The organism is Winogradskyella sp. A3E31 (genome assembly GCF_046720935.1).
Taxonomy (GTDB): Bacteria; Bacteroidota; Bacteroidia; order Flavobacteriales; family Flavobacteriaceae; genus Winogradskyella.
This window is the reverse complement of record NZ_JBHNWH010000005.1, coordinates 1-57671: the sequence shown is the minus strand read 5'-3', so window position 1 is coordinate 57671 and position 57671 is coordinate 1. Positions and strand designations below refer to the sequence as shown.

Sequence of the window (57671 nt, the reverse complement as noted above, 5' to 3'; positions counted from 1 at the left end):
CATTTAGCTGTGTTTTTCCATAATTATAAAACTCGACAGCATCACCAACTATATATGCCATGGATATTGATGGATTAATTCCTTTATCTACCCTAGCTTTTATATAATCTTTATAGTCGTCAGGAATTATAGCGTCTTGCGCAACAACAAATTGGGTACTTAAAATGAATAATAATAAAAAGCGAAATAATCTCATAATATCAGTTTTGAATCAATAAATACATTGAAAGTTACAATAAATAGTTCCAAATGATTCGTTTAGTCAAGTGATTTAGTTTGTGGACTATGATTTATTGTATTCATAAAAAAATAGCATTCTCATTTAAATGAAAAGAGACTGTCTAAAAAGTCGAAATTACTTGAAACTGTCACATTGAGCGTAGTCGAAATGCTCTGATAATCAAAAGTATAATTTTCTCGACTACGCTCGAAATGACAGAGTTTATTGCTCTTTAAACAGCCTCTTTTATGACGAGGTCATGCACATTAGCTTATATCCTCTATCTCTGCACTACCAGCATTTGCCTTTACAGAATCAATACCTGTCTGCATAGCAGAGTCGGAAGAATACATTTGACTAGTACCAATGACTTGTCCGTTAGTGGATTTTAAGTTAAAATAGGGCTCACCATTTTTAGATTCCAGTTTCTCAAAACAATGGTCATCAGAACAGTTTGTTTTTACGGATTCGATACCGTTTTTACAACCATCCTTACTTGTGTAGGCTTGACTACTTAAAATGTTCTGTCCATTAGCAGCTTTTAACCTAAAACGAAATTGATCACTTGCATCTCTATACAATTCAAACTTTGACATAATATTATAAATTTTTGATTCATTATAAAATAATCAATATTCGAATTGATTGTAGTAATTGATTTGAAATGGAATAAAACTTATCGCATTAAAGATAAATTTTATCGCAAAAGGCTAACTTTTTTGTAAGACACTTCATCAAAGTCCGAAATAACCAAATCTGCATAAGTATAGTCCTGACCTACAGAATGTTTGCTCTTATACCCAACACAGAATATACCTGCGGCTTTTGCAGCTTTCATACCATTGGTAGAATCTTCAATGACCATACATTCCGATGTATTATAACCTGTGGATGCAGCTGCTTTGAGGAATATTTCAGGATGTGGTTTGGATTGTTTTAAATCTGCACCACTAAACTTAGCACTAAAATACTGGTTAAGGTTAAAGCGTTCAAAAATTTGATTGATACCGTTCATCGATGCTGAAGATGCCACTACCAATGTCACGTCGTTAGAGTAATAATCTTTTATACGGTCTAAGACACCATCTATCAGTGATAATCCATCATCATTTTTGAACAAATAATTGTAGTTGTCTCGTTTCAGTTGTGTAAGTCTTTCTGAAGCAATATTTAAATCGAAATGCTCTACCAAACGCTTAGAAATATTCTTTGTCGATTGCCCTGTAAACGACGTGTAAAGTTCTTCACTTACATCAATATTCACTTCATCAAACATTTGATGATAGGCTTTTCGGTGCAATGGCTCGGTATCAATAAGAACCCCGTCCATATCGAATAACACTGCTTTTAGCATAGCATTTTAATTTTTTGCGAAGATAAAAAAGTATCTGTCATTGCGAGGACAAAGGACGTGGCAATCTTTTTTTTCTTTTTCTTCATTTTGTCTTGAAACAAAACGAAACAAAAGTTAAATATGATTTATTAGGAAATTACTAAGCAACGCTCGCTTAATATTTTTATAACTCTCCTGTTTTAGAAAAAGTTTTCCTTAAATCCTTGATCTGAATGACACTATAATTTATGGTCAATAATGTTCTGCACCACTTCAGGATTTAGCAAGGTGCTGATATCGCCTAACTGATCTGCTTCATTTGAAGCTATCTTTCTCAAAATACGTCGCATAATTTTTCCTGAGCGTGTTTTTGGTAAACCTTCTGTAAATTGTATTTTATCTAGTTTAGCAATGGGTCCTATCCTATCTGTAATCAATTGATTGATCTCTTTTCGTAAATTATCATGGTTTCGGCTTTCTCCAGAATCTTTTAAAGTCACATAGCCATATAAGGCATTACCTTTCACATCATGAGGAAAGCCAACTATGGCTGATTCTGCAACTGCTTGATGTTCGTTAATGGCATCTTCTATTGTTGCCGTACCCAAATTATGACCAGATACAATAATCACATCATCCACACGACCTGTAATTCTGTAGTAGCCCACTTCATCCCGTAAGGCACCATCACCTGTAAAATACATGTTATCATACGCTGAAAAGTAAGTGTCTTTATAGCGTTGGTGATTCCCCCAAATGGTACGCGCCATGGACGGCCAGGGGAATTTTATACACAACCGTCCATCGACCTGATTTCCTTTAACTTCATCACCATTTTCGTCCATTAAAGCAGGTTGAACACCAATAAAAGGTAAAGTGGCATAGGTTGGTTTGGTAGGTGTTGAAAACGGGATTGGAGTAATCATTATGCCACCTGTTTCTGTTTGCCACCAGGTATCTACAATCGGGCTATTTTTCTTTCCGACATTTTCGTTATACCAGTGCCAAGCTTCTTCATTGATGGGCTCTCCAACAGTTCCCAATACTTTTAAGGATGATAAATCATAAGGATCTACAAACTCAGTGCCTTGTTTTGCTAAAGCCCTGATTGCTGTTGGCGCGGTGTAAAATTGTGTGACCTTATGTTTCTGAACAATATCCCAAAAGCGACCAAAATCTGGATAACTTGGTACTCCTTCAAACATTACGGTTGTAGCACCATTAGCTAATGGTCCATAGACAATATAGCTATGACCGGTTATCCAGCCAATATCAGCCGTACACCAATACACATCGTCTTCAGTATATTGAAACACATTCTTAAAGGTGTAGGCTGTAAATATCATATACCCAGCCGTCGTATGCAACATCCCTTTTGGTTTGCCTGTAGAGCCCGAAGTATATAAAATAAACAAAGGGTCTTCGGCATCCATAACTTCCGCTTTTAAATGATTATTCGCCTTGTCCAAAAGCGGTTGTAACCAATAATCACGGCCATCTTTCATATTAATATTTGAATGGATACGTTTAGCCACCAGTACATTTTCTATGCCTTTACAGTCGTTTAGAGCGTCATCGACAATACTTTTTAAATCGATTGTTTTTTGACCTCGATACCCACCATCGGAAGTAATGACCATTTTCGCATCGCAATCATTAATTCGTGTTGAAAGTGCTTTTGATGAGAATCCTGCAAACACCACAGAATGAATGGCTCCAATACGCGCACAAGCCAAAACGGAAATCGCCAATTCTGGAATCATAGGCAAGTAAATACAAACCCTATCCCCTTTCTTGATGCCTTTGTCCTTTAGAACGTTTGCAAATTGACAAACACGCTGATGTAATTGATGATACGTAATATGCTCGGCATCTTCCGTAGGGTTATTAGGCTCAAAAAGAATAGCTGTTTTATCTCCTCGTGTTGGTAGATGCCTATCGATACAGTTTTCTGTAATGTTTAGTTTTCCGCCTTTAAACCACTTCACTTCTGGCTTGGTGAAATCCCATTCTAAAACAGAATCCCATCGCTTTTGCCACATAAAATGTTCCTCGGCGATTTCTTCCCAAAATTGTTCAGGGTTTCTAACCGATTTTCTATACACTTGAAAATATTCTTCAAATTGTTTTATGTGGTAATTACTCATGCCTATGTATTAATGACCAGTGGCTTCACCTGCTCCACTAGGAATTCTTATATGTTCTACAATCTCTTGAACCTCTTTTGGCGGAGCTTTAGTAAGCTTCATAACGGTGATTGATACTATAAAATTAAGCATCATGGCAATAGTACCAAAACCTTCTGGAGAAATTCCGAACCACCATTCGCTTTTGTCGGGGACAAAGTCATCAAACCAACCCAATTTATATTTCATCATGTACAAGAGCATACTTACGATACCGACGATCATCCCTGCAATGGCTCCTTCTTTATTCATGCGTTTATAAAAAATACCCAAAATTATGGCCGGAAAAAATGACGCTGCGGCCAAACCAAATGCCAATGCAACGACTGCCGCTACAAAGCCTGGTGGGTTTATGCCAAAATAACCAGCAACACAGACCGCACCAACAGCAGATAAACGCGCGGCTATTAATTCTCCTTTTTCTGAAATGGATGGTTTTATGATTTTTTTAATCAGGTCGTGAGACACAGAGGATGAAATCACCAATAATAAACCTGCAGCAGTTGATAATGCTGCTGCCAAGCCACCAGCGGCTACTAAAGCAATCACCCAATTAGGAAGTCTCGCAATTTCAGGATTGGCTAAAACCATAATATCCCTATCCACAATCAATTCGTTTTCTTGCTCATCCGCAACATAATTGATAAGGCCATCATTATTTTTATCATTAAAAGTGATTAGGCCTGTGGTTTCCCATTTTTTAAACCAGTCAGGAACGTCGTCATAAGGTTGATTTGAAACTGTTTCAATCATATTGGTACGCGCAAATGCCGCAACTGCTGGTGCTGTGGTGTATAGAATAACGATGAGCAACAAAGCTATTCCTGCTGACTTTCGAGCATCCTTAACGCGTTTTACGGTAAAAAAGCGAACGATAACGTGTGGTAATCCTGCTGTACCGACCATTAAAGCCAAGGTTATGGCAAACACATCGATAATGGATTTTGAACCTTCTGTATATTCATTAAAACCCAATTCAGTACTTAAGCCATCTAACTTATCCAATAAATATAGACCAGAACCATCATTCAATTCGCTACCAAATCCTAATTGCGGAATGGGATTGCCAGTCATTTGAATGGAAATAAAAATGGCCGGCACCATAAAGGCAAAAATCAACACGCAATACTGTGCGACTTGGGTATAGGTGATGCCTTTCATACCACCAAGTACGGCATAAAAGAGCACGATAAACATGCCGATAATAACTCCTGTATTGATATCCACTTCCAAAAAGCGTGAAAACACAATGCCAACTCCACGCATTTGTCCGGCGACATAAGTAAACGACACTAAAAGCGCACAAAACACAGCAACGATACGTGCTGTTTTAGAATAATAGCGATCACCAATAAAATCTGGAACGGTAAACTTTCCGAATTTTCGTAAGTAAGGCGCCAACAATAAAGCAAGAAGCACGTAACCTCCTGTCCAGCCCATTAAATATACAGCACCATCATAACCAGCGAAGGAAATAATACCTGCCATAGAAATAAAGGAAGCCGCACTCATCCAATCTGCTGCGGTGGCCATTCCGTTTGCTAATGGTGACACTCCTCCACCAGCGACATAGAAATCATTGGTGGATCCTGCTCTCGATAGTATGGCAATGCCGATGTATATCGTGAATGTTATCCCTACAATGATATAGGTCCAGGTCTGTACGTCTAAGTTGGCCATCATCAGAATGTTATTCATCATAGCCGTACTTTTTATCGAGTTTGTTCATCAGGCGGACATAGACGAAAATCAGTATGACGAACACATACATCGCCCCTTGCTGGGCAAACCAGAATCCCAGTTTAAATCCTGCAATTTTTATGGTGTTAAGCGCATCTTTGAATAAAATTCCTGCACCATAGGATACGGCGAACCAGATGCTCAAGAGGATGAGGACGTAACGGATGTTTTCCTTCCAGTAGGCTTTTGCGTTGTTTGTGTTGGACATAACTTTTTATGAGTTAATTCGATTGTTTAGTATTCGCAATATCTATTTTATATAGCCTTTAACATAGGTTTCGACTGCGCTCAACCTGACATATAGAACTGCATGTTTATCACTTTATTCTTTTAAAATACGCCTTCGCCTCTTTTACCACACGTGGCGCCAACAAAATAGTGGCTATCATTGTCGGAATTGCCATAAATGCAAATACTCCGTCTATAAAATTAATCATTGCTGAGAAATCTGTGGTTGCTGCCAAGATGATACTCCCGATATATAAAATGAGGTATAGCTTTTGTCGTTTGACTCCGAATAAAAAGGACATACACTTTGTGCCATAATACGAATACGAAAACAAGGAGGACACACTAAACACAAACACACAGAGCATCAATAAATACTGACCAATGCCAGGCATAGCATCCGAAAATGCGTAGGCTGTGAGTGTGACTCCATTAACATCTTTGGTTTGCCATACATCCGTCACCAATATGGCTAGAGCTGTTAGGGTACAGACGACCATAGTGTCAATTAAAGGCCCAAGCATGGCGACTAATCCTTCGCGAACCGGTTCATCGGTTTTAGCAGCTCCGTGTGCCATTGGTGCTGTACCAATACCTGCCTCGTTAGAAAAAGCACCGCGTCGTACTCCAAGTAAAATCAGACCACCGAGAACACCACCTAAAAAGGATTCCCCTTCTGGCAGATAGTCGGCATTAAAAGCATCCGTGAAAATAAGCGCTAAATACTGTGGTACAGCCTCAATATTTCTGAATAAAATAATCAGTACCAAAACAAAATAGAGGCCGACCATAGAAGGCACCAATTTAGACGCTATGTTGCTAATACGGTTTAAACCGCCAACAATAACAATGGTGGTTACAGCGACTAATATAAATGCAATAAGCAAATTAGATTGCAGACTCACCTCTACTCCATTTGGGATAAGGACTATATCATTAATGGCTTGTTTTAGTTGGTTGACATTCACCACAGGTAAAGCACCTAACATCCCAAAGAAGCTGAATAGTACCGCTAATGGTTTCCAATGTTTACCAAGACCTTCGACTATAAAATACATAGGGCCACCTTGAAGTTTTCCTTCACTATCTTGACCACGATACAAAACGGCCAAGGTCGATGTAAAAAACTTTGTGGACATCCCAACAATAGCACTCACCCACATCCAAAACATAGCACCAGGTCCTCCTAACGAAATAGCTAAAGCCACACCTGCAATATTCCCCATACCTATAGTAGATGCCAAGGCTGTACTCAGTGCCTGAAAATGTGATATCTCACCAGGATCATTAGGGTCATCGTATTTGCCGCGGAGCACATTAAAGGCATGACCGAGATACCGAAAACTAATAAAACGAGAGCGAATGAGCAGGTACAAACCTCCACCCATTAATAAGATAAGTAAGGGCAATCCCCAAGCGAGGGATGAGAACTGCTCCATAATACTGTTGAGTTGGTCCATAAACCCTAAATGTAGTGATTCTCGGCAATTGTTAATAATTTCTTACAAAGACAATTTATAAAGTATTGAAATAGAGGAGTAAAACATTTAACTTCGCTTATCTGCGCTGAATTTATTTCAGTGACGTTTGATATACCTCATTAAAACGGACTCGTTTCATTAAGTTGTGGCTAATACAAACTGAACATAAGATTTCTAAAAATGTTTAAATACTCACCAATAAATTCATATGCTTTAAGGAATCTTCAAAAGAATCAGATCTACTTTAATAATCCACTAAATTTTAATGACCCATTTGACACTTTTCATCCTGCGAAAATAAATGAATTGAGTAATGAAAAATTCGTTGAACAATTTTGTAATTCTAGTAAACGAAATTTTGACAAAACAGCTTTATTAGGAATAATAAACAAAAGTATATCAAAAGAAGACTTTTATGATTTTTGTGATGAACATATAGATTATATTTTTGATTTTAATCAAGGAAGCGCTAATCAAATTTTTAAAGAAAAAAAAGATTTTCTGGAGCAACTTAAAAATATTGAAGAATCAAAAACTAGTTTCCTAGAAAACATTGGTGGATTGTTTTCAGCAGTTAAGTTAAGATTACAATCAACAATTCAGGAAACGATTCATAATATTAGACAAGAAACTTTTTCGAAAATTGGTGTAAGCTGTTTTTCAAAAAACAATTTGAATTTATTGATGTGGTCACACTACGCAGATAGTCATCAAGGTTTTTGTCTTGAATTTGACTCAAGTTTTGAGCCATTTTCAAAAGCATTTGAGGTCATTTATAAATCTGAAATTCCCATTATTAATTCAGACTTACTTATGAACGAAGAAGTTGAGGCCGAATCTATAAAAAAACTTCTTTCATTCAAATCTATTGACTGGAAACACGAAAAAGAATTAAGAATTTTTCATCAAGAATCAAATAAGAGTTACTTCTATTCTAATCGTTCACTCAAAGCGATATATTTCGGAATTAGAGCAAATCAAAGTGATATTGAAATAATTTGTTCTATTATAAAATCTCAAAATCCGTCAGTCAAATTTTACAAGATGAAAAAACTAGAACTGACTTTTGGAATTGAGCCAGAAGAATTCTTTTATAACACAGCAATAGAGGTTCAATCGAGCATTTTATTAATTATTTCCAAACTATTTCCTAAAAATGAGTTTACAAGTAGTCAGATAAAAAAGGTCATAAATAATATTACAGAACTCCAATTAAAAGCGCATTTAGAAGATTTAACAAACAAAAATTTGTTAATTAAAAATAAGGGTAAATATCAATTGAATAGATAAATTACTAACCACAACACAAATACGTTGAGAATATTCATTATACACCATTAATTCCTAAATCCTATATTTGTAGCGCAACCAAAGTCTAATTAGTGCAAGCCAAGCGCCTTTATTTTATCGATGCCGTCCGTGCATTTGCCATCTTAATGATGCTGCAAGGGCATTTTGTAGATACGCTGTTAGAGCCTGTTTATAAAGATGAGTCTTATACAGCTTATAACATCTGGTACTATTTTAGAGGCATTACGGCACCGACCTTCTTTACCATATCTGGGTTAATTTTTACTTATCTCCTTATTAAAGCCAAAGAAAAAGGCCAAGAGCGATTGCGCATTAAAAAAGGACTTAACCGCGGACTAATGCTTATTGGTATTGGCTATCTGTTGCGTATTCCGTTTTTACAATGGGTAATTGGCGAGTTTAATACCTACTGGTTGGTCATTGATGTGCTTCAGATTATTGGGCTGTCCTTGATGCTCATCATTGGTTTCTACTGTTTGTGCTTTAAACGAACAACACTGTTTTCCGTAGTGATGCTATCACTAGGGTTTCTCATTTTTGTTACCGAGCCTTTATACAGAACCCTTGCCCTACCCGATTTACCGTTGGTGATTTCTAATTATATCTCTAAAGCTAATGGGTCGATCTTTACCTTATTACCCTGGTTTGGCTATATGGCATTTGGTGCGTTTTTAGCGACCTTATTTTATAAACATTTAGAAAAGCAACGCTTTAAACCTGTTACCGTTATTAGTTTCTTTGTGGTTGGGTACCTCCTTATTTTTTGGTCCTCTTATGCGCTAAAACAGCTAACCATATACACTGATATCGATTTATTTTTACGGGCTGCAAACTATAACTATCTCTTTACACGTTTGGGTAATGTCTTTGTGTATTTTGGTATTTTTTATGGCTTGGAACGTTTTATAAAAGTCCCGTTGATTTTAAAGATTGGGCAGAAAACACTATCCATTTACGTGATACATTTTATCATCATCTATGGTAGTTTTACGGGCTTTGGCCTCAATCGACTTATAGGAAAGACCTTAAGCCCTTGGGAAGCTGTCTTTGGGGCGCTGACCTTTTTGGTGGTGGTCTGTTTTATGTCGTTTTACTACGTTAAAACCAATGAGTTTATTTATTCGCACATAAGACGATTAATTGACAAACTGAAAGGAAACGACACATCGACCCGACAAAGCTCCTAAAACTTATGATGCAAAAATTAGTACTTCTATTTCTTGGTATTGGACTAATGGCCTCCGCGCAGACCAAATACTTAAATGCGGTCTATACAGACATTGAAAAAACCACACACACCTATAATAAAATTGGTAAGGACAGTCTTCAATTAGATTTTTATAAAGCCAGAACATCTGAAGGTATTGTACCACTCATTGTTTTTGTACATGGTGGAGGGTTTTCGGGCGGTCAACGCGATGCTGAAGGCACTGTGGAATTTGCCACACGCATGGCAAAACGTGGCTATGCGGTAGCTTCCATGTCCTATCAATTATTAGCCAAAAAGAACGGTTTTGGCTGTAATGTTGAAGCAACAGATAAAATAAACATCTTTGACACTGCAGCAGATGATATTGTAGAAGCAGTACGGTTTATTCTTAAAAACGACGACCTGTTTCCTATTGATGAAAACAAAGTGATATTGTCTGGCACAAGTGCTGGTGCAGAAGCCGCTTTGCACTTGGTCTATGTCAAGGAAAATAATAAACTCCCCAATAGATTTCAGTTTGCTGGAGTGATGAGTTTTGCTGGGGCAGTTATTACCACTAACAACATTACTGATGAGACTGCAATCCCAACTTTACTTTTTCATGGCACCAATGATAACTTAGTGCCCTATCACATTTCGGCACATCATTTTTGCAATCCCAGTGATAAAGGGTATTTGATGTTGTATGGCTCTAGACCCATTGCTGATAAACTAAAAGGCCTCGGAAAATCTTACTTTTTGTTTTCCATTTTGGGTGGCACTCACAGCTGGGCCAACTTACCGATGAACCGAAGTATCTCTGAAATATCGGACTTTTTGTTTCATGATGTTATCAATGGTAGCAAACGCCAAACGGAACGGACCATAGGATTGTAAAAAAGCTGGCCTCAATACTACTATCGAAAACCAGCTCCTTCCTTACACAAATAATAGCGCGTTTAATATGTTAATCGCCAATTGCCGGGTTGTGTGCTGCGAAAATACCATCAGGATTTTCTAAATCTGTCCAGACATGTAACTGCCATTGCCCTAAGGCTTCATTAAAATGCCACTCATCTTCAGAGCCTGTAAAGCCTTCTGGAGCTGATCCTGGATTGTCTGGGTCTTCTGGTAAAATGGCGTACTCTATGGCCACCATCTGCATATTTCCATTACTGTCTGGCACATAAAGAATCACTTCCGGATTCATTAAATCGAAGGTGGTATCTATTATAGCAGGATTAATGTAGTGATGTCCCATGTTTGGCACATAGCCTGAAGCATCGAATCGGCCTTCGTTGGTTGCAACATTAACGTCTGCATAGACAGATGTTGCAGCTGTTACTTGATTTACTTCTACTTCCCAAGCTTCTGGAGCTGGTGTGTTGTCATCATCGCTTGAACAATTAAATGCCAAACAACTCAATACTGCTAAACTTAAAATTTTGACTTGTGTTTTCATCGGAATACGTTTTTATTGATTGATACAAAGCTGATATTTATACCAATGAAGGATTAAAATTAATGTCGCAATGCTTAGCACTATTGTTTCAGAATACCAGATAAATTAATGGATGCAACATGAGTTACAGTCTATGAAACAAAAGTGTTAGTGCTATTGATTCACAATCTTGAATTTTGAAGTGCACATTCACTACTTAAGAATTTTTAGTACCTTTTTAGTGGGTTAGAAAACGAGCCAATCGATGAAACAGTATTTTTCTTGTATCCTATTCCTCTTTGCTTTAACTCTTATGCATACACAAGAGGTGTATCACTTAGATACAAAATATCCTGTTCATGAAATTGATAGGTATTTAAGAGTATATACAGATTCTTCTCAAACTTTAACTGTAAACCATATATTAAAAGACACTTCTAGTTTGTATTTAAAAGGGAATGAACTTCCAGGATATTTTCATGGTCAAAAATTACTTTGGGGAAAATTACGTTTACGCACTAACGATAGCCTTAAAGGCTGGACGCTTCATTTCATAGATATTTTTGCTGGAGCTCCAGCCTGGGTAAAAGGTAATGGAAAAGTGGATATTTATGCGTTTGTAAATGAAGCTCTTATCTTTCATAAAAAAGCTGGCTATGGTTACAGTAAGAACGAGCGTGATATTTCTGAGAACTGGGTGTTAAATCGAATACGCATGGATGACTTCCCGTTGCACAAAACAGTGACCTTAATAATAAAAGCTGAAGGTAGCAAATTTGGTTATCCACCTTTCTTTAGATTGAATATTAGAGGGCCTTCTCAACCTTTTTATCATGAATTAAATCAATTTAACACAAGTTTTTTTATTTTCATGTTTGGCGTCACTTTTATTATTTTACTATATCATGTACTTCAATACATGTATTTGAAAGATCGCATTTTTCTATTTTTTTCGTTATGGGTATTTGTCTGTTGTATGACCGTGTTGATGGCTACTGGTGCAATTCTGGACACAGTGCATCGTTTTGGTTTCGTTTTTTGGATGTTTTTCTCCAATAGTGTTTACTTTCTTTTTTGGTTTTTTGGGCGATCGTTTATACAATCTAAAACTAAATTTCCTTTACTAGATAAATTTATTTTAGGCTTAGCATTATTTATGATTCTAGAAATTTTTGTTGTAATCCTTTTAGTTGTATTTACATCTGCACGACCAAGTTTTCTGGCTGTAGGACTTCATGCAGAGATACATGTCTTTACAAACATTGCAGCTCTAATTTTGAGTGTAGTTATAGCGACTAGGAAGGACAATTTTGCAAGATATTTTGGTATTGGTGCTAGTATAGGACTGATGCTATTGTTATATGGAAGTGTATGGGCTGCAGGATGGATAGGGTATCCAGGTTTTGATGCACACTCGTGGGGAATATTTGCTCAAATTGTAATCTTCTCATTTGGCATTGCTTATCGGCGTCAAGTATTAAATAAGGCCAATGAAGCCGAACGTCTTGAAGCACAAAAAACCTACGCTGAAATGCAACGCGTTAAAGATTTAGACGAAGTAAAAACAAAGTTCTTTGCTAATATTAGCCATGAGTTTAGAACACCATTATCCTTAATATCTGGTCCATTACAATTTGCAAAAAAATCTAAAACATCAGAAAATGGTGATGTGGTGCTTTCTAAAAAATCAGTAGATATTATAAGTAATAATGCAGACCGACTTCAACATTTAATAGACCAACTTTTAGAATTGTCTAAGTTGGAAAGTGGTAATATTCATTTAAGCTTAAAACAAGGTGGATTGATTCAATTTGTAAAGTCTATTGTGTTTTCATTTGAGAGTATGGCAGAACGCTCTAATATCAGTTTAATAACTAGTTTTCCTGAAGAAATAGATATCGCATTTTACGATAGGGATAAACTGCAAAAGGTACTGAGCAATTTTATGTCCAACGCCTTTAAGTTTACATCTAAAGGCGGCATGGTGAATTTTTCTCTTAGGTACGACGACTCACATTATACCATTGTGATTTCTGATACGGGTATAGGGATGTCCGCTGAAGAAATGAAGCATGTGTTTGAACGGTTCTATCGTAGTGAAAGTACGGAGACTAAAGGTTCTGGTATTGGGTTGGCATTAACAAAAGAAATTGTAGATATTCATAACGGACAAATCAATATAAACAGTCGTAAAAGAGAAGGAACTACGTTTAAAGTTCGACTTCCTTATACTATGGAACATCTACCAAAAGATATCGCCATGGTTGTTGATTCTAATACCGTAGAATACTCAGAAACTACTATAGAGGACTTTCTCGACGAATCGAAAGTTAACACAAAGGTTATTTCGTCCAAGTCAAGTGATAAATTGATATTGATTGTTGAAGATAATTCGGATCTACGGGATTTTATAACAGATATTTTAGGTGAAAATTATCAGCTTTTATTAGCTGAAGATGGACTGCAAGGTGAGCGCATGGCCATAGAACATATTCCTGATTTGATATTGTCTGACGTGATGATGCCAAAAAAAGACGGCTACGAAATGTGCCATTCACTCAAGCTAAATACCAAAACAAGTCATATCCCAATAATTCTATTGACAGCAAAAGCGGGGCATAATAATAAAATGGAAGGCTTAAACCAAGGTGCAGATGTTTATTTGACGAAGCCCTTCCATGCTGAAGAATTATTGGTTAATATTCAGAATCTTATTACGAATAGAGAACGTCAGTGGAATTACTTTAAAGCGTCGGATTTAACCAGTGTAGAGAATTTAGAACTCTCCAATTTAGATGATCAGTTCTTACAAAAATCAGCCGCATTTATAAAAGAGAATTTAGACAATGAAGGGCTTAGTGTAGAGGATTTAGCTGCTGCAGTAGGCTTTAGCCGTTCACAATATCATAGAAAATTAAAAGCTTTAGTGAATAAATCTGCAAATCAACTGATTGTTGAAATCCGACTTAACGAGGCTCATAAAATGCTGAAACAAAAGGAAGGCTCTGTATCCGAAATCGCATATTCAGTAGGTTATACTAACCTTTCCTATTTCACAAAAAGCTTTAAAGATAAATTCGGAAAACTACCGAGTAAAGTATAATAACTAAAATTGTTCTATTATGAAATCAATGCTCACTTTAGCCCTTGTGCTACTACTTTTTTCAAACTGCAAAAATGAAAACACAGAACCAGCTCAAGTAGATTATGAGCAAGAAGAAGTCACTGAAGACACCTCAAAAGAGCGCGGAAAGTATTTAGTAACGGCAATGGACTGTAATGCCTGCCATACTCCAAAAATGATGACCGACCAAGGACCACAACTCGATATGAGCCGATTATTATCTGGCTACCCATCGGATAGACCTAAGGCAACTTTCGATGGTGACATTGTATCAAAAGGCGTATTATTCCCCCATCCAGATTTAACAGCTACCATGGGACCATGGGGCATCTCCTTTGCTGGAAACCTAACCCCAGACGATACAGGTATTGGTCTTTGGAGCTTAGATCAGTTTAAATTAGCAATGCAAAAAGGCAAATACAAAGGATTAGAAGGTAGTAGATTATTATTGCCACCAATGCCTTGGCAGACGTATGCAAGTCTCAATGATGCAGATATTGAAGCGATATACAATTATCTAAAATCCATTAAGCCTATTGAAAATATTGTGCCTTCGCCTGTAAAACCAGAATAAGCTATTGTGATAGATAATTCAGCACATTAGTTTCAATACGGGTCTGAATATTTGAAACATCAGCTTTAACAAAGGCTTCTCCTGTTATGTTTTCATAGAGTTCAATATAACGCTCACTAACGGTTTCAATATAGTCGTCGGACATTTCAGGAAGAGTCTGCCCTTCTAGCCCTTGAAAATTATTGGAAATCAGCCACTGGCGTACAAACTCTTTGGATAGTTGTTTCTGGGATTCTCCTTTTGCTTGACGTTCTTCATAACCATCTGCATAAAAATAGCGCGATGAGTCTGGTGTATGGATTTCATCAATCAATACAATTTTACCGTCTTTGGTTTTTCCGAATTCATATTTGGTGTCAACCAGAATTAAACCACGTTCCGCTGCGATTTCCGAACCGCGCTGAAATAATTTATAGGTATAATCTTCTAAAGTGGCATAATCGGCATCAGAGACAATACCTCGCTTAAGAATATCTTCACGAGAGATGTCCTCATCGTGCTCTCCCATTTCCGCCTTTGTTGCAGGCGTTATAATTGGTTGAGGAAACTTGTCGTTTTCTTTCATGCCGTCTGGCATAGATACTCCGCAAAGTGTTCGTTTACCGGCTTTATACTCCCGCGCAGCATGGCCGGACATATAACCTCTAATAACCATTTCTACCTTAAACGGCTCACACAAATGACCCACGGCTACATTGGGGTCTGGAGTTGCCACCAACCAATTAGGCACAACATCTTCAGTTGCCTTCATCATTTTAGTCGCTATCTGGTTTAAGATTTGGCCCTTATACGGAATACCCTTGGGCATCACAACATCAAAAGCACTTAGACGGTCAGTAGCGACCATGACTAAGAACTTTTCATCAATATTATAGACTTCCCTAACTTTTCCTTTATACAATCCTTTTTGATTTGGAAACTGGAAATTAGTATCAGTAATTGTTTTGTTAGCTATACTAGACATTATTACGACTTAGGATTCTCTATTTTCAATACTCTTGTAGGCTTCGATGACTTTCTTAACCAATTTATGACGGATGACATCCTTATCATCTAAGAAAATAATGCCAACACCATCCACATTCTTTAGAATTAACAAGGCTTCTTTTAACCCAGAAATGGTACGACGTGGTAAATCAACCTGACCGGGATCACCTGTCAATAAAAACTTGGCGTTTTTACCCATACGGGTTAAAAACATCTTCATTTGGTTATGGGTCGTATTTTGTCCTTCATCCAGGATGACAAAGGCATTGTCTAATGTACGTCCACGCATAAATGCCAACGGTGCAATTTGAATCGTCCCATTTTCAATATAGTTCGCTAATTTTTCAGCCGGAATCATATCTCGTAATGCATCGTATAAGGGTTGCATATAAGGATCTAGCTTTTCTTTAAGATCACCTGGTAAAAAACCTAGGTTCTCTCCCGCTTCTACTGCCGGGCGTGTTAAAATGATACGTTTTACTTCCTTCCGTTTCAGGGCTTGTACAGCCAAAGCAACTCCGGTATAGGTTTTCCCTGTTCCAGCAGGACCAATAGCAAATACCATATCGTTTTTGCGCATACTCTCTACTAGTCGACGTTGGTTAACGGTTTGAGCCTTGATTAATTTTCCATTAACTCCATGGACAATGACTTCTCCACTTTGGTCAGAGGTATTATAATCCTCACTACTTTCGCTAGTTAACACACGCTCAATAGAATTTTCATCAAGTTTGTTATACTTGCTAAAATGAGTCATGAGCATGGTCATACGATTGTCAAATTCTTCGAGATGGTCTTCGTCACCAAAGGCCTTAATTTTATTACCTCTTGCGACAATTTTAAGTTTAGGGAAGTATTTTTTTAGTAGTTCGATATTGGCGTTTTGGGCGCCGAAAAATTCCTTAGGTGAAATTTCTTCAAGTTCTAAGATGATTTCGTTCAAAAGCTATTTTAATTTAGTGAATATATCTGTTAAGTTTTATTAGTTTTGTGTCTCAACAAATCTAATAATTTTAATACTCAGTACCCCAAAAAAATATCAACAATCAACTGATGCCAATAATAACATTAACGACTGATTTTGGAGAAAAAGATCACTTTGCAGGAGCTATAAAAGGGGCTGTTTATAGTGAGCTTTCGGACGTTAAAATTGTAGATATTTCTCATTCTATTTCGCCATTTAATATAGCTGAAGCCGCATATATTATTCAAAATGCCTACAAAAGTTTTCCAAAAGGCACGATACATGTTATAGGAATTGATTCTGAGTTAAACCCTGAAAATAAGCATATTGCAGTCCATTTAGATGAGCATTACTTTATATGTGCTAACAATGGTATTATGAGTATGATCTGTCAGGAAATTGCTCCTGCTAAAATAGTTGAGATTAATATCCATGATAAAATAGAAACGAGCTTTCCGGTGTTGGACGTTTTTGTAAAAGTAGCATGCCATATTGCACGTGGAGGTACCTTGGAGGTCATCGGAAAAGTTATTAACACTATAAAACCAATTAAGAATTTGATCCCTTTTGTCAACGATGAAAAAAATCAAATTATAGGAAGTGTTATTTATATAGATAATTACGGTAATGTTATCACTAATATTACCCAGAAATTTTTTGAAAACATTCAAAAGACAAGAGGTTTTGAAATTTCTGCGCGCAACTATAAATTCAAAACAATCCATACCAAATACAGCGATATTGTTAATTTTGAAATCCCAGAAGAAAAGCGTAATGACGAGGGCCGTGGATTGGTGGTCTTTAACGCTTCAGGATATTTAGAAATCGCTGTTTATAAAAGCAATAGTGATACGGTTGGTAGTGCTTCTACACTCATGGGATTAAGAGCTTTAGATACCGTAACAGTCACCTTTGATAAGATATAGCATGCAAGAAACGTTGTTAGTAAGAATTGTAAAAATGAGTTTTCAACCTGAAAAGATTGATGATTTCTTAAGTAATTTTGAAGCCAACAAAGAAAAAATTAGAAATTTTGACGGGTGTCAGCGGTTGGAATTACTAAGAGCAAGGCACAATAGCACTATCTTTTTTACGTATAGTTATTGGACGTCTGAAAACCATTTGGAAGCCTATAGACATTCTGAATTATTTAAGAGCGTTTGGGCAAAGACAAAACCTTTGTTTAATGATAAACCAGAAGCCTGGAGCGTCGATAAGGTCGCTTCGCTTATGTGAGAGGTTAGAAGATAATAAGGGACAAGAAACAAGAGATAAGAGATAAGAGATAAGAGATAAGAAATCAAAACTATTACCAAATACTGAATACTAATTTATGTTCGCCGTACTTAAAAAAGAAATAAACACATTTTTTGCTTCCCCTATCGGTTATTTGGTGATTGCCGTCTTTTTGGTACTTAACGGACTGTTTTTATGGGTATTTAAAGGTGAATTCAATATTTTAGATAATGGCTATGCTGATATTTCATCTTTCTTTTTACTGGCTCCTTGGATACTTATTTTTTTGGTACCCGCAGTTACGATGCGCAGCTTTAGCGATGAACGAAAACAAGGCACTTTAGAATTGCTTTTGACCAAGCCAATTTCCCACTTACAAATTGTTTTAGGTAAATATTTTGGTGCGTTAGTCCTTGTAATCATTGCTATCGTTCCAACATTACTTTATGTGTACACAGTATATCAACTTGGAAACCCTATCGGTAACTTAGATGTCGGCAGTACTTTAGGGTCTTATTTTGGGCTGTTGTTTTTAGTGGCCTCTTATACAGCCATTGGTGTTTTTGCCTCTAGCCTTTCTGACAACCAAATAGTCGCTTTTATTGTAGCCATATTTATTTGCTTCTTTTTCTACTTTGGATTTGATGGCATAGCAAACTTTAACCTCTTTGGAAATAACCTATATTTTGAAAATTTAGGGATGCAATCGCATTTTAAAAGTATGAGCCGTGGTGTGTTAGATACACGGGATTTGATTTATTTTCTGAGTATAGCCGCTTTCTTTATCATTCTAACTAAGCTAAATATAAAATCCTATAAGCGATGATTATAACCCCAGTTTTAGTCATAGCAATGCTTGTAGTTTTTATACTACTGTTTTTGTTTTTAAACACAGTAGATAAAAGGAAATGGCTTACCATACTTATTAGTCTTGTGTTGACCCCATTTGTGTATTTTTATTTGGTATATCCATTTATAAATATTGTAAGCAGTTACCATCATCAAAAGTATTTTAACGCTGAAGCTTGGGTAGAAAAACCTGCTTTGCGTTACGAATTAATAGACCACACCATTGAAAGTGACACCTTGATTGGCTTATCCAAAGCCGATGTTGAAGGCCTCTTGGGAAAGCACGAGTGGTTATCTTGGGATGATGCCAAAAAGCAACATGACGAAAATCGCTGGAATTATGGTTTGGGTATTGAACCAGGAGCTTTCAATGACCAAAAGAATAATATTGAGATCACCTTTAAGGCAGATACAGTTTTTGCGCTAAGAACCTATAAAGAACCTATAACATTCGATGCTGAAGAATAAGAAAAATAGTATTATAGTTGTTGTCACTGTTGTTATCTTAATAGGAATCAACCTTCTGAGCAATTCAGTATATCAGCGCTTTGATCTTACGGAAGATGGACGTTATACGCTATCCGAAACTTCAGAGACGATTGTAGAATCTGCTGAATCGCCACTCATCATTGATGTGTTTTTGGAAGGAGACCTACCCGCTGAATTTAGATTACTTCAAACTGAAATAAAACAGCTTATTGAAGAATTTCAGACAATCAACCCAAGGATTAAAGTCAATTATATAGATCCACTCGAAGATGAAGCTACGCGTGAGCGAAACATCCAGGAATTGACACGTAGTGGATTAGAACCCTACGTCAATAGTCAACAAGTAAGTGGCAAGGTAACACAAGAACTCATTTTTCCATGGGGATTTGCCAGTTATGGAGATGAAACCGTAAAAATTCCATTCTTAAAAAAGAGTCTTACAGTAGATTTACAGGGACAAATTGTTAATTCCATTCAGCATTTAGAATATGCTTTTGCAGATGCGTTCAACAAGATTATTAAACCAAAAACCAAAAAAATTGCAGTTTTAAAAGGCAATGGGCAATTAGACGATATTTATGTGGCTGATTTTTTAACCAGTGTAAAGGAAAACTACAATATTGCTGCATTTACTTTAGATAGCGTATCGACAAATGCAGTAGGAACTTTAAAAAAGCTCAAGGAGTTTGATTTAATTATATCTGCCAAACCAACACAACCGTTTACAGAAGAAGAAAAATTGGTTTTAGATCAATTTACAATCAATGGTGGTAAAAGTCTTTGGTTAACGGAATCCATTATTATGGAACAGGATAGCCTTCTTAATCCAACAGGAAGTTCCGTGACTATAGCGAGAGATTTAAACTTAAATGATTTTTTCTTTAAGTACGGAGTTCGCATCAATCAAAACTTAGTAAAAGACCTCTACTCCGCCCCAATAACCTTGGCCTTTGGTGAAGGGACTAATGCTCAATTTCAACCCGTACAGTGGCAGTATTCACCATTGGGAACTGCAAATCCAAACCATCCTATTTCAAACAATCTTAATATTATAAAATTCGATTTTACAAGTCAGATTGATACGCTTAAAAACGGCATTTCAAAAAAAGTATTGGTGCACTCTTCAAGTAAGACACAACTTGTGGGACCACTACAATCAGTAAGCCTACCAGGGCCAAATCAAGATTTGGATGAAGCTAATTACAACGGTGGTTCACAAAATTTAGCTGTTCTATTGGAAGGTGAATTTACAAGTGTTTATGACAAACGTATCTTACCTTTTCAGCTAAAGGATTTTAAGTCAACAGGCATATCATCAAAAATGGTGGTTATTGCTGATGGTGATGTCATAAAAAATGAAGTATCTCGCAATAGACCGTTACAATTAGGCTTTGACCGCTTAACGGGTCGTTCGTACGGCAATAAGGAGTTCCTTTTAAATACAGTGAATTACCTTTTGGATGACTCCGGACTTATAAACATTCGTTCTAAAGATGTTAGTGTCGCCTTTTTGGACACTGAACGTATTGAAGATGAGAAAACAAAATGGCAGTTTATTAACATTGTTATTCCATTACTTTTACTCGCTGCTTTTGGATTTGTTTTTAATTATTTAAGACAAAGAAAATACACTTAACCGGATTAAGAATTTATACTCTGAGTTTACGGCTTTGAAAGTAATTTATTGTTAATAAGTTTGTTTTACAAAACCCTAGTATTAAGATATATTTGTAGTAGGATTTGGTAAGCTATACGGTAGCCAATTCTTAAAAAAACTAAACTATTTGACGGTAAAACCGTCTAGCCATTAAACTATTTAACAATAACGGATGAAATTTATAGTATCGAGCACGTATTTACTAAAACAGCTTCAGGTTTTAGGCGGAGTTATAAACAACAGCAATACGCTTCCAATTTTAGATAATTTCCTTTTTGAATTAAAAGAATCGACGTTAACCGTTTCTGCTAGTGACTTGGAAACGACCATGTCTTCTACCCTAAACGTAGAGAGTGATTCTGAAGGAAGTATCGCTTTACCAGCAAGATTATTGTTAGATACTTTAAAAACATTCCCTGAGCAGCCCTTGACCTTTGTTGTTGAAGATAACAATACGGTTGAAATTAGCTCTAACCACGGTAAATACGCCTTGGCTTATGCTGATGGTGCTGAGTTTCCTAAAGCAATTGCTTTAGAAGACCCAAGTACGACAACGATAATGGGAGATATTTTGGCCACAGCCATCAGTAAAACCATTTTTGCAGCTGGTAATGATGATTTGCGTCCTGTGATGAGTGGTGTATTCTTTCAATTTTCTCAAGATAATTTAACCTTTGTTGCAACCGATGCTCATAAGTTGGTAAAATATACGAGAGAAGATGTGTCTGCTACTGAAGTTGCAGAATTTATTATGCCAAAGAAGCCTCTTACACTTTTAAAAGGAATTTTGGCAGGAAGCGAAGATGATGTTCTTATTGAGTATAATGACTCTAATGCTAAATTCATCTTTGAAAATTCCGAATTGGTTTGCCGATTAATTGATGGTAAATACCCGAATTACGAAGCGGTAATTCCAAAGGAAAATCCTAATAAGTTAGTTATTGATAGAACACAGTTTTTAAACTCTGTGCGTCGTGTCAGTATATTTTCTAACAAAACAACGCATCAAATTCGTTTAAAGATTGCTGGTGCTGAGCTTAACATTTCTGCAGAAGATATAGATTATAGCAACAAAGCAGAAGAGCGTTTAACTTGCGATTATCAAGGTGATGATATGCAAATAGGCTTTAATTCTCGCTTCTTAACTGAGATGATTAACAATCTCGGTTCAGAAAATGTACAACTCGAAATGAGTTTACCTAACAGAGCAGGGATTTTAACTCCAACTGACGGTTTAGATGATGGTGAACAAGTGACCATGCTCGTAATGCCAGTAATGCTCAATAGTTAAAACGACACTAGTTTTTTATAGTAAAGCCCAACTTTTTGAGTTAGGCTTTTTTTGTACAGAAAATTCAACTGTCACAAATATTAACTATCTTTCAATTAACTAACTTAAAAACTTTTCAAATGAACAAAACAATTAAAACCATTTTGTTGGTCGTTGGCGTCATCTTAATTGCCTACGGAATTTATAAAGTGGTATCGCCAGAAGCATCAGTAAGCATAGGCGATTTCGGAATTGAAGCACAAGATAATAACGATGCCTATATTACTATTGGCTTAGGGGTCTTGGCTTTATTAGGAAGCCTTATCGCTGGCAAAAAATAGTGTTCTATGAAAGCGTTATTCAAAATTTTTATTCTTTGCGCCTTGTTCTGGGGGTGTAAAACCGAAACAACAGAACCCGTAATGGATGACACCAAAGAGGAAGGACTATTGGTATCAGAATACCACGATCCCTCTGCACATGATGACCAGTTTACTGGAGGCATCAAAATGATTCCAATAGAAACACCAAAAGGCACATTTAATGTTTGGACCAAGCGTATAGGAAACAACCCAAAGATTAAAGTACTGCTATTGCATGGTGGCCCGGGAGCGACCCATGAGCTTTACGAATCTTTTGATGGCTATTTTCCTCAAGAAGGTATAGAGTATTACTATTATGATCAATTAGGATCTTATTATAGCGATCAACCGGACGACCTTTCACTTTGGGAATTAGATCGCTTTGTTGAAGAAGTAGAACAGGTACGTGTTGCCTTGGGACTAAACAAAGATAATTTCTATCTGTTTGGTCAGTCTTGGGGTGGTATTTTAGGCTTACAATATGCTTTAAAATATCAAGATAACTTAAAAGGACTAATCATTTCTAATATGGTACCCTCCATCCCTGATTACCAAAAATACTCTGAAGATGTATTAGCACCACAATTACCAGAAGACATATTAAAGGAAATTATGGATTTTGAGGAACAAGAAGACTATTCTAACGAGCGCTATTTGGATTTAATTGTTAATAATTATTACACCAAGCACGTCATAAGAATGCCTGTAGATCAATGGCCAAATTCAGTCAATAGAACCTTTGCACATTTAAACCCTGATGTTTATGTTACCATGCAAGGCCCGAGTGAGTTTGGTATTAAAGGAGATGCTCGGCTTAAAAACTGGGATGTTAAGGATCGACTAAGTGAAATTACAGTACCTACATTAACTATTGGTGCTCAATATGATACCATGGATCCAAAGCAAATGGAATGGTTAGCCAATGAAGTACAAAATGGACGCTACTTACATTGTCCTAATGGTAGTCATTTATCACAATACGATGATCAAGAGCATTTCTTTCCAGGATTGATTGACTTTTTAAAAGATGTTGATGCAGGAGAAGAGTTATAAACCAACCCTTACTAACCAAAAAAAAACAAAAAACGCTCATCCTAACGGTGAGCGTTTTTATTTACCTCATTAATAAAATAACTAACTAACAAAATTAAGAGATAATGGGTAATATGGTGTTTCTTTATTGCTTGCTTTTATAGCATTGATAATAGGTAGAACAAAAGATACAATACCTAATAGGATTAGTAATAGAATCCCTAATCCAAATAAAAGGATCAATGGGATGCAGATTATAGCATAAACAATAAGGCTCAACTGAAAGTTAATGATAGCCTTTCCATGGTCATCCATCTCTTCTACCTTGTCTTTTTGTGTTGCCCAAAGAATCAATGGCACTATTAGTCCACCAAAACCTGTTAAGCAAGTCAATAATTGAGCTAAGTGTGTGATAACCAATAATTGGTTGTCTTCTCTCTTTAATGTATAATAATTTGATTCCATGCCTATTGGACGATCTGTTTTTTTTTTTGTTACATAAAAAATATAAAAATTTATTTAGAAAAAAGAATTTGAGTACTTTCAACAGCTGTAACCGACTTATGAAATTATCGACTCCCTTTCTTCTAATTATTCTGTTTAACCTCTGTGGTGCCCAAACTGTAGAGCAAAAACCTGTTTCTTTTGACTTTTCTCCATTTTACGGCACCATCATGGAACACAATCCAGATATTTCTCATCTTATAACCGATCATCCAACAGGTTTCATTTTTAGTTATAATCGAAAAACTTATGGCTTTAATGAGTGGGAACGTCGTTACAATTACCCGGATTGGGGGTTTTCTATGACCTACCAAGATATGAAGAATGAATACTTGGGTGAGAATATTGGATTATATAGCCATTTTAATTTTTACTTCTTAAATCGAAGCCTAATGTTTAGGATTGGCCAAGGTATTGCCTATACATCAAATCCGTATGATAAATACGACAACTATATCAATAATGCTTATGGTTCTAGTTTGCTAAGTTCTACTTACATTATGTTCAATTACACCAAAGAGAATATTTTTAAAGGATTTGGACTGCAGGCTGGGATGACCATTATTCATTATTCCAACGCCAATGTAAAAGCCCCAAACAATAGTACAAATACGTTTGCCTTTAGTATTGGCGCAAACTATGTGTTGGATGCAGAGGAATTCCCTGATTATATTCCAGAAGGAGAACGCACTAAATATAGTGAACCTATAAAATATAATGTTGTATTTAGAAGTGGAGTCAACGAAAGTGATATTGTTGGTAGTGGGCGTTTCCCTTTTTACACCTTTTCTGCCTTTGCAGACAAGCGTATCAATCATAAAAGCACACTATTGGCAGGAACAGAATTGTTTGTTGCTCAATTTCTTAAGGAATATGTAAAGCATCAATCCATTGCCTTCCCAGAATCTGGTATTACAGCAGATCAAGACTATAAGCGTTTAGGGCTGTTTGTGGGACACGAATTGCGTTTTAATAAAGTTGCTTTTATAACACACTTAGGGTATTATGTGTACTACCCTGTAGATTTTGAAGGTCGATTGTATAATCGATTAGGCTTGAAAAGGTATTTTTCAGATAAAATATTTGGTGTGGTTAATGTACATTCACACGGAGCCAAAGCTGAAGCCGTTGAATTTGGAATAGGTTTGAGATTATGAAGAAATTGATATATATACTTACCGTCATTGTCTTTTTTGGATGTAATTCTGAAAACAGTTTAGATTGTTTTCAAACTGCAGGGGAAACAATTCAAAAATCTTTTGATCTTGAATCATTTTCAAAAATTGTAGTGTTTGAACGTGTCCAGCTTATTATTTCACAAGGGCCACAATCGATACTATTAGAAACAGGTGAAAATCTTGAAAACGATATTTCTATAACCGTTAGCAATGACCAACTCGTCATTAAAAATGATAACGCTTGTAACCTTGTACGAGATTACGGTATCACAAAGGTTTTTGTCTCCACTCCTACTCTTACTGAAATTAGAAACAGTTCTGGATTAACAGTATTAAGTGAAAACACGTTGAATTTTCAAGATTTAAGTTTAATCTCTGAGGATTTGGAAGAAGAAGATGCTTTCCACACCGATGGTGATTTTGACTTGGACCTCAATGTTGAAAACCTCACCATTACACAGAATAATCTAAGTAATTTCTTTCTTCGAGGAAATGTAACGAATTTAGATCTCAACTTTTTGTTTGGAGATGCCCGTTTTGAAGGTCGTAACTTTATTGTAGAACATGCAGATGTGTACCACCGTGGCACTAATGACATCATCATTAATCCACAACAATCACTAACTGGTCAATTGTTAAGTACTGGTGATATGATTGTCACCAACACTCCTCCAATAGTTGATATGGAAGTGCTATACACAGGGCAAGTTATCTATGAGTAAGTTCTACTCAACATCATTTAAATCCCAATTGTATTCAATATAATTGATTGTTGCTCCAGGATTAATTTTCGTTTCAGAATACTGATTAATGTAATCAATAATTGTTTCTGAGTGTTGAAGGAAGTCACTTTTATACCACTTAAAAATCTCTGACAATTCAGCTTTATTTGAAGAAATAGCATTCTTTTCTGAGTTAATAAACTCCGTTGCTGCTTGGTTCATCAATTCTTCGACATTTTCAGCCGTATATGCATCTCTCATCAATTTAGGACAAGAAAACGAGGCACAATTAATGGCGAAATGAATACGAGGTTCGTTCATTTTTTGTAGAATCCCTTTTTCGATATCAGCTAAAGAAAATTCTTTATCGCCAATAAATATAAAGTTCTTTAAAAATGGTGAAATGGTAGCATCGACATCCTTAATGCTTTTCACAGGATAATTGTCCACAATAAGCTTAATGGTGTTTGCATTATAGACATTAATATAATAGGCCAATAATTCTTCAATACTCCATTCGTTATTAGGCACCTGTTTACTTAAGTAATTGATATAGTCATTTAGTTTGTCACTATCCTCTTTAAAATCCTTGTAGTCTACTAACCCATCACCTTCGACGTTAGCTTTAAGTAAATCATCCCAAGCTGAATGGTCTAACTTGTTTTCAATTTTATCATTATAGGACGTGTCATTTACCTTCTTTACGGTTAATCCATTAGACGATACACAAGAGGTTACTAAAACTATGACTAAGCAAAATAGGAGATGTTTCATTTCTATGTTTTTTACAATATACTTACGAAAATGATTGTTTAGTGGTTCTTTTGCCAAGAACCTTACCCCAAAAGCAAAAAGAGTCTAAACCCTAACGCTTAAACTCTTTTCTGTTGAATTAATCAGCATTTAATTACTTCTATAACTCACACGACTTCTTGTACAAGGACAATTACTGATATCGCGTAAGAAATTCAATCCTATAGTTACCACATGTGTACCTGAGTTATAACCAGATAAATCATTTGTTGTTACTTGATATGCATATCCGAAATAAAATATAGATTGGCTAAAACCTACCATTGGTCCTACATTTAATGGTTTAAGTAACTGATCGTTTAAGAATCGGTACGAAACACCTCCCCAGAAATAGTTGTCATTTCTTCCATATTTTCTAAACTTAAAGTTTAAATCAGTACTAGATCGGCCATCACTAGCAAACAACTGATAGAAAATAGAAGGCTCGTATTCTATACCTCGTTTTCTTCTATCACCCATGGTATAACCTGCATAACCTTGAAAGTTGAACAGCAAGTTTGGTTCAAATTGTCTTTCATTCTCATCAATTTTCTTATCAATGATGTTATTGGCATTGAAACTCAACCAGAATCCCTTATTTCTATACAACAGTCCTGCATCAAAGTTAGAATTCGTTGTCCGTCTATCATCAGTTACATAAGGGTCTATCGTCGGGTTTTCGTAAGTTGTATTAAAATTATTGATATCTATTCTGAAATTATTCACGTTAAAGGATAAACCAAGTGAAAGATATTGCTCAGATTTTTCATCCAATATTAAATGATGTGCAAATGATAATTTACCACCAGTTTGAATGGTATTTCCATTTCTGTCATTATACAGAGAAATACCTAATCCAGATCGGTCTGCAATTCTCACATCTGCATAAAGTGATTGATTATCAGGTGCTCCTTTTATGCCTACCCATTGGGTCAGTCCATTTGCACGTATCTTGAGGTTGTCACCAATACCTGCGTAGGTTGGAGATACCACAAAATTGTTATCTGCCAAGTATTGCGTAAATACTGGTAGGTTCAGCTCTTGTCCATAACTATTACCAATAGCCAAAAGACAGAATGAAGTCATGAGGGTCTTTATAATTTTTGTTTTCATCTTAGTGTTGTACATAGCTATTAAATTAGTTATCTATAAAGCGTAAAGTGTCCGACAAAATCACGCTGATCAACAGTATCATTAAGCCTTACAACATACCAATAGTCACCCGTTGGCAATTCTTTACCATCGTATTTACCGTCCCACTTTTCATCTACATTTAAAGTGGCAATCTTACGACCATAACGATCGAAAATATCAAAAGTCAAATCTCTGTATTGATCGGCACATCCTGGTCCCCAACCATCTAAAACACCATCGCCATTAGGTGTAAAGTAGTTAGGGATGCAGACGTCCACATATTCAAAGAATCCAGAAGCTGAGGCCACACAACCGTTACTATCAGTAACAGTCACAGTATAATTTCCAGATTCATAAATGATAAATATGTTTGTAGTGCCATAAGATTCTCCATTAAGTGAATACTCGTAAATACCAGTACCACCAGTTGCAATGGCTATAATCTCATTAAAGTGATCACCTTCCTGAAGTCTGATTTCAAGAGGCTCATACGATTCTATATCGAAAGGTTCTGTACGTTGGATACATCCATTTGTGTGTCTCACATCCACGTAATGGCCAACTCCCGGAGGTACATCATTAAATGTATTGCTCGTTTGATATGGCCCACCATTTAGTGAGTAATCTAAATCCGCAGGATCATTACTTTCGTCCGTTAGCACAGTAACCGTATTGGTCGATAGATTGTTAACACATGAAAATTCTACAATCGCTTCAGGGTTAATGGTTACAGCTGGTGGGAACGTGATATTCCATTCAGACTCACAGCCTTGTGCGTCTCTAACAAAAACAACGTGGTCTCCGCCGGATAGTCCCGTAAACGTGAATTGGGTTTGGGTAGCAGTTCCTGTTGTATATGTACCGTTGATATCATCCAAAGCAACACTATATGGCAAGGTTCCACCAGAAATTTCAATTGAGAATTCGCCATTCATATCCCCTTCACACACTTCTGGGAACATTGAATTTGGTACGATGCTTAATATAACAGGGATAGCGTCATTAATAGTGACATCAATAATCTCATAACACCCTAATTCATCTTGAACAATAATCTGGTAATCGCCAGGCGCTAAATCATCAAACACAGGCTCTTCAAAGAACTGGTCCATTTGAGGCGAAATCGCATATTTGATAATACCAGTTCCACCAGAAGCGTTTACAGTGATAATACCATCGTTACTACCAGTACAGGTAATATCATTAGTCGTGAAATTGACTAACAGCGGAGCACTTGGCTCAGTAATGGTAACTTGTTCAGAAGTATAATCACAATCTCCACTTTCAACATAAACCTGGTAAGTACCTACAGGCAATCCTGTAAATACACCCGGACTATCTTGAGTAGCACCAGGGATGTCAGTACCAGCACCATCCTGTAAGGTATACACATAGTTACCAAGACCTCCTTGCGCTTCTGCAACAATGACACCTGTACTATCACCAGCACAATTGATTGTTGAATTGGTTGTATCTAATTCTAACGTTAATGGCTCTAATTCTTCTACTTCAATGGTATTGGAAGCATTAGAAGTACATCCGTTAGCATCTCTGACATAATACACATGTGTACCTGGCTGTACGCTAAAGGTCACTGAACTTGTAAATGTTCCAAGTGTTGTCGCAAAGTTTTCAGTATCACTATAGGAATATGTTCCTGTACCACCTGTAGCACTTAATGTCAGCGTTGCATCCGTTAAACACGAAGGTGTTGATGCTAATACTAAATCCACTTCAATTGGCGAAGGTTCAGTAATCGTAATATCTACAGAATTGAAAATACAATTATAGCCATCAGTAACATCTACATTATAAGTTCCTGCACCCAAACCAGTAAATACTGGAGAGGTTTGTGGTCCAGAAGAACTTACTACTGGCGACAATGTATTTAATGTATAGGTGTAATTTGTCCCCTGGCCACCTGTAACATTACTAATTGTAATTGTTGCATCAGTATCTCCATAACACGCTAAAGTTGTTGTACTTGGCGTCACCGTTGCATTTATTGGTGGTGGAATACTTAATATTACATTCTCAGAAGCAATACAGCCTTCAGCATCTCTTACATTAACCGTATAAGAACCAGCAGACAAGCCAGTAAATGTACCATTAGGTGAGTATGCTACTGTTGCAGCACCTGTTAACTCGTATTCATAATCTCCCCATCCTCCACTTGCAACAGCAGTGATTGTACCACTATCATTATCACAAGTCACGCTAGAAGTCTCTGTTGCTGTTAAGCTTAAAGCTTCAAAAGGTGATGAAATAATTACTGTTTCAGTTGCTGAACAGAATGGACTAGCTGTTTCTGTAACGACAACAGTATATGTTCCAGATTGTAATCCAGTTACTGTTTCTGGGTTAGTTGATGTATCTGCAGCAACAATTCCGGTTACAGAAGTATTGGTGCTATCAAAGACGTCATAGGTATAAGGTCCTGTGTATCCGTTTATGGTCATTTCAAATGACCCTGAATTATCTCCAAAACAGACCACCGCTGTCGGAACAGTCGTAAACGTCAATGGCACAGCTTCAGGAACAACAATCTCTACAACATCGGTACAAGAGGTTACTGTATCTGTCATTGTGATGGTATATGTTCCCGCTGGTACACCAGAGATAACGTTACCACTAATACTTATTGAAGCTGGATTAGGACTTATGCTATAGCTATAAGAACCAGATCCACCACTCGGTGTCAAGGTAATTTCACCGTCATCATTGTTACAACTTGGTAACGCTGTGACTTCTGGAATTAAATCTAATGGTGCTAAAATATCAACAGTCACTAAGTTACCACAGCCATTAGCATCACTAACCTCTATGGTATGACTTCCTGAAGCTAAGTTTGTAATGGTAAACGGAGCTGTCATTGCCTGAAATGCTCCACCATCAATACTATACGTATATGGTCCTACACCAGGTGAAGTCATTGTGACATCAATTTCAAATCCACCTTCAATTGCAGTACATTGATTAGTAGTTGAAGCTGCTATAAAAGGCTCTGGGTCAATTGAGATGGTTTCATTTAGTCTTACTTCACAACCATTGGCATCTCTAACTACAATGTCCCAATTCGTTCTTATGCTAGGATCTAAATCGATAACGTTGTTTGGTCCAAAATCAGCTGGTGTCGGAACAAATCCTGGAGCTCCAACTGCATATTCATAAGGTCCAGTACCACCAGTCGTTGTTAAGGTAATTTGCGCATTAGTATTACAATTTGCATTTTCAATATCGGCAACAACAGATGATAAAGGTTGTACAGGTTGTGTAATCTGAAATGGTCGCGACACAGTACACAATGTGCCGTCAGATTCTCTAACAAATAGTGTATATGTACCAGCAGGCAAACCTGTTATAGTGTCACTTACTGGTGCTCCTGTAAGCCCTGTAATAATGCCATTCTGAGCAGGAACAATTGGCATATTAGTCAACTGATCCCTGACTTCATAATATAAGGATGTTACTGAAGCATCGTAATTAGATACCGTGAAACTTACGGTTCCATCACTATCACCAAAACAATTTACATCCGAAGTGGTTAGTGGATCAATTTGTATCGCAGAAATCGTTGGTGTCGTCACTTCAACAATAGAATAACATCCACCACCATCAATCACTTGAAATTGGTAAGTTACCCCATGATCTAACCCATTAAATGTATGGGTTGTTGAAGGTGTTGGTCCAAATGATGTCGCAGGCTGACCAAAAATAGAATAGGTAAATGGGCCAGTCCCCGAAACAACTTGAAGGTCAACAAATGCACCCGTAGCACAAGAGCCCGTAGACGCATTGCCAGTGACATTGATACTTGGTGGTGTTTCAATTCTTACTGGAGCACTACTATATTCGCAACCACTAGCATCAGTAATAGTCACGAAATAATCTCCAAAGTCAAGACCAGAGAAGGTATACGTTGTAGCACTCGTTGAATTTGTAGCTACTTGTGTAAAGGTATTATCATATAAAGTATATGCAAACGGTGCTACACCTCCTGAATTTATGGTTACATCCAAACTACCTAGCACAGTAGGGTTACATTGTATTGGGTTACTAACAATAGACACATCAATAGGTAATGGATCTACCAAAGTAACTGAGCCTGAAACAGTACATTCCAGACTATCCATTACGACGTAATCATAAGTTCCAGCTGGTAATCCACCAAAAATAGTAGTAGAGACAAACGTTGCTCCGCCATCAATACTATAGGTAAATGGTGCCTGCCCTGTTAGACCTGTTAAGGTAATTGACCCATCATTATCTCCATTACATGTTGGATCTGAAGAACTAAGGTTAGCTGTCACAGCTACGGGATCGGTTATGGTAACTATACCTGTTTGTGCAGTACACCCTATATCATCAGTCACTTCAAACTGATAATCACCAGCAGTTGGTGTTGTAAATGTGAATGTGTTTCCACTTACAGTTACTGTTCCAGAACCTTGGATTAAGGTCACAGTATAATGTGGAAAACTTCCAGATATAATTCCTGATATTACAGCATCTGGTGATGCCGTACAATCCAAGTCTTTATCTAATACAACATTAACCGTTAATGGTGGTAATGGTGCAATAGTATACGATTCTATATACGTACAATCATTAGCATCTCTAACTTCAAAAGTGTAGGTTCCGGGTGCCAAACCTGAAAATGTGTTTGATGCCTGGTAACCTATTGCTGCTGATGCTGGAGCAATGATCTGGTAGTCGTAAGGTGCTGAACCACCTGTTACACTTGTTATTGTTACATCCGACGTATTAGAAGGACAGGTAATTGGTGTTTCACTGAATGTCATGTCCGTGATTGGCACCAATTGATCTATAGTTATTGTCCCTGCTATAAAAGAACAATCATTTGCATCTTGAACAGTAACGGTATAGGTGCCTGGTGTTAATCCTGAAAAACTATTTCCAGGTTGAAAATTAACCCCATCAATACTGTAGTCATAAGGTGCTGTACCTCCGGTAACCCCCGTAACGGTAATTGTAGCGTCACTTGTACAGGTATAAGGAGCAGATATGGCTGCCGACCCTGTTATAGGGTCTGGAGCAGTAATAGTTACTAATATTGGTGCTGTGGTACATGGCTGTGGGCCAGTTGTATATTCTACGACAACATCATAATCTCCTGCTGGTAAACCAGTAAATACTGGTGAATCAAAGAATGTAGCGCCATTATCTATACTATACCTCACAGTATTTCCATTGGCATTGGTCACATTGACTGTAATACTACCATCATTTGAATCTGGACAACTTATATCTGTGTGGTTGACATTAAAGTCTGGCTCTTCAATAGCTTCAACGGTAATTGATGTTGTGGCACTACAACTATTAAAGTCATAAACCGTAATGTCATAAGTTCCAGGATCCGTAACAGGATAAACTGGAGTATCCTGTGAAACCGTAGTACTATTGATAAAGTATGTGTATGGTGGTGTTCCACCTTCAGGATAAATAGTTATTTCCCCATCTGTACATGTCAATGGCACAGTTAATGCAGCCGTTACAGATAATTCTGGTGGCTGTATTATTTCTATATCTTCAGTATGAAAACAACCATCATCCGTACTGACTTCTACTGTATAAGTACCAGGATTAAGGTTAGCAAACGTATAGTCACTATCTGGTGTTGGGCCAACACTATTTACCAATGTTCCCCCTTCATAAATACTGTAATAGTATTGTGGCAAGGCGTCATTAACTGCTAATATTATTGTCCCTTGATCATCGTAACAAACTGGTTGAATAACAGTTGATGTTACATTAAAATCACGTAATCTGATATAAACTTCTGGAGTTTCAAAAATACATGGGTTAGTATTTACCCCTATTTGACGGATATAAACCGTATAAAACCCAGGAGTGTTTACAGTAAACACATTAGATGTTTGCCATGGGCCGTTTGGATCTAAACTATACTCATATCCTGATGGTACTCCCCCAACAGTAATCTGTCCTGGTGTTGTACATAGAATATCATTCGCAGTAACCGTTGGCTCTAATAGGTTTGTATAAACGTTAAAATAAAAGATGTTGAAACAACCACCTGGATAATTTATCACTAATCTAAACTGACCAGCTGTATCTGCAACAAAATCTGGACCAGTACCAACTTGGTTCCATGTACATGCATCATTTTCATTAGCACAATCATCAACACCAACTGGTGGACAACTGGTTTCATCTAATTGTTCCCATATAATGGAAACCGCATCACTAATACCAGTAAAAATTTCACGCTCATCATTGGCACCACATAAAAAGATAAGTGGTAACTCTTTTCCATCGTTTGGACAAATTACAACTTCATCCGCATAGGGAATGACTGGGTTGGTTAAATCACTACCATAAGTAATAACATTAAATATTTCTTCAATATCAAGACAATCTGCAATTGTTGAACCTGTAACATAATAGGTTCCTGTTTCTGTAGCCGTATAGGTTTGATTAGTACCAACAACTGGAGTACCAGTTGGACTCGTGGACCATGAATACGTATCGTATCCATCAGCAGCAGTTAAAGTAACACTGTCCCCACAAAGTATTTCTGTGTTTTCAAAATTACAGTTAGAAATATCTACAATAAAGTTTGTAGGCCCTGGTTCACCAAGACATTCTACCGTTGCAAAACTTCCTTCCTCTTCTATTACCGTTGGATTAATAACCCCTTGGTATGTTGCAAAAGCCTGATTTAAAATTTCATTACTACACGCTTGTGCTAAGTCATAACAATTTGGCACAACTTGTACACGAAGCCTAATAACAAACTCTGGATCATTAACTTCAACAGATTCATCAGGAACACTAAAAACAATAGTCCTTGTGCCAGGGTCATAAGACAATAAAGTTGCTCCACCTGCATTGGTTAAGTCAATGTCAGTAGCAGGGTCAAATATGATATTATCTGGAAGGATGTCCGTAATCGTGAAATTAGTCACATCATCATTACCTACATTTTGATAGGTAATTTCATAAAAAACAGTCTGACCTAAAACAACATCATCGCCGTCGATGTCGTTTCCGTTTTCGTCCAATACTATCTTTGTTAAGTCAATGTCTGGCGCAATAATATCTACTGCAAATGCCGTAAAGAAAGCAAATATTGGATCTGCTTGCCCTCTCGCTACCTGTAATCTAAAATCCCCATTGGTATCACCATTTCTAATAAATTCTGGTTCGGCGTTAAAAATTTCTAACATACCAGTATCATAGCCAAGTGTGTTTTGACTGAATGGATTTCTTGGATGTCCTACACCATTATAGTTTTCGATAACAGAACCGAAAAATTTGTTAGCTGATCTAAAAGGTGTGGTAACCTCCTTACCATTAATCTCTAATTTTGTTGCTCTTTTAGTTCTATCTCCATCTAAAGTCCCGTAAGCAAACTGCAAGTCAATTGGACCTGCTGGTGGTGTTGTAAACCCTGAAACAGGAACGGTCTCTTGGTGTCCGTCATAAATATGACTAAATCCATCATAAGTTGTAAATGACTTTGTATGTAGGTTAGGATCTTCGTAAATAACAACTAATGACCAACCAGCAGAAAGTCCTGTAGAATTATTAAAACCTAAACTCGAATTTATATCGGCCATGGTATAGGTTCCTTCAATATCCGTAAGCGTTTCCATTAAATCAGTGACTTCAGCAAAACATGCATAAGGTGTGTTTCCTGGTTCACCCGGTTCAGACACTATTGGGTTTACGATTGCATCATAAATCAACTCCCCATTGATATCGTTATATGTGGAACTACCTGGTAATTTAAATTTTACGTTGGTAATATCTGAACGATCACCACTCTGTAAAACAGCTCCCCAATATAATGCAGCATATGCAACTCGATAACACGTCGTTGGACTTCCATCTTCTTGTGGTTGAAGCACTAAGTCAGCACTACTAGAAGAAAACGTTGAAGTATCACCATCAATATCGATGTATTGCATATCGATGTCTTGGTTGTCCTGAGTTAAATCATTAAAATTTTGGTTGTCTTGCCCTAAGATAGTATTACCAATAACTAGCATACTACCCTTTACATTTACTTGTTTTCTAGGTGTAAATGGCTCATAGGTTTGAGCAAAAGTGCTTAGCCCAATTAGCGCAAATAAAACAACTAATGCAGTTTTTAAATAAGTAGGTTTTTTCATGGCGATCATATTTAAAATTTTCCTCTATTGGGGCTAAAGAGAAAAATCGATATTCATTCTATTTTTCAATTTTAATCATTGACATTTTATTGTTATATGGTCTATTACCTTTAGATTCCATAGCATTTGTGGCTTGTTCGATGCTACTAAACTTATCGTAATAGATATAATATTTACTCGTATTAACATCGAAGAAGAACGTAATATTCTTTCTACCTGATGCTACTACTTTTCTTAAAAAGTCGTCTCTTTTATTAGTATCACTATGTACAGCGATTACCATATAATATCCTTCATCTACATTCTGTACTCCTTTTAAGATTTTTATGTTGTTTCCTTGGTCTTCTCCAAAGTCAAAATCATTAACCGTAAATGGCTGCTCAGCTAGAGGGGTCGCTTCCCTAATTGCATTTAAGGTTGCCATATCTTTTGTAAAACGATCCTGCTCATTATCATAAGCTGCACGCTTAATTCTTCGCTTTCTTTCAAAATCAGTAGCTTCCTTAATAGTTTCAAGCTCATTTACTAAACTTTGCTTTACTCGTTTTGCTTCTTCTTGTTTTGCAACAAGGATTTGAATTTCGTTTAAATAAATGGTTCCGATTTCATCATTTGGATCAGAAACATTACGCTTTCGCTGTTCGTATAAATCTTGAAGTTCCTTCAATTTAGCATCTTGTACTTCAATAACATTTTCTAAGTCTAATTTTAGGGCTTCTAATTTTGCATTTTCAGCAGAAATACTCTTAAATGGTTTTGGGGCTTGGTAAATACCTTGCTCACTTAAATCATTTTCCTCTTTTAAATCGTTGAGATCTTGCTCACGAGATGCAACCGTTTTTTTTAGTTTTTCTAATAGTTCATCCTGCTTTTGTCCAGAGCTATCCGTTGATTGCTTCAGAGCTTTCATCGATAAAGCGATAGGATCTAATTGAATAGTGTCAATAGCCTTTTCTGCCTCTTCTTTTTCTTTTGCTGCTTGTTCTTCAGCTTGTTTCTGGGCTTCTAGCTCAGCAGCAGCTTTAGCTTCAGCTTCCAATCTTGCTTTTTCCTCAGCGTCTTGTTGCGCTTTTTCCTCAGCTTCTTTTCTTGCTTTTTCTTGGGCTTCCTGTTGAGTTCTTAGTTCTGTAGCACGCTGTTCGGCTTCTTCAGCATCCTTCTTTGCCTTTTCTTCAGCTTCTTTTTTGGCCTGTGCTGCTCTTTCTGCCCTAATCTTGGCTTGAGCTTCTGCTTTAGCTTTAGCAGCTGCCTCAGCTTTAGCCATCTCTTCTGCTCTAAGCTTTGCCTCTTCTTCGCGTTGTTTTCTTAAAGCCTCTACTTCTTCCTGAGCTTTTAATCTATCTGCTTCAGCTTTTGCCTTAGCCTCTTCTTCAGCTTTTTCTTTTTCTTCTTCTGATACTTGCGCTAATCGTCTTCGTTCAGCAACTCTCTCAGCGATACGAGCTCTGGTAGCCTCATCTGATGGCGACGAGTTTACTTTTCGTTTAGCTTTAGGAAATATTGAAGTCACTTCGTCTTCATCGCTATAATTATAGCGTTGTTTATTTTTGAATCTATAGGCCAATGTGATTTCATGTGATGGTCCAAAATCAACCAGATTGCCTAGTCCTTTTTCATAATTATACTCGATTGCAATTTGATTTGTAAGGTGAAGACCTAAGCCTGCAGAAGCACCAAACAGTGTATTGTAACCAACTTGTCCCCAAATTCCTTTGGGAACCATAAGCATTACTATACCTGAAAGCACAGTATTGTCTTGTTTAAATTCTGACCTAATAAAACCAGTAAACTTTGCTTGGTCAAAAAAGCCTCGGCTAGACATATACCCTGTGTACATTATGTGTGCCTGAATGGCTCTCTCAGGATCTTCTTCAACCATTTTAGAAGCACTAATGTTATAGAGTGCAAAATTCTTTAAGGTTAATCCGAAATCGAAGAATGTAGTCCCGTAATTAATTCCCGGGTTAAATGTCATTAAGAAATTCGATTCTATGTTTTGCAACGATGGGTCAGGTGTATTGGTAATAACGTTTCCATCATTTATTCCACTAGAGTACGCACCAAGATTTGCACCGAAGGTTAAATTACTATCTCTATCCAAAACAACATTGTAAGCATAATTTAGAACACCTCCAAAGTTGGTCAACACTCCATAGTTTTGTTGAAACAAACTAATGCCGAAGCCCATATTTTCATTTAAACGACCAGAATATCCAAATAAATAGGTATTTGGATTGGTTTCAAACTGTACCCATTCCATTTTATTTGTAAAGTTGATGTGCTTATTCTGTTCCCTCACAAAACTGAATGTCGGGCTAATAGCAAACTTGTTAAACTTTAGTGAATTACGCACAGGCAGATTAAACGACATAACTCCATCCTGTTGGGAATGGAGTGTTTGTATTAAAAACAGTAGTATGACGATATGTAATAAATACTTGGTCATTTAATTTATCAAGGTTATAGAACCTTTCTTTGTTTCGTTGTTTTGAGTGGTTATTATATAGTAATATATGGGGTTAATGTCTTTTATAGTCGGTGGGCTTTCTGGCCAATTGTTCAAATAATTGGTTGTCTCAAAAACCACCTTACCTTGAGTGTTTAATATTTTAATTTCAGTATTAGTGCCTTCGACATAGGCTTGCGGAATCACCCAAGTATCGTTAATTCCATCACCATTAGGGCTTACAATATTTGGTATTTGTTCCACATCAGGAAAAGGTTCTGTAACATTGAATATAAATTCATCGGATGCGATACAGCCAACCGTTTGATTGACCACTGCTCGATAGCTACCGATTTGAGTAACTTCATAAGTGTTTAATGTTTCGCCAGAAATTAGAGAACCGTTTAAATACCATTCAAACTCAGGGCTATTGGCATCTGTAGTTACTGTCACCATCATGGTTTCCCCTTCATTCAACACATTATTTTCTTGTACATCAATAGTGCTTTCAAAACCACTGTTGTCTAAATCTATAGAGGCGTTGGTTGAACAGCTTCCTAAGTTAATGTTTACAGAAAATACACCTGACTCATCCGTTATGTACATTTGATCTGTTGCCCCAGCAATTTCAGCACCATCCTTAAACCATTGGTAGCTCTCAGCATTTATAGTACTTAACGTTGTTGGACCATCGGTAGAACAGTATGGGTTTCCGTTACTAGAGTTAATTCCGACTTCAGCACCAGAACCTGCTTCACTTACCGTTACTCTGTTAGAAAATGAATTCGATGTACATGTGCCATAATTGGTTTCAACAAAATAAGTTCCAGATTGGCTTACTAGTAGTGATTCACCTTCAGAAACAAACGTTGAAGTAGTCTCAGTGACTTCTTTATACCAGTTAAATGTTAATGAAGGATATTGTAACGGAGAGTCATTATCTGGCCCGCCAGGATTATCGATGGTTAGTAAATAGCTTCCACCAGAACAATAAATAGCATTACCAATAAGATTATTAATAGTAAAAGGTGTATCCTGAACCTTATAATACGCTGGGAAGGAAATAGATCCCGTACTAGTTGCAGCAGGAGCTGTACTTTTAATTCTCAACTTATAGTTTTCGCCTGCGACATCTGTTGGAAATGAAAAACTTACAGTTGCTGGAGAACTTGTGATTTCTCCTTGAGCAGATGTGTAAATTGTAGTTCCGTTTGAAAAGCTACCGTCAACATCAGACAATTCAATACTAAATTGGTTACTGGCTTCTACACCTGTACTAGACGAAAAAACAAACGTAAGATTATAAGTATTAAACGACGGACTTGCACAAGCCTGACTAAAACCTAAGGTCGGCGTACTAATGACCATCTGAGCTTTTGTACGCTCAGTAAATAGTAATAGGCCAAAAAGACATAAGTAGGTTAAAGTAATTCTTTGCATAAGCTTTGGTTTAGTTAGGAAACGAAGCTGCTTAAAAAAGTTTGGGGCTTACGATTTGGGTCGTTTCTAATCTGTTATATCATTAGTTGCAATGATTTTGTTAATTCTAAGTCTAAAGTCTGGTCGCTTAGGATTAAAAACATCTATAAACGTTTCTTCATCCAAACCTTTTGAGTATACATTAAAGAAGGAAGGATTACCATACCAATTCTCTAAATCCTCATTATTAGCATAGTTTTCCACAAAAATGTTTCCATTACAGTTATTGAAATACATTTCTGAAAACTTAATACGCTCTAGACTTTCTTGGTTAACTTTAACTTTGCTCGCAAAAATAACCGCTGGGTTAAATCCTGAAATAACAGTCTTATTCATATCAAGCGAAGTATTTTCTCCAACAAACAGAGCCTCTTTTACAAGTCCTTTTTCAATTGAGCCCGCTAAATCCTCTGTTCTGTTAATCATTGTCATATTTTTGGCTACAACTGAGGTGCCTGGTTTATTGAAATCCACTTCTGCCCTTTTTTCAAAAGAACTAAGCTCCATACAACGAGATCCACTGATACTTGAAGCATAAGGAGAACGTACCACTAACGAATTGGTTACCGTAGCTTGTGCTCCAAAATTGAATTTAAAATCGACACTAGCCGTTTTATAAGACACTGCTTTGTTTATATTGATATTTCCACCTAGAACTTCAAAAGCATTGCCGGCTGAATAACTGACCATAATGTTTTCTAAAATGGTTTCAGAACCTACACCAGCTAATAAAAGTCCATTAAAATATTGTCCTCGATCTATTCGCTTACCGGCATATTCTATACGCACATAGCGCAAAACACCCGAATTGCTTTCAGTATTTTCACCACCATAATTGGTAGCACCATACGAGCCTGAATCTAATCTTGGATAGTAAGTAGCCACAGAGCCATTACCAAATTTATTGGTCGGGGCATCTCCGAGAATGATTATTCCTCCCCAGTCTCCTTCTTTCTTTCGGCTTCTGTTAGATGTAAAAATAATTGGGTCTGTTTCTGAGCCATTAGCAATCAGCTTAGCGCCTTTAGCAATAGTCAAAGAAGCTTTTGTGTCATAGTCACCCAAAATAACGGTTCCGGGCTCAATGGTTAAAGTAGTACTATCAGTAACAAATACATTACCTAAAAGAAGGTAAATATGTCGTTTAGACAATTTGGTGTCTTTGGTAATAGTACCTGTTAATATTTCGGTAGGTTCGCTGTAATCTTCTGAGCTTGGTTTAAACTCTGTCCAATTATAAAGCCAGTTATCATCACCAAATATGCCCTTCTCTTGTTGGGCAGAAGTAGCGCCAACAGATAAAAGAAACAATAGTGCGGTTGTAATTTGGGTTAAATTTTTCATGATTAATTTTTTAACATTCAATCAATGTTCGGTTTTTACTAAAATTTAATTCTCAAATATATACAAAAAAATCTATGAAATACCAATTATTTCGACGAAATACACAAAATATGTGATTTTTTTGTAGGGTTTTTTCTATAAGTCTGTATTTTATCGTCTTTAAATTACTCTTAAAAGGGTAAAATTATGTATGGACACAAAAATATTATGAAAAGGATGTAGTAAAAATGCTCATTTATAGCATATTGTGATTAAAACTAAAACAGCTGTAAGAAATTATTTATAATATTTATGATAATGAATTCTATGTACGGGGTAAATCTTATACCAAAATGATAAAAAAAAGACTGGCAATATGCCAGTCTTCTATTTAAGTTCTAAGTAATATATACGTAATTAGTTAAAATCACTATACTCATGAAGCAATTTGAAAATCTCTTCGTAAAATAATATTGCAGAAATCAACTTACTGGTATCTGAATATGGAAGAATGATATTATGAAATTCTGACGTTGTGTCCAAAAAGTTGTCTGAAGCCTCATGTTGTTCTTCTAGAGCTTTTCTATTATCGTTATCATTTGGTATCCCCAGTGTAGACATCGTCACTCCAGGTTTAGTAGCAAAAGCAATATAAGGCAGTACTTTTATTAAACTTTCTATACGTTCTGTATATAGATTTAATAATTCCCCTTTTTGCATACCTTCTAAATCGTCAATGGTATGATATTTTTTTATAGCAACTCCTTCAACAATAATACTTTTTGGATCTTTCTTTTTCTGTGAAAAAGAGGCGTTTACAGCAAATAACAAGGAAAATACCAGTAGGGTAAATTTAATTTTCATAAGTAGTTCTTTAGGGTTAACGTAGCAAATCTATGCAATTAATCGTAAAAAACAAGCGTTTTATCGATTTTTTTACAAATATTTTAATTTATTCAGACACATATACTTATGAAACCAATTAAATTTGGAAAAATATGGCTTACTATTTTCCGATACAGAAATTAGCAAAAATATTCCCCAAAAGATCATCAGTTGTAATTTCACCTGTAATCTCTCCAAAATGATAGAGTGCCTGTCGTATATCAATGGCCAATAAATCACCCGATAGTCCATCCTCCAATCCATGTTTTACTTTCTGAATTTCTTCTAGCGCTTTTAACAACGCATCATAATGACGTGAGTTTGTTACTATAGTATCATTATTTCTTAAGGCTCCTGTGTTGATTAAATTTAAAAGTGAATCAGTCAAGTCCTCTATTCCATGACCTGTTTTGGCTGAAACCAATAGAAAATGAGATTTCTCGACTACGCTCGAAATGACAGATATTCGCCTTTTCTCTTCTTCTGACAATTGATCTACTTTGTTTGCAATGACTAAAAGAGGTTTTTGCGGATATTTATTTTTTATTTTTTCTATTTCAATTGTAATGTTTTGAGATTTCTCACTATTGTTAGAAATGACATCTGCATCAAATAGGTAAATGACGACTTGGGCTTGATCTATCTTTTCAAAAGTCTTTTTAATACCTATACTTTCAACAACATCTTTAGTATCTCGTATTCCTGCAGTATCAATAAAACGAAACCCAATACCTCCAATAGAAATTTCATCCTCTATAGCATCTCTTGTTGTACCAGCTATCTCGGAAACAATGGCCCTTTCCTCATTCAACAATGCATTTAGAAGTGTTGACTTCCCTACATTAGGCTCACCAACAATGGCTACTGGTATGCCATTTTTAATGACATTACCAACGGCAAAAGAGTCAATAAGTCTCTTTAATACTAGGTTTATCTTCTCTACTAGCTTTTCAAATTCATCTCTGTTAGCAAATTCTACATCTTCCTCAGCGAAATCGAGTTCTAACTCAATAAGACTGGCAAAATTCATAAGTTCTTCTCGCAACTTTTTAATTTCAGTAGAAAACCCGCCACGCATCTGCTGCATTGCCACCTGATGGGACGCCTCATTATCACTTGCAATTAAATCGGCAACAGCTTCGGCTTGTGATAAATCTAGCTTACCATTTAAAAAAGCACGTAGTGTAAACTCTCCTGGATTTGCCATACGACATCCGTTATTTAAAAATAATTGAATGATTTCTTGTTGAATAAATGGGCTGCCATGGCAAGAGATTTCTATGACATTCTCTCCAGTATATGAATTTGGTCCTTTAAAAATAGATAAAAGAACTTCATCTAAAGTCCTTTTATTTTCAACTATATGTCCTAAATGAATGGTATGAGACGCTTGAGAGGTTAAATCTTTACCAGATATAGATTTAAAAAATTGACTCGAAATTGCAATAGCCTCCTTGCCAGAAAGCCGTATAACAGCAATTGCTCCACTTCCAGAAGCTGTTGCTAAGGCAACTATAGTATCATTTGGAATCATTCAATAGTTTTTACAAAAGTATCTCAAATTAATTAAAAGCAATAAAATCAGTTTTAAGAATTAATTTAGAATTAGAAAAGCATAGCTTATGTCTAACTTTTTATATTTGTACAAAATTAAAATGATTATGAAAAGAAGTCTTATTGTTTTACTTATCGGATTAGTCACTTTTTCTTGTCAGGAAAAAGAACCAAGAACAGATTATGTAATAAACGGTACAGCTAAAGATGTTTACAATGGTATAAGGGTCTACTTAGGTGAATTTCAACCAAGGAGAGGTTTCATTGCAAAAGATACTGCTATCGTAATGAATGAGACCTTTAGCTTTAAAGGTAGTGTTGATAACCCTACACTATTTCACCTTAAAATAAATGGTGTAAACGGTACTTTACCATTGATGATTGAAAATTCGGAAATGAATTTGACCGCTGATAAAAATAATATACTTAATTCTCAACTTGAGGGGTCAGAGTCAAATAGTGTCATGGTAGAATTTAATACTACAGTCAACGATAACAAAGAAAAATTAAGGTTGCTCTATCAAAACTATGAAGAAGCAAAATTTGTTAGGGATTCAGTAGTAATGGAATCTGACCTAGATAAAATTAAAAGGATGAACGAAATAACAACAAATTATCCTTATGAGTTCATTGAAGACAATAATGATAATTATGCTGTTCTTGAAATACTTGAAAACTTATTGAGACAAAGAAATATGGATATTGAAAGACTTGTAAATTCTTTTGATAATCTTACTGAAGACCTAAAAAACTCTAAAAAAGGGCAAACTTTAAATAATCAAATGAATAGTTTGAAATTAAGGATAGAGGCCGAAAAAGCAACTGCAATCGGTGCTAAAGCCCCAGCATTTTCTGCTCCTAATCCTGATGGTGAGCAAATAGCCTTAAGTGATGTTGTTTCTAAAGGAAAAGTCACAATTGTTGATTTTTGGGCTGCTTGGTGTGGTCCGTGCAGACGTGAAAATCCTAATGTGGTAAAAGTTTATGAAGAATTTCATGATAAAGGATTAGAGATTATCGGAGTGTCTCTAGACGGACGAAGAGGCCAAAAGGAGCCTAAGCAAGCATGGATAGACGCTATTGAAAAAGATGGGTTAACTTGGCATCAAGTATCTAACCTTAGATATTTTGACGAATTGGCCAGATCTTATAATGTCAATGCAATCCCTGCTATGTTTGTATTAGACGAGAATGGAATTATAGTTGCCAAGAACCTAAGAGGTCAAATGCTTAGAAATAAAATAGCGGAGCTTTTAAACTAAGTATCCCAAAAACATAAAATATGAAAGACCACAAATATTTGTGGTCTTTTTTATTCAGGATATTCAATCCTTAAATGGTATATGTTTGCAAGTTTTACTTTTAGAACCTTTTTAATAGACTGTATTTCCTTGAATGTAATATTAGCATTCAAAAACTGTCCTGTATCTAGTTGCTTATCAATAATGCTTTCAACAAAATCATTGATTTTAGAAGATGTCGGCGATTTTAGACTTTTAGAGGCTGCTTCAACACTATCACACATCATTAATATTGCAGTTTCTTTACTAAATGGTGTTGGACCAGGATACCTATAATCGTCTTCATCGACTGAATCATCAATAGATTTAGATTTCATGTAAAAAAAGTGAACCATACTTGTACCATGATGTGTTCTGATAAAATCTATGATACGATCTGGAAGATTATTTTTCTTTGCAATCTCTATTCCGTTGATAACATGATTGACGATTACTCTTGCACTTTCTTTAGGAGACAGTTCATCATGTGGATTAATACCCGTAGATTGATTTTCAGTAAAATATGTAGGGTTTTTCATTTTGCCTATATCGTGGTATAATGCCCCTACCCTAACCAGCATAGAATTTGCGCCAATCTCATTGGCTGAAGCTTCAGCTAAATTGGCTACATTAAGTGAATGGTGAAATGTACCTGGTGCTTTATTAGAAAGCTCTTTGAGTAATTTTGTATTGGTATCTGAAAGTTCTAGTAACGATACATCCGAGACCAAACCAAATATTTTTTCGTAGATATAGATGAGCGGCTGAACAAATAAGGTCGCTAAACCACCCAGAATAAATAAGCCAAATGTATCCCACTTTAAAGTAGAAACCTGCCCTTCATGAATAACAAAAAAGGCAAAATAGGCAATAATGTAAATCATTGTGATTTGACCAACGGAAATAAAGAGGTTTGCTCTTTTGTACAATTCAGAAACCGTTAAAATTGTAACAATACCAGCTATAATTTGAAGAAACATATACTCATAACTATTCGGTACAATAAAGCCTAAAAGTAAAACAGTGAGTACATGCGCAAATAGCCCAAGTCGTGCATCAAAAAATGCCTTTAAAACCAATGGCATTATACAAAGTGGCACAACATAAATATATTTTGAATTGTAACTTATCACTAATGTGGTAAGTACAATCATACTTACCATATTAAAGAAAATGAAGGTCACTTTAGTATTATTTAAAAACACATCCATTCTGTACTTCCTCAAAAACAGCAGTAACATCAACAATGCAAGAGCGACAAGTAATGTATAGGCTACCAATACCCAATTATAGTTTGCGGTGTTCCATGTTTGGGATTCAAATTCAGACTTTAAAGATCTTAAAATATTATACTGCCTATCCTCTACCACCTGACCTTTTGCAATTATTAAAGTCCCGCTTTCAATATTACCGCGAGTAGGTGATATTTTTTCTAGCTCTTCATCTAACTTACTTTCAGTTAAATTTTGATTGAGTTGCACATTTGGCTTTAGAATATTGAAGAACAGAGAAATAAAATCTGAAGAATATGTACTTAATTCATTCTGTTGGAGTTGTTCTTTTAAATATTGTGAGATACTATCTATATTAAAAAAATCCTGAAAAAGAACTTGATCCTTTTGAACATTGTTCTCAACAATTATACATAATCGATCCTGCCTATAATTGTATGTCGTTGATAATAGCCCATATTTATAAAAATTATTAAGCGCATTTTTACCGACATTAAATAACCTTGATGCTTCAGAGTCGTATACTGTAGAATCCGGAAAATATAGATTGAACTCAGAAATATAGCTTTCTAGCACTTCATCTTCAACACTAGAATCAACATTGAAAAATATAGGGCTAGATTCTTCTGTTTGCTTACGTTCCGATAAAATAAGCGCATCAGATTTTTTTATTGCAAAATCAAAAGGTGCATAATAATTTTCTGATTGCCATGGCTTTCCTTTTTCAAAATCATATCTAAACTTTCCTGTTTTAGGGAATAAATAGACAATGAGTAAAGTTGTACTTAAAAAAAGAAGTAGCTTATAAAATAGAGAATGGTTTCGGTACCATTTATTAATGAGTTCTTTCATATAGAGTCAAATGTAATAAATTAAATATTTTGAATTTGCTTATAACAGGCTTTAGTGTCCTATTTTGTCAAAAAATCCTTAATTTCGTAGCTCAAATTTTAAAGTAAATTATAATGAATAATGAGGTCGTAATTGTTTCTGCTGTCAGAACACCTATAGGTAGTTTTTTAGGTAGCCTTTCTACAGTGCCAGCACCAAAATTAGGGGCAATAGCCATTAAAGGTGCTCTAAACAAAATACAATTATCCCCAGACAAAGTTGATGAAGTAATAATGGGAAATGTTGTGCAGGCAGGTACTGGTCAAGCACCTGCTAGACAAGCAGCCTTAGGTGCTGGAATTCCAGATACTGTTCCCTGTACCACAATCAATAAAGTATGTGCTTCGGGAATGAAGGCAGTTATGCAAGCAGCACAATCCATTAAGCTCGGAGATGCAGAAATTATTGTTGCTGGTGGGATGGAAAATATGAGTTTAATACCACATTATTATCATGCCAGAAGTGCCACAAAGTTTGGCCCCGCAACGTTTGAGGATGGTATGCAAAAAGATGGATTGGTTGATGCCTATGAAAATAACGCAATGGGTGTTTGTGCTGACCTTTGTGCTAAAGAGTATGACTTTTCTAGAGAAGATCAAGATGCTTTTGCAATACAATCATACAATAGGTCCAAATCAGCATGGGATAGTGGAAAGTTTGATGACGAGGTAGTACCTGTTGAAGTCCCTCAAAGAAGAGGTGATGCTATTACTGTTTCAAAGGATGAAGAATACACTAACGTAAAGATGGAAAAAATTCCTTCTCTAAGACCTGCTTTCACTAAAGATGGGACAGTAACGGCTGCAAATGCTTCAACTATAAATGATGGGGCCGCAGCACTTATTTTAATGAGTAAAACTAAAGCTAAAGAATTAGGGTTGCCAGTTTTAGCAACTATTAAAAGCTACTCTGATGCTGCCCAAGAACCGAAATGGTTTACAACTGCCCCTGCAAAAGCTTTACCAAAAGCATTAGCTAAAGCTAACTTAAATATAGATGATATAGACTTTTTTGAGTTTAATGAAGCTTTTTCAGTTGTTGGATTAGCAAATATGAAAATATTAGGCTTAGATGACTCTAATGTCAATGTAAATGGTGGTGCTGTTTCATTAGGCCATCCATTAGGATGCTCTGGTGCTAGAATTTTAGTAACGTTATCCCATATTCTAAAACAAAATAATGCAAAATTAGGTGCTGCCGCAATCTGTAATGGTGGCGGTGGTGCTTCAGCTATGATTTTAGAGCGCTCTTAATACACCTTTATGCTTTACGGAATTTGTAATCTTGGAATTATTCCGATGCGAAGTGAACCTTCTGATAAGAGCGAACTTGTATCTCAAGTTTTGTATGGTGAACACTTTAAGGTCTTAGAAAAGCGCAAGAAATGGAGTCGCATTAGATTAGCCTTTGATAATTATGAAGGTTGGATTGATAACAAACAGTTTCTTCAAATTTTAGAATTGGACTACCTTGAGTTAGATAAGTCGCCGTTATCGTTATCTAAAAATCTTATTGATTTTGTCTCGGATGATAATAACCTTTTAACAATTCCATTAGGCAGTACTTTAAATGGTAAAGCTCTTTTAAATCATAATTTTGAAGGAGAGTCAATCAGCAAAAAAATCGACAAATCAAAATTAGTTGAGACGGCTTTTCTTTTTCTGAACGCTCCATATTTATGGGGTGGCAAAACACCATTTGGTATTGATTGTTCTGGATTTACCCAAATGGTATATAAACTAAATGGTTATAAGCTTTTACGGGATGCCTCGCAGCAATCGACTCAAGGAGAAGCTTTAAGTTTTATAGAAGAAAGTGAACCCGGTGATCTAGCCTTTTTTGATAATAGCGAGGGAGATATTATCCATGTTGGTATAATTATGGAGGATAACTATATTATCCATGCTCATGGCAAGGTAAGAATAGATCGACTAGATCATAGTGGCATTTATAATTCAGAGAATAATACACATACACATAAATTACGGGTTATTAAAAAAATCATATAAAAAAAAGCAACTCATAATGAGTTGCTTTTTTATTTCGTTTGCTAAATAAATATTAGTTTCCAGAATTTGCTTCCATATCGGCAACTCTAGTCTTCATTGCTTTAAATTTTTCGGTTTCTCCAATAGCGCTATAGATATTCATTAAAGTCCTAGCAGCGTCAATATTATTCTTTTTGAGGTCTAAGGCCTTTTCCAAATATGGTATGGCTTTCTTATAAACTTCAGTTCTTTCATCTTTAAGTTCATCATAACGTTTGTTGTCTGCTGAACTTGTACCTAAGCCATTCATCTCTTCAACAATTACTTGCTCCCTTGCTAAAATAGAAACTGCCATGTTTGTATAAGCATCTGTATATTGAGGGTTGATTGCAATTGCTTTCTCATAATATTTTTGTGCAGCTTCATTATTTCCTCCTTCAGCTGCTAAAACACCTAAATTATATTGCAATTCAGCATTATTTGGATCTTGTTTAGTAGCTTCTTCCATAAGCTCCTTAAACTTCTCTTTATTGCCCATTTTTAAGTGAACATTTGCTTCAGACAATAATAACCCTAAATCATCTGGATTTTCCTGGCGCGCTTCTGCCATAAACTCTAAGGCTTTCTCATTATCATCTTGAGCTACATAAATTAAAGCGATATTTTTAACTATTTCTGCAGATTTAGAAGGTACTTTAACAACCTCTGGGTTTTCATAAAGTGGCAACTTTATAGCATTATCGAGTTCTTTTTTAGAATTAAAAGTGACCTCTTGACCATTTGCTGTATTTGTTGCAATATATTGTGTTGTAGCTCCTGAATATCCCATGCCTTTGAGCTTAAGATAATACTCTAACGCAGAATCATAATCAGGTACATTAACTGCAGTTGAAGCTGCATAATATAAATACACAGAATCTTTTGGAGAAAGTTTATACGCTTTATTGAAATTTTTACTGGCCATAGCATAACTCTTGCTTTGCAAAGCATTATCAGCTTTTCTCAATATAGCCTGAAGAATTCCTGTTCTCATTTCATTGGCTTCTTCAGTATATTTATCTTTTCCCATCATACTTTCAATCTCTCTAACCTTGTCGATGCTCTCAATTGCGACATCCATATCAGCAGCACTTCCTTGCCCATTTGCGTACATCGCTTGAGCTTTTAAGAAATAAAACTCTGCTTTGGTTTTATCGTCCATATTTCCTACCAAGGCATCTGCACTCATTGCTGCAGCTTTTGCATTAGCATATTCACCACGTTTTAATGCCTTCTCTAGGGCTTTCATTTCATCTTTTTGGCCAAAAGACGAAAAACCTATAAGAAGAGCACCTATTATAGTTACTAGTTTTTTCATTGTATTAATCAAATTTTAGTTAATTATTTATTCTTCACTATCATTTATATCAAGAGCCGTGCCATTATTAGAAATATCCTCATCATCACCCATTCCATCTTCTACTTCTGGACCTTCATCATCTTTCATCACCTTAGCTACAGCGGCAATAGAATCATTACCCTTGAGGTTTATTAATTTTACTCCTTGAGTCGCTCTACCCATAACCCTCAAATCTGCTACAGCCATCCTAATAGCAATACCAGATCTATTGATTATCATCAGGTCATCCTCATCTGATACATTTTTTATAGCTACTAATTTACCGGTTTTTTCTGTAATAGAAATGGTTTTTACTCCTTTTCCACCCCTATTAGTAACTCTATAATCTTCTAAACTCGAACGCTTTCCGTAGCCGTTTTCTGAAACTACAAGAATATTACTGTCCATATCGTTTACGGCAATCATCCCAATAACTTCATCCTTGTCATGCCCAAGTCTAATACCTCTAACACCCGAAGCATTTCTACCCATCGGACGCGTTTTAGCTTCTTCAAAACGAATTGCCTTACCAGATTTTAAAGCTAACATGACTTGACTCTCACCAGTGGTTAGCTTAGCTTCTAACAGTTCGTCATTATCACGAATAGTAATAGCATTAATACCATTAGTCCGTGGTCTTGAGTATTGCTCTAAAGCTGTCTTTTTAACCTGGCCATTTTTTGTTGCCATTATGACATAATGACTATTAATGTAATCTTCATCTTTAAGATCTTGGGTACAGATAAATGCCATGACCTTATCGTCCTGTTCAATATTTATAAGATTTTGAATCGCTCTCCCTTTCGATGTTTTACTACCTTCTGGGACTTCATAAACGCGCATCCAAAAGCATTTTCCTTTTTGAGTAAAAAACAACATATATTGATGGTTAGTACCAACAAATAAATCCTCTAAGAAATCTTCATTTCTTGTAGTAGAAGCTTTTTGGCCAACCCCACCTCTATTTTGAGTTTTGTACTCAGTAAGAGATGTACGTTTAATATAACCTGCATGAGAAATGGTAATAACCACCTTTTCATCAGGAATCATATCTTCAATACTTAAATCACCACCGGCATATTCAATTGTTGAACGTCTTTCATCTCCATACTTGTCTTTTACTTCAAGCAACTCTTCTTTGATGATATCCATACGACGTTCTTTTTTATCAAGAATGTCTTTAAGGTCTTCAATGGTTTTCATTAACTCTTCGTACTCAGCTCTTAACTTGTCTTGCTCTAGACCTGTTAATTGACGTAATCGCATTTCTACGATAGCCTTAGCTTGTATTTCAGAGAGTTTAAAACGCTCAACCAATTTAGAACGTGCTTCATCTGCATTTGCAGAAGCTCTAATCAAAGCAATCACTTCATCAATATTATCTGATGCAATGATTAAGCCTTCAAGAATATGTGCCCGTTCTTCAGCCTTTTTTAATTCGTATTTAGTACGCCTTACAACAACTTCATGTCTGTGCTCAACAAAATGATGAATTAAATCCTTTAGGTTAAGCATCTCTGGTCGACCATTGACTAAAGCAATGTTATTAACACTAAAAGAGGATTGTAAAGCTGTGTATTTATAAAGTTTATTAAGAACTATATTAGGAATGGCGTCACGCTTTAATACATAGACAACACGCATACCTTTTCTATCAGATTCATCACGAATTGTAGAAATACCATCTATCTTTTTATCATTAACAAGGTCAGCGGTCTTCTTAATCATATCGGCCTTATTGACCTGATATGGTATTTCATTAACTATAATGCACTCTCTTCCGTTGACTTCCTCAATATTGGCTTTCCCTCTTAGTACTATTCTACCCCTTCCTGTATGAAAAGCTTCCTTTACTCCATCATATCCATAAATAGTACCACCAGTTGGAAAATCTGGTGCTTTTACATGCTGAATAAGCTCATCGATTTCAATATCAGTATTCTCAATATAGGCTATCGTTCCATCAACCACTTCACTAAGATTGTGAGGTGGCATATTTGTAGCCATACCCACTGCAATACCAGAGGCTCCATTGACTAATAACCCAGGAATCCTAGTTGGTAATACTGTTGGCTCTTCTAAGGTATCATCAAAATTCAATCTATGATCTACGGTATCCTTATCAATATCCGCTAGCATATCCTCGGATATTTTGCGCATACGTGCTTCGGTATAACGCATTGCTGCAGGACTGTCACCATCAATGGACCCAAAGTTTCCTTGTCCGTCCACCAACATATAACGTAAACTCCATTCTTGGGCCATCCGTACCATGGTGTCATAAACGGATGTATCACCATGAGGGTGATATTTACCTAAAACTTCTCCGACAATTCTTGCTGATTTTTTATGTGCGGTGTTAGATCTAACACCCAATTCGTGCATACCGTAAAGTACTCGTCTATGCACAGGTTTTAAACCATCCCTAACATCTGGTAACGCACGTGACACAATGACCGACATCGAATAATCGATGTAAGCTGATTTCATCTCATCCTCAATGTTTATAGGGATCAATTTTTCGCCTTCTGCCATATTATTTTAATTTGATTTTTGTAGGTTTTTCAGAACGTGCTAATATAACCAAATTATGACCTTTTAAAGGGAATTTCAACACACGATTTCGTAATTTTTATTAACAATATTGGTACTATATATCGTTAATAAGTATGCTCGTTTTTTCTTTGATTTATAATCCCTTTTTGTTCTATTCGTTATAAGGATTCTAAAAAGGGAATGGTTTTTGTCCATGTCTTTATTGAATTTAGTATTTTTAATGCAGAAAGGATTTTACTATGGATGATAATTTTTCCCCAAGAGTTAAAGATGTCATAGCCTTCAGTAAGGAGGAAGCCCTCCGCTTAGGGCATGATTTTATTGGAACCGAGCACCTGATGCTTGGACTACTTAGAGATGGTAATGGCAAAGCTATAGACATTTTAAGTGCTTTAGATATTGACTTAAATCACTTAAGACGAAAAGTAGAGATACTTAGCCCTGCCAACCCAAACATTTCTGTGAGTTCTAATGAAAAAAAGAACCTACACCTCACCAGACAGGCAGAGCGTGCCTTAAAGACAACATTTTTAGAAGCTAAACTTTTTCAGAGTACATCGATAAACACTGCACATTTATTATTGTGTATTCTGAGAAACGAAAATGATCCAACAACCAAGCTTTTAAATAAGCTAAAAGTGGATTATGATAATGTAAAAGAAGAATTTAAGTCCATGATAACAAGTGACGATGATTATTTAGAAACCCCTAGTGCAGAATCTTATTCAGAAGACGATATGAGCGATAGTGAAGACGATACAAAACAAAATCCATTTGGTCAATCCCAAAAATCGAACAAGAAATCTAAAACACCTGTTTTAGATAACTTTGGGAGGGATTTAACTGCCTTGGCAGAAGACGATAAATTAGATCCTGTCGTGGGTCGAGAAGCAGAAATTCAGCGTGTTTCGCAAATACTCAGTAGACGAAAAAAGAACAATCCGCTCTTAATTGGAGAGCCAGGTGTTGGTAAATCCGCTATAGCTGAAGGCTTAGCACTTAGAATTATTAAACGAAAAGTATCGAGGACACTCTTTAACAAAAGGGTTGTAACATTAGACTTGGCAAGTTTGGTTGCTGGCACAAAATATAGAGGTCAGTTTGAAGAACGAATGAAAGCCGTTATGAATGAACTCGAAAAAAATGATGATATCATTTTATTTATCGATGAGATTCACACCATTGTAGGTGCTGGTGGTGCTACAGGGAGTTTGGATGCTTCAAACATGTTTAAACCTGCACTAGCAAGAGGTGAAATTCAATGTATTGGTGCTACTACTCTAGATGAGTATAGACAATATATTGAAAAGGATGGAGCTTTAGAACGACGGTTTCAAAAAGTGATTGTTGAACCTACTTCGGTAGAAGAAACAATTGAAATCCTAAATAATATCAAACCAAAATACGAAGAGCATCACAATGTAGATTATACAGATGAAGCTATTGAAGCCTGCGTTAAATTGACGAATCGATATATGACTGAGCGCTTTTTACCAGATAAAGCTATTGATGCATTAGATGAAGCAGGTTCACGTGTTCATATCACAAATATTGAAGTACCAAAACAGATTCTAGAGCTTGAACAAAAGCTGGAAGAAGTTAAAGAGACTAAGAATACCGTGGTTAAAAAGCAGAAGTATGAAGAAGCTGCAAAACTTCGTGATGATGAAAAACGCATAGAAAAAGAGTTAGCTTCTGCCCAAGAAAAATGGGAAGAGGAAACTAAGCTTCAACGTGAAGTCGTTACTGAAGATAATGTTGCTGATGTTGTTTCTATGATGACTGGTATTCCTGTTAATAAGATTGCACAAACCGAAATCAATAAATTATCTAAACTTCCTGATGAAATAAAAGGAAAAGTTATAGGTCAAGATGAAGCTGTAGCGAAGGTTGTTAAGGCCATACAGAGAAACAGAGCGGGCTTAAAAGACCCTAATAAACCAATTGGTTCATTTATCTTTTTAGGGCAAACAGGTGTTGGTAAAACACAATTGGCAAAAGTATTGGCGCGAGAATTATTCGACAGTGATGATGCACTTGTTAGAATTGACATGAGCGAATACATGGAAAAATTCGCTATCTCAAGATTAGTGGGAGCCCCTCCTGGATATGTTGGTTACGAAGAAGGTGGTCAACTGACTGAAAAAATACGTCGTAAACCTTATGCGGTTGTTCTATTAGACGAAATAGAGAAGGCACACCCAGATGTATTCAATATGCTACTACAAGTCTTAGATGATGGTTTCTTAACAGATAGTTTAGGTCGTAAAATCGATTTTAGAAACACCATTATTATAATGACTTCTAATATTGGTGCACGCAAACTAAAAGATTTTGGGCAAGGTGTTGGTTTCGGAACCACCGCAAAAGAAGCACAAGCTGCTGATTATGCTAAAAGCGTTATTGAAAATGCGCTTAAAAAAGCATTTGCACCAGAATTTTTAAATAGAATTGACGATGTTGTTGTGTTCAATACTTTAGAGAAAGGAGATATCGATAAAATCATTGATATCGAATTGCTGAAGCTTACCGATAGAATTAAGGATTTAGGCTATACGCTTAAATTAACTAAAAAAGCTAAGGACTATATCGCTGATAAGGGATTTGATAAGCAGTATGGTGCTAGACCTCTTAATAGAGCTATCCAAAAGTATATTGAAGACGCTTTAGCCGAAGAAATTATAAACTCTTCTATACATGAAGGCGATACTATTACTATGGATTTAGATTCTAAATCAGATAGTCTAAAAATATCAGTAAAGCCGTCAGAGAAAAAAACGGAGTCAGAATAAGAATTAATGATTATAAATAAGAAAGCTTCCTATCTCAATGGGAAGCTTTTTTATTGATTTTTGGCCGCTATAATTCTATTGATTATTAGCTATCCCAAGTACATTCTATACAAGATTCTTAAACTTACCTCTCAATACAATTAGCTTTTACTTATCAAAAAGGATATAATTTAAAAACCCAAGGCAAGCATTGAATTATTAGGCCTGAGATTCTTATAAAAAGAAGAATTAGTTTAACTGGCTATATTGAAAAATTACTTTGCAATGTATTCAAAATAGAGTTTCATTAATAAATATCCTCGGGCAAGCCCGCGAGGTATCCTACGGAAAAACCTTTTTCCTTTCCGTAGCAAGCTTCGAGGTATTACACCTGAGATCCCGCTAAAAAGCATGATTAGTTCAACCGTCAAAACTTAAGGCGCTGCGCTTTTAAGTTTTGGGTTTCACTCATAAAAAAACCCTCTGCCAAAGACAGAGGGTTTGTATTTCAATTTAATCTATTTCTAATTTCCAGAAACTATTTTCTTCATCATAGTATCCTTATCTGTAGAAACATTTACAATGTACATACTCTGCTGTAATCTACTAGTATCGATAGTGTATCTACCTTTACTTCCAGCTTTGTATCTAACGTCTTTGACGCTAGTCACCAATGCTCCTTTCATATCAAAGATATCTATCTTAACATCTGTTTGATAATCGAATTGATATGAAACAGTCACATTATCTTTAAATGGTACTGGTGTTACTGAGAAATCTAAAGTTCTACTTGCATCATCAGAATCACTTGCAAAGTTATCGCATCCTTCTACTGTTCCTCCTGCATAATTACCCGACATTGGGTTATCTACAGAAGTATCAGTTAAGCAAGAACATTGAGACTCTGAAGTCACACCATGTATGATAACATTAAACTGTGTACCATCAACTGGGATTGTTACTGAATAGTTCTCAACATATCCAAAGCCACTGTCAACATAGGTATATTGACCTGGTGCTACAGTTGACGAACCATTACGTTTAATTGGGTAAGGTTCACAACCGATATAGATATGTGCTTCACTCAATGCATAGCCTACAAGGTTATATGTAAATGTTACACTATCTCCATTGTAAACAACATTTACAGATCCAACATCTGTTCCTCTAAACAAGTCACATTGTCCTGCACCTTGATAGATATCGAATTCATAGCTTGATTGTTCACTGAAATCTACTTCAGTTGTCCAACCCCAACGGTTAAAGTTTTCACTCTCATCGTCTATGAAACATAAGCTTTCATCATCTGCCATGCTATCATCCTCATCATCATTTAAGAATCCGAATGCTGTTTCTGTTTCAGGGATTTTCCAAGTGTAAGTTACACTACACATTCCTTCGTTACCACATTCATCAGTGGCACTGAATGTTCTTGTTAAGCTATACTCGCATAACTCATCATCGAATGTTACACCATCTCCATCATCGTAGGTGGTTGTAGTACCACTATCATCACAGTTATCTGTGTAATCAACACTTGTAATTATAGCATTCGGTATACCATTACTACTCTCAGGGTTACACCCTAAAAATATAGAATCAGAACCTTCATCTGGCAATGGGCACTCTAATACCGGTGCCACATCATCATTAACAGTGATCGTTACAACAAACGGATCGCTAACATTGCCACACTCATCTGTTGCCACATAAGTGATAACTCTCGTAT

Annotated in this window: 42 protein-coding genes (1 of these 42 running past the window's edge); 19 read left to right on the top strand and 23 right to left on the bottom strand. The window is 36.2% G+C overall.

The genetic code is table 11. The features are described from left to right. The 7 genes from ACFEMA_RS07425 to ACFEMA_RS07395 all read right to left on the bottom strand — a co-directional run. On the bottom strand, window positions 1-196 hold the beginning of the coding sequence (locus ACFEMA_RS07425) for a serine hydrolase (protein ID WP_411767452.1). Its footprint begins 1172 nt before the window's first position; 196 of the gene's 1368 nt are visible here — the first part of the coding sequence; its start codon is at window positions 194-196; the stop codon falls past the left edge of the window. A gap of 290 nt (window positions 197-486) precedes the next feature. Continuing rightward, on the bottom strand, window positions 487-816 hold the full coding sequence (locus tag ACFEMA_RS07420; protein WP_411767451.1) for a YegP family protein: 330 nt from the start codon (window positions 814-816) through the stop codon (window positions 487-489). Window positions 817-917: 101 nt separating this feature from the next. Continuing rightward, window positions 918-1574, bottom strand: a complete 657-nt coding sequence (locus ACFEMA_RS07415) for an HAD family hydrolase (RefSeq protein WP_411767450.1) — start codon at window positions 1572-1574, stop codon at window positions 918-920. A 218-nt stretch (window positions 1575-1792) separates the two neighbouring features. Further along, the gene (gene acs, locus ACFEMA_RS07410; protein WP_411767449.1) at window positions 1793-3700 is read right to left on the bottom strand and encodes an acetate--CoA ligase; all 1908 of its coding nucleotides are present in this window, start codon (window positions 3698-3700) and stop codon (window positions 1793-1795) included. A 9-nt stretch (window positions 3701-3709) separates the two neighbouring features. Continuing rightward, window positions 3710-5437, bottom strand: a complete 1728-nt coding sequence (locus ACFEMA_RS07405) for a sodium:solute symporter family protein (RefSeq protein ID WP_411767689.1) — start codon at window positions 5435-5437, stop codon at window positions 3710-3712. Continuing rightward, window positions 5430-5687, bottom strand: a complete 258-nt coding sequence (locus ACFEMA_RS07400; protein ID WP_411767448.1) for a DUF4212 domain-containing protein — start codon at window positions 5685-5687, stop codon at window positions 5430-5432. The genes ACFEMA_RS07405 and ACFEMA_RS07400 overlap by 8 nt, the downstream gene beginning before the upstream one ends. A gap of 109 nt (window positions 5688-5796) precedes the next feature. Then, the gene (locus ACFEMA_RS07395; RefSeq protein ID WP_411767447.1) at window positions 5797-7167 is read right to left on the bottom strand and encodes an alanine/glycine:cation symporter family protein; all 1371 of its coding nucleotides are present in this window, start codon (window positions 7165-7167) and stop codon (window positions 5797-5799) included. Between the two features lie 201 nt (window positions 7168-7368). Between ACFEMA_RS07395 and ACFEMA_RS07390 the strand changes: the two genes are divergently transcribed. From ACFEMA_RS07390 to ACFEMA_RS07380, 3 genes are all read left to right on the top strand, one after another. Further along, on the top strand, window positions 7369-8478 hold the full coding sequence (locus tag ACFEMA_RS07390) for a DUF2971 domain-containing protein (protein WP_411767446.1): 1110 nt from the start codon (window positions 7369-7371) through the stop codon (window positions 8476-8478). A gap of 92 nt (window positions 8479-8570) precedes the next feature. Next, complete coding sequence (locus ACFEMA_RS07385) at window positions 8571-9686, top strand: heparan-alpha-glucosaminide N-acetyltransferase domain-containing protein (protein WP_411767445.1); 1116 nt, start codon at window positions 8571-8573, stop codon at window positions 9684-9686. A 5-nt stretch (window positions 9687-9691) separates the two neighbouring features. After that, complete coding sequence (locus tag ACFEMA_RS07380; protein WP_411767444.1) at window positions 9692-10585, top strand: alpha/beta hydrolase; 894 nt, start codon at window positions 9692-9694, stop codon at window positions 10583-10585. 70 nt (window positions 10586-10655) lie between these two features. Here ACFEMA_RS07380 and ACFEMA_RS07375 read toward each other — a convergent pair whose 3' ends face one another. Next, complete coding sequence (locus ACFEMA_RS07375; RefSeq protein ID WP_411767443.1) at window positions 10656-11150, bottom strand: hypothetical protein; 495 nt, start codon at window positions 11148-11150, stop codon at window positions 10656-10658. Between the two features lie 244 nt (window positions 11151-11394). On the opposite strand from ACFEMA_RS07375, the gene ACFEMA_RS07370 reads away from it, so the two are divergent. Further along, window positions 11395-14232, top strand: coding sequence for an ATP-binding protein (locus ACFEMA_RS07370; RefSeq protein WP_411767442.1), 2838 nt, complete (start codon window positions 11395-11397; stop codon window positions 14230-14232). Between the two features lie 19 nt (window positions 14233-14251). Then, window positions 14252-14827, top strand: coding sequence for a c-type cytochrome (locus tag ACFEMA_RS07365; protein ID WP_411767440.1), 576 nt, complete (start codon window positions 14252-14254; stop codon window positions 14825-14827). 1 nt (window position 14828) lies between these two features. Here ACFEMA_RS07365 and ACFEMA_RS07360 read toward each other — a convergent pair whose 3' ends face one another. Both ACFEMA_RS07360 and ACFEMA_RS07355 read right to left on the bottom strand, forming a co-directional pair. Continuing rightward, window positions 14829-15791 (bottom strand): phosphoribosylaminoimidazolesuccinocarboxamide synthase, encoded by a 963-nt coding sequence (locus ACFEMA_RS07360; RefSeq protein WP_411767439.1) that lies wholly within the window; start codon window positions 15789-15791, stop codon window positions 14829-14831. Between the two features lie 9 nt (window positions 15792-15800). Then, window positions 15801-16757 carry a PhoH family protein gene (locus tag ACFEMA_RS07355; protein ID WP_411767438.1) on the bottom strand — a complete coding sequence of 319 codons (957 nt, stop codon included), beginning with the start codon at window positions 16755-16757 and terminating at the stop codon, window positions 15801-15803. A 110-nt stretch (window positions 16758-16867) separates the two neighbouring features. Between ACFEMA_RS07355 and ACFEMA_RS07350 the strand changes: the two genes are divergently transcribed. From ACFEMA_RS07350 to ACFEMA_RS07315, 8 genes are all read left to right on the top strand, one after another. Then, the gene (locus tag ACFEMA_RS07350; protein WP_411767437.1) at window positions 16868-17704 is read left to right on the top strand and encodes an S-adenosyl-l-methionine hydroxide adenosyltransferase family protein; all 837 of its coding nucleotides are present in this window, start codon (window positions 16868-16870) and stop codon (window positions 17702-17704) included. A gap of 13 nt (window positions 17705-17717) precedes the next feature. Next, window positions 17718-18014: a putative quinol monooxygenase gene (locus ACFEMA_RS07345; protein WP_411767688.1), complete on the top strand. Its 297-nt coding sequence runs from the start codon at window positions 17718-17720 to the stop codon at window positions 18012-18014. A 97-nt stretch (window positions 18015-18111) separates the two neighbouring features. Continuing rightward, the gene (gldF, locus tag ACFEMA_RS07340) at window positions 18112-18840 is read left to right on the top strand and encodes a gliding motility-associated ABC transporter permease subunit GldF (protein WP_411767436.1); all 729 of its coding nucleotides are present in this window, start codon (window positions 18112-18114) and stop codon (window positions 18838-18840) included. Continuing rightward, window positions 18837-19331, top strand: coding sequence for a hypothetical protein (locus ACFEMA_RS07335; RefSeq protein WP_411767435.1), 495 nt, complete (start codon window positions 18837-18839; stop codon window positions 19329-19331). The genes gldF and ACFEMA_RS07335 overlap by 4 nt, the downstream gene beginning before the upstream one ends. Beyond that, the gene (gene gldG / locus ACFEMA_RS07330; protein ID WP_411767434.1) at window positions 19318-20988 is read left to right on the top strand and encodes a gliding motility-associated ABC transporter substrate-binding protein GldG; all 1671 of its coding nucleotides are present in this window, start codon (window positions 19318-19320) and stop codon (window positions 20986-20988) included. The genes ACFEMA_RS07335 and gldG overlap by 14 nt, the downstream gene beginning before the upstream one ends. 193 nt (window positions 20989-21181) lie before the next feature. After that, window positions 21182-22300: a DNA polymerase III subunit beta gene (gene dnaN, locus ACFEMA_RS07325; protein ID WP_411767433.1), complete on the top strand. Its 1119-nt coding sequence runs from the start codon at window positions 21182-21184 to the stop codon at window positions 22298-22300. A gap of 119 nt (window positions 22301-22419) precedes the next feature. After that, window positions 22420-22620 carry a hypothetical protein gene (locus ACFEMA_RS07320; RefSeq protein WP_411767432.1) on the top strand — a complete coding sequence of 67 codons (201 nt, stop codon included), beginning with the start codon at window positions 22420-22422 and terminating at the stop codon, window positions 22618-22620. A 6-nt stretch (window positions 22621-22626) separates the two neighbouring features. Continuing rightward, a complete protein-coding gene (locus tag ACFEMA_RS07315) occupies window positions 22627-23694 on the top strand; it encodes a proline iminopeptidase-family hydrolase (RefSeq protein WP_411767431.1) in 1068 nt (355 codons plus the stop codon). An 81-nt stretch (window positions 23695-23775) separates the two neighbouring features. Here the strand turns inward: ACFEMA_RS07315 and ACFEMA_RS07310 are convergent, their stop codons facing one another. Continuing rightward, window positions 23776-24138 carry a DUF4870 domain-containing protein gene (locus ACFEMA_RS07310; RefSeq protein WP_411767430.1) on the bottom strand — a complete coding sequence of 121 codons (363 nt, stop codon included), beginning with the start codon at window positions 24136-24138 and terminating at the stop codon, window positions 23776-23778. A gap of 98 nt (window positions 24139-24236) precedes the next feature. Between ACFEMA_RS07310 and ACFEMA_RS07305 the strand changes: the two genes are divergently transcribed. Together ACFEMA_RS07305 and ACFEMA_RS07300 are read left to right on the top strand one after the other, a co-directional pair. Next, window positions 24237-25334: an acyloxyacyl hydrolase gene (locus ACFEMA_RS07305; RefSeq protein WP_411767429.1), complete on the top strand. Its 1098-nt coding sequence runs from the start codon at window positions 24237-24239 to the stop codon at window positions 25332-25334. Further along, entirely contained in the window at window positions 25331-26077 is a 747-nt protein-coding gene (locus ACFEMA_RS07300) for a head GIN domain-containing protein (RefSeq protein ID WP_411767428.1), read from the top strand. Before ACFEMA_RS07305 ends, ACFEMA_RS07300 begins: the two co-directional genes overlap by 4 nt. Window positions 26078-26080: 3 nt before the next feature. Here ACFEMA_RS07300 and ACFEMA_RS07295 read toward each other — a convergent pair whose 3' ends face one another. The 8 genes from ACFEMA_RS07295 to mnmE all read right to left on the bottom strand — a co-directional run bounded on the left by ACFEMA_RS07295 (window position 26081) and on the right by mnmE (window position 43826). Continuing rightward, complete coding sequence (locus ACFEMA_RS07295; RefSeq protein ID WP_411767427.1) at window positions 26081-26851, bottom strand: DUF547 domain-containing protein; 771 nt, start codon at window positions 26849-26851, stop codon at window positions 26081-26083. A gap of 129 nt (window positions 26852-26980) precedes the next feature. Next, a complete protein-coding gene (locus ACFEMA_RS07290; protein WP_411767425.1) occupies window positions 26981-27955 on the bottom strand; it encodes a type IX secretion system membrane protein PorP/SprF in 975 nt (324 codons plus the stop codon). Between the two features lie 56 nt (window positions 27956-28011). Then, window positions 28012-36159: a T9SS type B sorting domain-containing protein gene (locus ACFEMA_RS07285; protein ID WP_411767424.1), complete on the bottom strand. Its 8148-nt coding sequence runs from the start codon at window positions 36157-36159 to the stop codon at window positions 28012-28014. A 58-nt stretch (window positions 36160-36217) separates the two neighbouring features. Continuing rightward, the gene (locus ACFEMA_RS07280) at window positions 36218-38605 is read right to left on the bottom strand and encodes a PorP/SprF family type IX secretion system membrane protein (RefSeq protein WP_411767423.1); all 2388 of its coding nucleotides are present in this window, start codon (window positions 38603-38605) and stop codon (window positions 36218-36220) included. Then, window positions 38606-40045 (bottom strand): gliding motility-associated C-terminal domain-containing protein, encoded by a 1440-nt coding sequence (locus ACFEMA_RS07275; RefSeq protein WP_411767422.1) that lies wholly within the window; start codon window positions 40043-40045, stop codon window positions 38606-38608. A gap of 66 nt (window positions 40046-40111) precedes the next feature. Next, window positions 40112-41428 (bottom strand): hypothetical protein, encoded by a 1317-nt coding sequence (locus ACFEMA_RS07270; protein WP_411767420.1) that lies wholly within the window; start codon window positions 41426-41428, stop codon window positions 40112-40114. 396 nt (window positions 41429-41824) lie between these two features. Further along, a complete protein-coding gene (locus ACFEMA_RS07265) occupies window positions 41825-42271 on the bottom strand; it encodes a hypothetical protein (protein WP_411767419.1) in 447 nt (148 codons plus the stop codon). A gap of 142 nt (window positions 42272-42413) precedes the next feature. Continuing rightward, entirely contained in the window at window positions 42414-43826 is a 1413-nt protein-coding gene (gene mnmE, locus ACFEMA_RS07260) for a tRNA uridine-5-carboxymethylaminomethyl(34) synthesis GTPase MnmE (RefSeq protein WP_411767418.1), read from the bottom strand. 127 nt (window positions 43827-43953) lie between these two features. Here mnmE and ACFEMA_RS07255 point away from each other — a divergent pair, with 127 nt between their 5' ends. Beyond that, window positions 43954-45108, top strand: coding sequence for a redoxin domain-containing protein (locus tag ACFEMA_RS07255; RefSeq protein ID WP_411767417.1), 1155 nt, complete (start codon window positions 43954-43956; stop codon window positions 45106-45108). Between the two features lie 50 nt (window positions 45109-45158). Here the strand turns inward: ACFEMA_RS07255 and ACFEMA_RS07250 are convergent, their stop codons facing one another. Beyond that, window positions 45159-47210, bottom strand: coding sequence for an HD family phosphohydrolase (locus tag ACFEMA_RS07250; protein WP_411767416.1), 2052 nt, complete (start codon window positions 47208-47210; stop codon window positions 45159-45161). A 113-nt stretch (window positions 47211-47323) separates the two neighbouring features. Between ACFEMA_RS07250 and ACFEMA_RS07245 the strand changes: the two genes are divergently transcribed. Beyond that, a complete protein-coding gene (locus tag ACFEMA_RS07245; RefSeq protein ID WP_411767415.1) occupies window positions 47324-48502 on the top strand; it encodes an acetyl-CoA C-acyltransferase in 1179 nt (392 codons plus the stop codon). 9 nt (window positions 48503-48511) lie between these two features. Next, complete coding sequence (locus ACFEMA_RS07240) at window positions 48512-49258, top strand: NlpC/P60 family protein (RefSeq protein WP_411767414.1); 747 nt, start codon at window positions 48512-48514, stop codon at window positions 49256-49258. 52 nt (window positions 49259-49310) lie between these two features. Here ACFEMA_RS07240 and ACFEMA_RS07235 read toward each other — a convergent pair whose 3' ends face one another. Continuing rightward, window positions 49311-50594 (bottom strand): tetratricopeptide repeat protein, encoded by a 1284-nt coding sequence (locus ACFEMA_RS07235; protein WP_411767413.1) that lies wholly within the window; start codon window positions 50592-50594, stop codon window positions 49311-49313. Between the two features lie 27 nt (window positions 50595-50621). Next, window positions 50622-53150 (bottom strand): DNA gyrase subunit A, encoded by a 2529-nt coding sequence (gyrA, locus tag ACFEMA_RS07230; RefSeq protein WP_411767412.1) that lies wholly within the window; start codon window positions 53148-53150, stop codon window positions 50622-50624. A gap of 260 nt (window positions 53151-53410) precedes the next feature. On the opposite strand from gyrA, the gene ACFEMA_RS07225 reads away from it, so the two are divergent. After that, window positions 53411-55963, top strand: coding sequence for an ATP-dependent Clp protease ATP-binding subunit (locus tag ACFEMA_RS07225; RefSeq protein ID WP_411767410.1), 2553 nt, complete (start codon window positions 53411-53413; stop codon window positions 55961-55963). A gap of 503 nt (window positions 55964-56466) precedes the next feature. Here ACFEMA_RS07225 and ACFEMA_RS07220 read toward each other — a convergent pair. Continuing rightward, the coding region (locus ACFEMA_RS07220; RefSeq protein ID WP_411767409.1) for a T9SS type A sorting domain-containing protein at window positions 56467-57671 on the bottom strand (1205 nt) is incomplete at its 5' end.

Coding starts and splice junctions, on each gene's coding strand:
- gyrA (WP_411767412.1), bottom strand. CDS start 53,150: ATGGCAGAAGGCGAAAAATTGATCCCTATAAACATTGAGGATGAGATG.
- ACFEMA_RS07375 (WP_411767443.1), bottom strand. CDS start 11,150: ATGAAAACACAAGTCAAAATTTTAAGTTTAGCAGTATTGAGTTGTTTG.
- ACFEMA_RS07420 (WP_411767451.1), bottom strand. CDS start 816: ATGTCAAAGTTTGAATTGTATAGAGATGCAAGTGATCAATTTCGTTTT.
- ACFEMA_RS07400 (WP_411767448.1), bottom strand. CDS start 5,687: ATGTCCAACACAAACAACGCAAAAGCCTACTGGAAGGAAAACATCCGT.
- ACFEMA_RS07275 (WP_411767422.1), bottom strand. CDS start 40,045: ATGCAAAGAATTACTTTAACCTACTTATGTCTTTTTGGCCTATTACTA.
- ACFEMA_RS07335 (WP_411767435.1), top strand. CDS start 18,837: ATGATTATAACCCCAGTTTTAGTCATAGCAATGCTTGTAGTTTTTATA.
- ACFEMA_RS07360 (WP_411767439.1), bottom strand. CDS start 15,791: ATGTCTAGTATAGCTAACAAAACAATTACTGATACTAATTTCCAGTTT.
- ACFEMA_RS07370 (WP_411767442.1), top strand. CDS start 11,395: ATGAAACAGTATTTTTCTTGTATCCTATTCCTCTTTGCTTTAACTCTT.
- ACFEMA_RS07395 (WP_411767447.1), bottom strand. CDS start 7,167: ATGGACCAACTCAACAGTATTATGGAGCAGTTCTCATCCCTCGCTTGG.
- dnaN (WP_411767433.1), top strand. CDS start 21,182: ATGAAATTTATAGTATCGAGCACGTATTTACTAAAACAGCTTCAGGTT.
- gldG (WP_411767434.1), top strand. CDS start 19,318: ATGCTGAAGAATAAGAAAAATAGTATTATAGTTGTTGTCACTGTTGTT.
- ACFEMA_RS07320 (WP_411767432.1), top strand. CDS start 22,420: ATGAACAAAACAATTAAAACCATTTTGTTGGTCGTTGGCGTCATCTTA.
- ACFEMA_RS07390 (WP_411767446.1), top strand. CDS start 7,369: ATGTTTAAATACTCACCAATAAATTCATATGCTTTAAGGAATCTTCAA.
- ACFEMA_RS07315 (WP_411767431.1), top strand. CDS start 22,627: ATGAAAGCGTTATTCAAAATTTTTATTCTTTGCGCCTTGTTCTGGGGG.
- ACFEMA_RS07240 (WP_411767414.1), top strand. CDS start 48,512: ATGCTTTACGGAATTTGTAATCTTGGAATTATTCCGATGCGAAGTGAA.
- ACFEMA_RS07255 (WP_411767417.1), top strand. CDS start 43,954: ATGAAAAGAAGTCTTATTGTTTTACTTATCGGATTAGTCACTTTTTCT.
- ACFEMA_RS07380 (WP_411767444.1), top strand. CDS start 9,692: ATGATGCAAAAATTAGTACTTCTATTTCTTGGTATTGGACTAATGGCC.
- ACFEMA_RS07310 (WP_411767430.1), bottom strand. CDS start 24,138: ATGGAATCAAATTATTATACATTAAAGAGAGAAGACAACCAATTATTG.
- acs (WP_411767449.1), bottom strand. CDS start 3,700: ATGAGTAATTACCACATAAAACAATTTGAAGAATATTTTCAAGTGTAT.
- ACFEMA_RS07405 (WP_411767689.1), bottom strand. CDS start 5,437: ATGAATAACATTCTGATGATGGCCAACTTAGACGTACAGACCTGGACC.
- ACFEMA_RS07365 (WP_411767440.1), top strand. CDS start 14,252: ATGAAATCAATGCTCACTTTAGCCCTTGTGCTACTACTTTTTTCAAAC.
- gldF (WP_411767436.1), top strand. CDS start 18,112: ATGTTCGCCGTACTTAAAAAAGAAATAAACACATTTTTTGCTTCCCCT.
- ACFEMA_RS07295 (WP_411767427.1), bottom strand. CDS start 26,851: ATGAAACATCTCCTATTTTGCTTAGTCATAGTTTTAGTAACCTCTTGT.
- ACFEMA_RS07290 (WP_411767425.1), bottom strand. CDS start 27,955: ATGACTTCATTCTGTCTTTTGGCTATTGGTAATAGTTATGGACAAGAG.
- ACFEMA_RS07285 (WP_411767424.1), bottom strand. CDS start 36,159: ATGAAAAAACCTACTTATTTAAAAACTGCATTAGTTGTTTTATTTGCG.
- ACFEMA_RS07280 (WP_411767423.1), bottom strand. CDS start 38,605: ATGACCAAGTATTTATTACATATCGTCATACTACTGTTTTTAATACAA.
- ACFEMA_RS07250 (WP_411767416.1), bottom strand. CDS start 47,210: ATGAAAGAACTCATTAATAAATGGTACCGAAACCATTCTCTATTTTAT.
- ACFEMA_RS07225 (WP_411767410.1), top strand. CDS start 53,411: ATGGATGATAATTTTTCCCCAAGAGTTAAAGATGTCATAGCCTTCAGT.
- ACFEMA_RS07415 (WP_411767450.1), bottom strand. CDS start 1,574: ATGCTAAAAGCAGTGTTATTCGATATGGACGGGGTTCTTATTGATACC.
- ACFEMA_RS07270 (WP_411767420.1), bottom strand. CDS start 41,428: ATGAAAAATTTAACCCAAATTACAACCGCACTATTGTTTCTTTTATCT.
- ACFEMA_RS07300 (WP_411767428.1), top strand. CDS start 25,331: ATGAAGAAATTGATATATATACTTACCGTCATTGTCTTTTTTGGATGT.
- ACFEMA_RS07235 (WP_411767413.1), bottom strand. CDS start 50,594: ATGAAAAAACTAGTAACTATAATAGGTGCTCTTCTTATAGGTTTTTCG.
- ACFEMA_RS07265 (WP_411767419.1), bottom strand. CDS start 42,271: ATGAAAATTAAATTTACCCTACTGGTATTTTCCTTGTTATTTGCTGTA.
- ACFEMA_RS07245 (WP_411767415.1), top strand. CDS start 47,324: ATGAATAATGAGGTCGTAATTGTTTCTGCTGTCAGAACACCTATAGGT.
- ACFEMA_RS07350 (WP_411767437.1), top strand. CDS start 16,868: ATGCCAATAATAACATTAACGACTGATTTTGGAGAAAAAGATCACTTT.
- mnmE (WP_411767418.1), bottom strand. CDS start 43,826: ATGATTCCAAATGATACTATAGTTGCCTTAGCAACAGCTTCTGGAAGT.
- ACFEMA_RS07305 (WP_411767429.1), top strand. CDS start 24,237: ATGAAATTATCGACTCCCTTTCTTCTAATTATTCTGTTTAACCTCTGT.